39 protein-coding genes, 1 pseudogene and 1 CRISPR repeat array (1 of these 41 only partly in view) are annotated in these 57,671 nt (G+C 44.8%); of the genes and pseudogenes, 12 read left to right on the top strand and 28 right to left on the bottom strand.

Translation table 11 applies throughout. From position 1 onward, the window contains the following. The 4 genes from ABRS97_RS22060 to ABRS97_RS22045 all read left to right on the top strand — a co-directional run. Positions 1–498: the end of a response regulator transcription factor gene (locus ABRS97_RS22060; protein WP_367817634.1), read on the top strand. 1,092 nt of this gene lie to the left of the window's left edge; 498 of the gene's 1,590 nt are visible here — the last part of the coding sequence; the start codon falls outside the window, past its left edge; the stop codon is at positions 496–498. A 169-nt stretch (positions 499–667) separates the two neighbouring features. Then, a complete protein-coding gene (locus ABRS97_RS22055; protein WP_367817583.1) occupies positions 668–1,636 on the top strand; it encodes an ABC transporter permease in 969 nt (322 codons plus the stop codon). A gap of 10 nt (positions 1,637–1,646) precedes the next feature. Further along, entirely contained in the window at positions 1,647–2,522 is an 876-nt protein-coding gene (locus ABRS97_RS22050) for a carbohydrate ABC transporter permease (RefSeq protein WP_367817581.1), read from the top strand. A 46-nt stretch (positions 2,523–2,568) separates the two neighbouring features. Further along, positions 2,569–4,167: an ABC transporter substrate-binding protein gene (locus ABRS97_RS22045; protein WP_367817580.1), complete on the top strand. Its 1,599-nt coding sequence runs from the start codon at positions 2,569–2,571 to the stop codon at positions 4,165–4,167. 594 nt (positions 4,168–4,761) lie between these two features. Here the strand turns inward: ABRS97_RS22045 and ABRS97_RS22040 are convergent. From ABRS97_RS22040 to ABRS97_RS21955, 18 genes are all read right to left on the bottom strand, one after another. Continuing rightward, positions 4,762–5,280: a GNAT family N-acetyltransferase gene (locus ABRS97_RS22040; protein WP_367817578.1), complete on the bottom strand. Its 519-nt coding sequence runs from the start codon at positions 5,278–5,280 to the stop codon at positions 4,762–4,764. A gap of 236 nt (positions 5,281–5,516) precedes the next feature. Continuing rightward, entirely contained in the window at positions 5,517–6,554 is a 1,038-nt protein-coding gene (locus tag ABRS97_RS22035; RefSeq protein WP_367817576.1) for an ABC transporter ATP-binding protein, read from the bottom strand. 1 nt (position 6,555) lies between these two features. Further along, the gene (locus ABRS97_RS22030) at positions 6,556–7,383 is read right to left on the bottom strand and encodes an ABC transporter permease (RefSeq protein WP_367817574.1); all 828 of its coding nucleotides are present in this window, start codon (positions 7,381–7,383) and stop codon (positions 6,556–6,558) included. Then, on the bottom strand, positions 7,380–8,234 hold the full coding sequence (locus tag ABRS97_RS22025) for an ABC transporter permease (protein WP_367817573.1): 855 nt from the start codon (positions 8,232–8,234) through the stop codon (positions 7,380–7,382). The genes ABRS97_RS22030 and ABRS97_RS22025 overlap by 4 nt, the downstream gene beginning before the upstream one ends. A gap of 105 nt (positions 8,235–8,339) precedes the next feature. Further along, positions 8,340–9,497, bottom strand: a complete 1,158-nt coding sequence (locus tag ABRS97_RS22020) for an ABC transporter substrate-binding protein (RefSeq protein WP_367817571.1) — start codon at positions 9,495–9,497, stop codon at positions 8,340–8,342. 249 nt (positions 9,498–9,746) lie between these two features. Beyond that, positions 9,747–10,667, bottom strand: coding sequence for an AEC family transporter (locus ABRS97_RS22015; protein WP_367817569.1), 921 nt, complete (start codon positions 10,665–10,667; stop codon positions 9,747–9,749). 358 nt (positions 10,668–11,025) lie between these two features. Next, positions 11,026–11,931, bottom strand: a complete 906-nt coding sequence (locus tag ABRS97_RS22010) for a transporter substrate-binding domain-containing protein (protein ID WP_367817567.1) — start codon at positions 11,929–11,931, stop codon at positions 11,026–11,028. Between the two features lie 589 nt (positions 11,932–12,520). Continuing rightward, positions 12,521–13,102 carry a nucleotidyltransferase domain-containing protein gene (locus ABRS97_RS22005; RefSeq protein WP_367817565.1) on the bottom strand — a complete coding sequence of 194 codons (582 nt, stop codon included), beginning with the start codon at positions 13,100–13,102 and terminating at the stop codon, positions 12,521–12,523. A 76-nt stretch (positions 13,103–13,178) separates the two neighbouring features. After that, a CRISPR array of direct repeats spans positions 13,179–19,965; the repeat unit is 32 nt; unit sequence ATTTCAATCCACGCACCCGTAAGGGGTGCGAC. Between the two features lie 181 nt (positions 19,966–20,146). Then, on the bottom strand, positions 20,147–20,437 hold the full coding sequence (cas2, locus tag ABRS97_RS22000) for a CRISPR-associated endonuclease Cas2 (RefSeq protein WP_367817632.1): 291 nt from the start codon (positions 20,435–20,437) through the stop codon (positions 20,147–20,149). Positions 20,438–20,447: 10 nt separating this feature from the next. Beyond that, positions 20,448–21,479 (bottom strand): type I-C CRISPR-associated endonuclease Cas1c, encoded by a 1,032-nt coding sequence (cas1c, locus tag ABRS97_RS21995; RefSeq protein WP_367817563.1) that lies wholly within the window; start codon positions 21,477–21,479, stop codon positions 20,448–20,450. Next, positions 21,476–22,135, bottom strand: coding sequence for a CRISPR-associated protein Cas4 (gene cas4 / locus ABRS97_RS21990; RefSeq protein WP_367817630.1), 660 nt, complete (start codon positions 22,133–22,135; stop codon positions 21,476–21,478). Before cas4 ends, cas1c begins: the two co-directional genes overlap by 4 nt. Beyond that, on the bottom strand, positions 22,125–22,982 hold the full coding sequence (gene cas7c, locus ABRS97_RS21985; RefSeq protein WP_367817561.1) for a type I-C CRISPR-associated protein Cas7/Csd2: 858 nt from the start codon (positions 22,980–22,982) through the stop codon (positions 22,125–22,127). The genes cas4 and cas7c overlap by 11 nt, the downstream gene beginning before the upstream one ends. Before the next feature lie 12 nt (positions 22,983–22,994). Beyond that, positions 22,995–24,881: a type I-C CRISPR-associated protein Cas8c/Csd1 gene (gene cas8c / locus ABRS97_RS21980; RefSeq protein ID WP_367817559.1), complete on the bottom strand. Its 1,887-nt coding sequence runs from the start codon at positions 24,879–24,881 to the stop codon at positions 22,995–22,997. Then, a complete protein-coding gene (cas5c, locus tag ABRS97_RS21975) occupies positions 24,878–25,597 on the bottom strand; it encodes a type I-C CRISPR-associated protein Cas5c (protein WP_367817557.1) in 720 nt (239 codons plus the stop codon). The genes cas8c and cas5c overlap by 4 nt, the downstream gene beginning before the upstream one ends. 131 nt (positions 25,598–25,728) lie before the next feature. Continuing rightward, positions 25,729–28,152 (bottom strand): CRISPR-associated helicase Cas3', encoded by a 2,424-nt coding sequence (cas3, locus tag ABRS97_RS21970; RefSeq protein ID WP_367817556.1) that lies wholly within the window; start codon positions 28,150–28,152, stop codon positions 25,729–25,731. Positions 28,153–28,345: 193 nt separating this feature from the next. Further along, positions 28,346–29,581, bottom strand: a complete 1,236-nt coding sequence (locus ABRS97_RS21965; RefSeq protein ID WP_367817554.1) for an extracellular solute-binding protein — start codon at positions 29,579–29,581, stop codon at positions 28,346–28,348. Then, the gene (locus ABRS97_RS21960; protein WP_367817552.1) at positions 29,578–30,921 is read right to left on the bottom strand and encodes a diguanylate cyclase domain-containing protein; all 1,344 of its coding nucleotides are present in this window, start codon (positions 30,919–30,921) and stop codon (positions 29,578–29,580) included. The genes ABRS97_RS21965 and ABRS97_RS21960 overlap by 4 nt, the downstream gene beginning before the upstream one ends. A gap of 327 nt (positions 30,922–31,248) precedes the next feature. Beyond that, complete coding sequence (locus tag ABRS97_RS21955) at positions 31,249–32,739, bottom strand: Calx-beta domain-containing protein (protein WP_367817551.1); 1,491 nt, start codon at positions 32,737–32,739, stop codon at positions 31,249–31,251. Positions 32,740–32,938: 199 nt separating this feature from the next. On the opposite strand from ABRS97_RS21955, the gene ABRS97_RS21950 reads away from it, so the two are divergent. Beyond that, complete coding sequence (locus ABRS97_RS21950; protein WP_367817549.1) at positions 32,939–33,154, top strand: hypothetical protein; 216 nt, start codon at positions 32,939–32,941, stop codon at positions 33,152–33,154. Positions 33,155–33,254: 100 nt separating this feature from the next. Here the strand turns inward: ABRS97_RS21950 and ABRS97_RS21945 are convergent, their stop codons facing one another. Next, entirely contained in the window at positions 33,255–34,031 is a 777-nt protein-coding gene (locus tag ABRS97_RS21945) for a DUF817 domain-containing protein (protein WP_367817547.1), read from the bottom strand. 239 nt (positions 34,032–34,270) lie between these two features. Here ABRS97_RS21945 and ABRS97_RS21940 point away from each other — a divergent pair, with 239 nt between their 5' ends. Next, the gene (locus tag ABRS97_RS21940; RefSeq protein ID WP_367817546.1) at positions 34,271–34,666 is read left to right on the top strand and encodes a VOC family protein; all 396 of its coding nucleotides are present in this window, start codon (positions 34,271–34,273) and stop codon (positions 34,664–34,666) included. 150 nt (positions 34,667–34,816) lie between these two features. Here the strand turns inward: ABRS97_RS21940 and ABRS97_RS21935 are convergent, their stop codons facing one another. The 3 genes from ABRS97_RS21935 to ABRS97_RS21925 form a co-directional block, all read right to left on the bottom strand. Continuing rightward, complete coding sequence (locus tag ABRS97_RS21935) at positions 34,817–37,141, bottom strand: ABC transporter permease (RefSeq protein ID WP_367817544.1); 2,325 nt, start codon at positions 37,139–37,141, stop codon at positions 34,817–34,819. A gap of 2 nt (positions 37,142–37,143) precedes the next feature. Then, complete coding sequence (locus ABRS97_RS21930) at positions 37,144–37,848, bottom strand: ABC transporter ATP-binding protein (RefSeq protein ID WP_367817542.1); 705 nt, start codon at positions 37,846–37,848, stop codon at positions 37,144–37,146. A gap of 358 nt (positions 37,849–38,206) precedes the next feature. Beyond that, positions 38,207–38,872, bottom strand: coding sequence for a nitroreductase family protein (locus ABRS97_RS21925; RefSeq protein ID WP_367817540.1), 666 nt, complete (start codon positions 38,870–38,872; stop codon positions 38,207–38,209). 245 nt (positions 38,873–39,117) lie between these two features. On the opposite strand from ABRS97_RS21925, the gene ABRS97_RS21920 reads away from it, so the two are divergent. After that, positions 39,118–40,467, top strand: coding sequence for an aminotransferase-like domain-containing protein (locus ABRS97_RS21920; RefSeq protein ID WP_367817539.1), 1,350 nt, complete (start codon positions 39,118–39,120; stop codon positions 40,465–40,467). A gap of 830 nt (positions 40,468–41,297) precedes the next feature. On the opposite strand, the gene ABRS97_RS21915 is transcribed toward ABRS97_RS21920, so the two are convergent. From ABRS97_RS21915 to ABRS97_RS21905, 3 genes and pseudogenes are all read right to left on the bottom strand, one after another. Further along, complete coding sequence (locus ABRS97_RS21915) at positions 41,298–42,605, bottom strand: ABC transporter substrate-binding protein (protein WP_367817628.1); 1,308 nt, start codon at positions 42,603–42,605, stop codon at positions 41,298–41,300. A gap of 43 nt (positions 42,606–42,648) precedes the next feature. Continuing rightward, a complete protein-coding gene (locus ABRS97_RS21910; RefSeq protein WP_367817537.1) occupies positions 42,649–44,730 on the bottom strand; it encodes a methyl-accepting chemotaxis protein in 2,082 nt (693 codons plus the stop codon). Between the two features lie 816 nt (positions 44,731–45,546). Beyond that, positions 45,547–45,645, bottom strand: a pseudogene (locus ABRS97_RS21905) (MBL fold metallo-hydrolase); the annotation flags it as partial. 224 nt (positions 45,646–45,869) lie between these two features. On the opposite strand from ABRS97_RS21905, the gene ABRS97_RS21900 reads away from it, so the two are divergent. From ABRS97_RS21900 to ABRS97_RS21885, 4 genes are all read left to right on the top strand, one after another. Further along, positions 45,870–46,295, top strand: coding sequence for an SRPBCC family protein (locus ABRS97_RS21900; RefSeq protein WP_367817536.1), 426 nt, complete (start codon positions 45,870–45,872; stop codon positions 46,293–46,295). 114 nt (positions 46,296–46,409) lie between these two features. Beyond that, positions 46,410–46,862 carry a NanQ anomerase/TabA/YiaL family protein gene (locus ABRS97_RS21895; protein ID WP_367817626.1) on the top strand — a complete coding sequence of 151 codons (453 nt, stop codon included), beginning with the start codon at positions 46,410–46,412 and terminating at the stop codon, positions 46,860–46,862. Between the two features lie 65 nt (positions 46,863–46,927). Continuing rightward, positions 46,928–47,278: a CidA/LrgA family protein gene (locus ABRS97_RS21890; RefSeq protein ID WP_367817534.1), complete on the top strand. Its 351-nt coding sequence runs from the start codon at positions 46,928–46,930 to the stop codon at positions 47,276–47,278. After that, positions 47,268–47,957 carry an LrgB family protein gene (locus tag ABRS97_RS21885; RefSeq protein WP_367817533.1) on the top strand — a complete coding sequence of 230 codons (690 nt, stop codon included), beginning with the start codon at positions 47,268–47,270 and terminating at the stop codon, positions 47,955–47,957. Before ABRS97_RS21890 ends, ABRS97_RS21885 begins: the two co-directional genes overlap by 11 nt. A gap of 63 nt (positions 47,958–48,020) precedes the next feature. Here the strand turns inward: ABRS97_RS21885 and ABRS97_RS21880 are convergent, their stop codons facing one another. From ABRS97_RS21880 to ABRS97_RS21870, 3 genes are read right to left on the bottom strand one after another with little or no spacing between them, the layout of a single operon-like run. Then, a complete protein-coding gene (locus ABRS97_RS21880; protein ID WP_367817532.1) occupies positions 48,021–53,828 on the bottom strand; it encodes a cadherin-like beta sandwich domain-containing protein in 5,808 nt (1,935 codons plus the stop codon). Positions 53,829–53,877: 49 nt separating this feature from the next. Next, a complete protein-coding gene (locus ABRS97_RS21875; protein ID WP_367817530.1) occupies positions 53,878–54,417 on the bottom strand; it encodes a phage tail protein in 540 nt (179 codons plus the stop codon). An 11-nt stretch (positions 54,418–54,428) separates the two neighbouring features. Further along, positions 54,429–55,442: a phage tail protein gene (locus ABRS97_RS21870; RefSeq protein ID WP_367817528.1), complete on the bottom strand. Its 1,014-nt coding sequence runs from the start codon at positions 55,440–55,442 to the stop codon at positions 54,429–54,431. A 251-nt stretch (positions 55,443–55,693) separates the two neighbouring features. On the opposite strand from ABRS97_RS21870, the gene ABRS97_RS21865 reads away from it, so the two are divergent. Continuing rightward, on the top strand, positions 55,694–57,343 hold the full coding sequence (locus ABRS97_RS21865; RefSeq protein WP_367817526.1) for a PhoX family protein: 1,650 nt from the start codon (positions 55,694–55,696) through the stop codon (positions 57,341–57,343). Positions 57,344–57,671: the final 328 nt, after the last annotated feature.

Here is a 57,671-nt window from a genome sequence, read left to right as displayed (position 1 = left end):
ATGGTTTATCATGATGTTCTGCAAATCATCTATCATTTTATCCATGTAAAAGGATTAGGCGTGAATCAAATACCGAACTTCTCCCTTTGGACTTCTGCCAAAATCCGCAGTTTGGCGCAGCTCAAAAACTGGGCAGTCAATTTATTCAGCACTGTGATCGGTGCGGTGTTTGTAAGCAAGGAAGATGACCAGAACATCATCAAAGCCATCCAATTCATGCGGGATCATGTGGAGGCGGACATTTCCCGGGCAGACATAGCAGCGCATGTCGGCCTTAACTCCGCCTACCTTTCGCGCTTGTTCAAAAGAGAAACAGGTGGCAATTTAATAGATTATATGACAGAAACGAAGATGAGTCGCGCAAAGGAACTTCTCGAACAGACAGAATTAAATGTGAGCCGTATAGCGCAGCAATTAGGGTATTTTAACTTCTCCCATTTTTCCAAAATGTTCAGGAAGGTGTACGGAATGAACCCCCAGGATTATCGAAAACTTTGATTTTTTACGTGATGGAAATCTAATTAAGCGTGGCAAACAAAGCCATGCTTTTTTTATTTCGACGAATGTCATAAAACGACTCGGGCACCGTAACAAAAGTGGTGGGAACCGGAAATGGTGATCTGGTACACTAAGTCACAAATAGAAATTGATAGGAAGGGATTCGTAGATGGCATCGCTTACAACGAATGCAACGATTGCAACGAATGTAAAGACAAAACAAAAGAGCCGACTGCAAAAAGCTTGGCAGTACAGATCGTTGATTATCCTAGCTTTACCGGGAATTATTTATTTGATCATTAACAATTACTTGCCGATGGCTGGCATTTTCATCGCCTTCAAGGATTTGAATTACACGAAGGGAATTTGGGGTAGCGATTGGATCGGATTCCGCAATTTCGAGTTTTTATTTGCTACCGACGAAGCCTATGCCATTATTCGCCATACCATTTTGTATAATCTTGCTTTCATAGTCATTAATACAGCAGTAGCCATTTTGCTCGCCCTCCTCTTGAACGAAGTGAAAAACCGCCATTTTGCCAAGTTTTATCAAAGTACGTTGCTGCTTCCATATTTCGTCTCCATGGTCATTGTCGGCTACTTGGTCTTCGGCTTCTTGAACCCGGAACTTGGTTACGTCAATAAGATTATTTTGGAACCATTAGGGGTAACAGGCATTTCGTGGTACGATTCACCAGAATATTGGCCAGCCATTCTTACGATCGTGAATACATGGAAATCCGTCGGGTATTTGACTGTTATTTATCTCGCGGCAATTATCGGAATCGATCCGGAATACTACGAAGCAGCCCGCATAGACGGAGCCAGCAAATGGAAGCAAATGACCACGATCACAATTCCATTAATTTCACCGGTTATTATTATTATGACGCTTCTCGCCATCGGGAATATCTTCAAAGCGGATTTCGGGCTGTTCTTCCAAGCGACAATGGGTTCGGGATCTTTGAAGCCCACTACAGATGTTCTCGACACCTATGTTTATAATGCCATTCTGGTGACGGGAGATACAGGACTGGCATCTGCTGCGGGTCTGCTGCAATCGGTCGTCGGCTTTGTGTTGGTTCTCTCGGTAAACCTGATTGTACGAAAAATCAGCAATGAAAACGCGTTATTCTAGGGGTGGAATTATGAAAAGCAAACCAAATCTGATTATACATTTGATATTTATTGTAACGAGTCTACTTTGTTTAATTCCGTTTCTATTGCTGTTCATGGTTTCGCTTACAGAGCAAGATACCTTAGTTCGCAACGGCTACTCTTTCTGGCCCGAGCAAATCACCTTTAGCGCCTACCAATATATCCTGAGTGATGCATCTACGATTTTGAGGGCATACGGCGTCTCCATCTTTGTTACTTTGACTGGAGTCATTATGGGCCTTGCCATTACATCCATGTTAGCTTATCCGATATCGCGAATTGATTTCCCTTACCGCCGCAGCATTAGTTTCTTGGTCTTCTTCACCCTGCTATTCGGAGGCGGTTTGCTTCCATGGTACTTGGTTTATACTCGCTTCCTGCACGTACAGGACACATTGTGGGCCTTAATCATTCCAGGGTTGTTAAGCGGATTTAATGTGTTGGTGATGAGGACCTTTTTCACGAACAGCATTCCGCCTTCGTTATTGGATTCAGCCCAAATTGACGGGGCCGGCGAGTATCGGATTTATTTCAGCATGATTCTGCCGCTTTCATTGCCGGTCATGGCGACAATCGGCTTATTCATTACCATCGGATATTGGAATGACTGGTTTAACAGTTTGGTGTTTATCAAAAATCCGAACCTGTACAGTCTGCAATATTTCCTGAACAAGACACTATTGAACATTCAGTTTTTAAGAAACATCGCCAACAAAACATTCTCTTCACAAGTTCTGCAGCAACCGCCAATTGAGTCGATTCGTATGGCTATGGCGATGCTTGCCATCGGACCGATTGTACTCGTATTTCCTTTCCTTCAGAAGTATTTTGTTAAAGGCCTGACAGTAGGCGCGGTAAAGGGCTGAACCCAGTTATATGCTGGTTTAGTATAAAAATTAATGGAGGTCACAAATGAAAACCATCAAAAAAAATCTCTTCGTTTTGACTACAGTCTTGATGTCACTAGCACTTGTCGCAACCGCTTGCTCCGGGGGATCCAAGACTACAGGCAGCACAACCAGCCCGAACGAGTCGAGCAAAGCAGTAGCCCCAGACGGCAAAACAGCGTTAAAGCCATATGAAGTCGTTATGGTTTATCCAGATAATCCGTTGAAAGATAATCCGAAAGTACAGGATGCGATGAATGAATATTTGAAGAAGACATATCCAGAGTTAAACGTAAGTGTCAAGCTGAATCCGATTGATTTTGGCGCTTGGTCCGATAAAACGAACCTGATGTTTGCTTCGAATGAAAAATTTGATTTAATTTTTACGGCTAATTGGTTGGGGCCATTTGACACGCAGGTCAACAAAGGCGCTCTCTTGCCTCTCGATGATCTTCTTAAGAAGTACGGACCGGATATTGAAGCCGTAGAGAAAGATTATCACGTCGGAGCCGTGCGCAAGGGGAAATTGTACGCCATCCATACGCATCAAGAGCTCGGGAATCCGCAAGGAATCGTAGTTAGGAAAGATTTGGCGGAAAAATATAAGTTTGACTTGACTAAATTGACGACAAGCAAAAATATGGCTGATCTCGAACCCCTGCTGAAAACAATCAAGGAAAATGAACCCGGCATTACGCCTATGGTCGGCGGTACAACGGGTCCAGGCGAATTCCCGCTTGATGGTTTCTTTGCAGGCTCAAAAATCGATGGTCTCACAGGCCCTACAGGTCTGGAAATTAGTAAAAACGACATGAAAATCGTTAATATTTATGAAACTGAATCTTATATGGAATTGGCAAAATTGACCCACAAGTGGTATAAACTTGGCTATATTAACAAAGATGCCACGAGTAAAGGTGTGAGAGGAGACGAAAAAATGAGAGCGAAGCTCGGTTTCGCTATTGCTGGCGGCAGCAGCGAAATTTTGGCAGATACGGATACGCCTCAACCGATGCCGAGCTTGTCAAAATCTCTTGGCCTTGAATTAATTCAAATTCCGATGGCCAAAGATATGCTGAAAACGGGTAAACTCATGGCGACTATGCAGGGGATTTCCAAAACATCTGCAGATCCTGATCGTGCGATGATGCTGCTGAATTTATTTTTCAAGGATGCTAAGCTGCTTACTTTGTTCAACTTTGGAATCGAAGGCACGCATTATGTGATGAAGGATGGCCAGATTGATCTGCCTGCTGGAATGACTTCTGCCACTTCTCCTTATTATCATGATATCCAGTGGCAAATCGGGAACCAGCTCCTGAACTATACCCGTGTCGGCGAAGATCCGAAAAAATATGAAATCTATGAGAAGTTTAACAAAGAAGTCGCTAAACGAAAATCCAACATGTACGGTTTTATCTTCGACTCGGAGCCAGTCAAGAATGAATTGATTGCCATTGATAATATTACAAAAACGTACGATCCCGGCCTGAAATCAGGTACGTTGGATCCGGAAGTGGAAGTGCCTAACCTGATCAAAAAGTTAAAGGAAATTGGCATGGACAAAGTCATCGCCGAAGCCCAGAAGCAGTTGGATGAGTGGGCAAAAACGAACGGGAAGTAACGAAGTGTTAATCAAGAAAAACCGTCAGGGAAAACATCCTGACGGTCCTTTTGCTTGTAAACCCATACGTTTGCGCATGTAGAGGGAATTGGGTATGGGGTTCCGTCCAGTATTCCTATCCATGAACACCCCTGTAAGATTCTGGGTACGTTTCGCCTCCGCAAGTTTCGCAATAAAAAGGAGGAGGTATTGCCGGAACGCCAATTTTCCGTGCACAGCGATATTGACGGCACGACGATGCCTTATTCCACGATAACGTCCCTTTTCTCCCCCTGAAGCGGAACTGGGGTGCGTTAATTGTGCGAAAACGTACCTACAACCCAGCATTTCATGCTCATAACGCACGGTAGTTCCGCGAAATGTCCCTACAACCGAAAATACCCCCTCTTAACGCACCCACGTTCCGCTCACCCGTGCAAAAACACGATCTCTCGCAGTCGGGATACTCCAAACCGCTGTGACACTTCCGGATCTACTATCGGCTTAAGGGCGATTATACGCGGAATGAATCCGGGCAAGTCAAGTACATGAATGAGTTGCTGGATATTGTATAGATGAACAGGTGGGCGGGGCTTTCTGGTTTACCTTAGGATTTTACACAAGAAATGACTTGGAAAATTTGAACTCGCCTTTTATTTTTTGGGATAGCGTCCCCTCTTTTAACTCGCATACCATAAAGACGTCGTCCGACACTTCAAATTGCTTCAGATTTATTCCATAGGGTCTCGCTAGTTTAAAGCCGAACTTGGGATAATAAGTCGGATGTCCTATCAAGAACACAAGATTGTAACCTAACTCTGCACATCTTTTTAGCCCTTCTTGAATAAGTTTGGAACCTACTCCACTTTTCTGATGGCCTGGCAGGACGGCAATAGGACCAAGCGCTATGACCTCATCGCTTTTTTCCTCGTCTACAAGCTCGGCTCTGCTGAATAAAATGTGCCCGACAATACGATCGTTTTCTTCCGCTATGAGGGACAGCACGGGAATGAATGCGTCTGATAATCGAATTCTTTCGATTAGTCTGGATTCAACTTCCCTATTCCCAAAGGCCAAATAATTCAACTGAAACACGGCATCATAGTCGCTGCTTCTTTCCGTTCGGATCTCCAACTTTTGATTCCCCATTCCTTAGTTTATTTCGCTTCATGAAAATTTTATCACGCACCTAGCCCATTATTGAGGGAAAGTTTCTGTATGAGAAAAACTCTCCCGCCCGTTGACGAAAAAGTAAGGGCCGGAAGAGCTGCGCTGAATCGTTCACAGCAGCGCGAAAAACCAGTCAAACATGAAAATCGTGTTTGACTGGTTTTTTATTTGCGGTTACCTATTTGGCTGCGGGGTGGACATCACTTTCCCCCATCCAGATATTTACAAGATTCGCGAGGAATCCAGAGCTTGACTTCATTGCCGGCTTGGAGCCCCGGACGTTCCCCGCTATTCAACATATCAACGGTTAACGTTGTATCCTCTACATGGACGCTAAACCGCAGCACATTGCCGAGCACAATGATTTCGTCAATGCGGCCCGCAGCCTCGAAGCCGTCGCTTTCGGGCCAACTTTGCTCCGAATTCCTATGCGCCAAAAGAATTGCTTCCGGACGAATCGCATAGCAGCCGTCTCTCCACACTTGGCTCCCGGTTAGCCGAGCCATTTCCTGCACATTCAGCACATTGTAACTGCCGATAAAACGGGCGACATATTCATTGCGCGGATGGGTGTAGATCTCTTCCGGCGTTCCCATCTGGACGATCTGCCCTTGATGCATCACACAAACTCGATCCGAAATGATGAGCGCTTCCTCTTGATCATGCGTGACGAAAATCGTCGTCATCCCTAAGCTTTTTTGAATCCGGCGCAGCTCCATACGCAGGGATTTGCGAATTTTGGCATCGAGTGCGCTGAGTGGCTCATCCATGAGCATCAGCTTTGGCTGCACGGCAAGCGATCGGGCTAGCGCAACCCGCTGCTGCTGGCCTCCGGACAATTCATGCGGATAAGACTTCGCTTTGTCTTCAAGACCTACAAGACTTAGCATCTCTTGCACTCTGGATGCAATGCTGGCTTTACTGAGCCGCTGCATGCGCAGGCCGAAAGCGACATTATCGCCGACATGCAAATTTGGAAATAACCCATAGGATTGAAACACCATGCCGACCCCGCGATCCTTGGGCAGCCGATCGGTAATGGGTTTTTCTTCCAGATAAATCTCGCCCTCCTCCAGCGTCGTAAGCCCCGATATGCAGCGAAGCAGCGTGCTTTTCCCGCAACCGCTGGAACCCAGCAGCGTCACCAGTTCCCCTTGTTCCACTCGCAGATTCAGCTCTTGAAGCACATTGGACGCTCCAAATTTCTTCGATACATTTTCAATACGCAAATAGCTCATGCTAGGCTCCTTTCTTAGCTGTTTCCCACTCTACAGGGTTAGCTCTGCTGAACAATCGCTTACTCAAGCTAAGCAGCCCGCCTGACAGCAGCAAAATACATACAAAATAAGCAATCACAATCGCGCTTGCCAAATGACCGCTTTCGCTGAGACGCCGGTACAAATAAATTTGAATCGTTTCGAAATGACCGCCAATCAACAAATTGGTCAGCACGAATTCCCCGAACAAAACGGAGATAGATAACAGCGTTGAAACAAGAATGCCCGGCATAATGTTAGGAACAATAATTCGGCGAAAAGCTGTCATTTTACTTGCCCCCAGCAGCTCGGCAGCCTCCATCAGCTCCAAGGCATTAACGGTCCGGATGCTGTTGCGGATGCCTTGATACATATAGGGCAGGATCGCCACGAAATAGGCGGCAATTAGGATCCAAACCGTTCCGGAGATCGCTAAGAAGCCCGAGGAATAAAGCTTGATCAAGCCAACAGCAGCAACAACGCCCGGAATCGCATAAGGAATCAAAGCGATAAGATTCAACCAGCGCTCCCATTTGGGGAAGTACATCGTAACTACGAAAATAGTCGGCAGCATAACAATCACACTGACCGCTACACTCAAAAGGCAAACATACAATGTCCGTCCCAGAGCATTCAAAAAGCGGATATCGCGAAACAAATCGCCGAACCAATGCAGCGTCCATGAATCCGGCAGTAAAGACGCCTGCCAGTTGCCCGCGATTGAGTAAAGCAAGGTCGCTAGCAAAGGAATCAGTAAATAGACCATCGCAGCCAAAATAATCATTCGTGGAATGGAACGTTTGCGCTTCATTGCAAATCTCTCCTTACCCTGCGCATCAAGCGCTCATTCATCCACATGGCGATCAGCATGGTACTTCCAAGCAGCACAGCCAGCGCGCAGCCAAGCTGCGGTCGCGTCACGACATTGCCCGCCACAAGTGCGCCGATGCGAATTGCCAGCAAATTGTAATTTCCGCCGACCAGCGCATAAGCCGTCGCATAAGCCCCCATTGAATTGGCAAAAAGAATCGTAAACGTTCCGGCTATGCCTGGGAACAGCACAGGCAGCGCGATTCGTCTGGCAAACTGCCACTTGCCTGCGCCAAGCAGGGAAGCGGCTTCCCGCCACTGCTCGCGCATCCCGAAGAAGGCAGGATAAAGCAGAAGCGTTCCAAGCGGAACCTGAAAATACACATATACAAAGGCAAGCCCCGTCCACGTATACAGATCAAAGCTTGAAAACAAGAACCATCCCCACGTCTTAAATAAAATCGTTAGAACACCGTTATTTCCAAGCAAAATAATATAAGCAAAGGCCAGCGGCAAACCTGCAAAATTCGAGGTCATGTTAGAAATCATCAGCACAAAACTTCTCGTCCGCTCCGATGTCCGCGTGATCGCATAGGCAAGGAGCAGGGATAGTAGGATTCCAGCCACACTGGAATAAAGCGAAATCAACAAGCTGTTTCGAATCGCCTTTAGGTAGAAAGGATTTGTCAATGAAGTGATATACTGCTGTAGTGTAAAATGATCGCCTTTGTCCGATAAAAAGCTGTTTATCACTAACGTAGCCGTAGGCAGCAGCTCGAATCCGACAATCAAGATCATAAAGGGGATAAGCACAGCAAGTAAGATGAGCTTCAAGGCTACTCTGTTTTTCATCGATTTCTCCTCAGAGTTTTCATTTAGGAAACGGATATCCGTTAGCATGCATTTAGTAAAACAGTTACCTCCTCGAAAGAGAAGATAACTGTTTGCTATTTCGTACTAATTGAGGTTGATCAACACTTTTTCCTGCCACAATTGCGGAAGAGTTTTCGAGGTAGCATCCCAAGTTTTGAAATCCTTAATCGGCTTGGCGTTCTTGTATTGCTCGGTTGGAATCAGCTTGCTGGCCACGTCCGCAGGAAGCTTGACGTCATCGCGGATCGGTCTGGCGAAGCCTTTAGCCAGGTTAATTTGCCCTGCATCGCTTAAAATGAATTCTCTTGTTAATTTAGCAGCATTCGGGTTCGGAGCATACTTATTAATAATCGTTGCGTAAGCGCCGATGACACTGCCTTCTTTGGGAATTGCTACATCATAATCAGCCGGATTCAGCTGCTGGCGGTAGCCAAGTCCGTTGAAATCCCATACCAAAGCGACTTCGATTTCACCTTTTTCAAAATTGGCTAATTTCACTTCGGCCAGGGAGATCCTTTTTTGCTTGGATAATTTCTCGAAAAAATCAATACCCGGTTGAATGTTCTTCTCATCCCCGCCATATGCGATCGCAGCAGCAAGAATAGCGTTTTGCGCTTGGGAAGCTTTAGCTACATCGCCAATAGCTACCTTATAGGATCCTTTTGCAATATCATCAAAACTTTTCGGCGGGTTTTTCACCAGCTTGGTGTTCGTAATGATAGCAATCGTACCTTGGTAACCGACTACCCAATGTCCGTCTTTGTCCTTCGCCCAATCAGGGATTTTATCCCAGGTTGTTGGTTTGTACGGCTGCGTTACGTTCTTCTCAACCGCTACAGAAGTAAACGCCATACCGACATCGCCGATATCGGCCGTAGGCTTGTCCTTCTCTGCTTCGAACTTGGCGATTTCCTCTGCGCTCGACATATCCGTATCGGTATGCTTGAGACCGTATTTGCTTGAAATGTCGCTCCACGTATCTTTCCAATCTGCCCAGTCATCCGGCATGCCTACGCTGACAATCGAACCCTCTTGCTTCGCTTTGATTTGCAGGTCTTCCAGCGATACGGTTTCGCTTGCTTTCGGGCTGCTGCTTGCAGGGGATTTGCTTTCCACTGGCGCTTTGCTCGCTGCCGCCGCTTCTCCAGTCTTGGCAGCCTCTTTCACTCCACAAGCGGCCAAGCTGCCCGCCAACATGATGATTGCAAGAAACGAGGCGCTTCTTGTCCAAATCTTGTACATCGTTCGTCCTCCCTTTATCACTGCTATTTGTTGTATGATCCTGTAGTTTCTTTTCTGCTACAACTATATGCCTGAATTGTTTATCCAGTTTCAACTAGACATTGAGGACTTGTAAATTTATGTAAACGAAAAAAATGCCCATAAAGCGTTGAGCTTTACGGGCATTTTTCAATCGAACTCTACAACTTTAATTTCTTGTCATGAAGTGAGTTTCTTTAACAACCGCTTTTCGTGATATAGCGTACCCAATTAGAACACACTAGGCATCAGATCAATGACGAAGGTGAGTGTTAAACTGCTCAGCAGTGTAGATACCAGAACGGATTGAGCCGCAAAGCCGGGTTCATTTCCATACTCTAATGCCAGAGCCGCACTGTTACGCGAAGTCGGAATCGCACTGGCGATAAACAGAGCCTGGGCAGTAATGCCGTGAAGTTGCAGGACATGAATGAGCCCGAAGGCGCAAATAGGCGATATGATGAGCCGTATGAAGCTGCTAAGCAGTACGGCGGAGCTGTTCTGCTGAAAATTGGTCGATGCAATCTGGGCCCCTATTGTGACGAGCGCAAAGGACAACATGCCGTTTGCGATGTCCGATAACGGAAGCATGAGAGGCTCCGGCAGTTTGATATGGAGAACATGTAATAATGCACCCGCTGCAATAGCGTAGAGAACAGGCATCTTTACGAATTGGAGCAACGACTTTTTAAGACCCGAAGTTGCTTTGCTTGCATTCAGGAGGCCGAAGGTGAAAGTTACGAATAGCTCGAAAACGACGACCATGATCTGTACGGACATGGCCAGTGGGTCATGCTTGAAGGCGAGGGCATTAACAGGAATGCCTACGTTTCCATTGTTCGTTAAAGAGACGCTGTTGGAGAAGCTGGCTGCAAGAGGCTTCGAATATCCCAGCCACCGGCTTGCCAAATAACCGATGCACACAATGGCGATAAATTGCAGAATCAAGAATCCGAACACCGACAGAAGGAGCTTAGCAGAAAGCTGCGCTTCGTACACTTTGACAAAAGCCAGAGAAGGTACATAATAATACAAAATCAACTTGGAAAGTCCGGATAAATCAAATTTGAATTTACGATATAGGATTGCTCCGATACCGATGGGGATTAGGATTGGAACAATAATGTGGTAAAAAGTATAAAGAATCAACATGGCTGAGCCCTCCTGTTCGTTCTGTCATAATACCCATGCTTCCCCTGGGACTGCCCTTTTCCCTCGAATTCCTAAACGGCCACCCATCTGTAGAATGCAGACCACTTTTTTTATAATTAAAAAAATAACGTTCGTTGGACTAGATGTTATAACACATCTTAATTAATGTCAATTACTTCCTCGGAGGAGTTATTGTCCGTGGCGGCGCAGGGGCGAGCCAGGCATCGAATGCGGTTCGGCGGAGTGCTGTCGACAAATTCAAAAAAGAGGCGTGCTGGAAAGCATGCCTCTTCTTGATTGGATAAGCTTTATGAACGCGTTCATCTCGACCTGGAACACATAGAACGGACGCCGCTGCTTAATTCGTTGTTCTGAATTGATAGCCCTGTTTAACAAACTCAATACTCTTAAAGAAATCAACCTTGAACCACTTCTCTGCAAATTTCGAAAGCGTTCCGTCATTGATGAGTTCAAGCGTAGCAGCATCCACTTTCTTGGCCAATTCGCTTTGATTTTTGTTGAAAAGAACCCAGATCGGCTCTTTCGAAATGACGCCACCAATTTTCAAGTTCAACTTCAATTTCTGGTTGACGTCATCAAAATTATGAACATTGATGAAATCAGCCTCATATTTGCCAGAATCAACAAGCTTCAAATCATCTGATATAGTTGTTTTATCAATATCCTCTATTTTAATTTCTTTGCCTGGATGCTTAATATTATAATCCTTAATGATATAACGCAAGCCAGAAGTCGGCGTCATCGGCACCAATTTCTTTCCCACCAGATCGTCTAGAGATATGATGTCGTTCCGGTCCGCTTTTACTGCCAACGCAGTCACGGAATAGCCAAATTCATGCTCATTAAAAATGTATTTTTTCTCTCTTTCAGGATTTCTGAAATAATAGTTGGCCGCAAAGGCATATTTGCCGGAATCGGTGCCAATGAGCTGGGAATCACTGTCGACTGCCTCATAGTCGAACTTATATTCCGGCAGTTTCTTTTCCAATTCCTTGAGGTAATCGATGGTATACCCGACAGGCTGATTCTTATCATCGACGAAGCTGTACGGCGGATTCGGAAGATTATTTATCCCAACTTTGACTACTGTCTTTGATTTAGTGCTGTCCGCAGTTGTCGCCGTTGATGATGAACTTGCTGCTAAGGGACTGCTGGTTTGCTTCGCGCAGCCTGACACGATAATGGTTAGCCCTAATGCAAGAATACCTGCTGACTTGACTGATCTTGAACTGGTTATTTTCATACGAATTGACCTCCCATAAGATTATTTGTGGTATGCCGATTTGACAATGACGTGCCGGAATGCTTCTATGCACCTTCGCCCATGGATATTCTTGTCCAAATAAAAAAGAGACAAACGGTATAATTGTTCGTCTCCGGTTGTCCGGTTATTATTTTTTAGTGGAGGTGATATGAAACACCAATTCATACTATGTACATCGTTTTTATCCGCTATTGTTCTCCATCAATTTAACACTTCTTCAACAGAGAGTCTAATAGGTATTTTCTATTTTGGATATTCTTATTCAATTTAACTATCACTACTACAAGACCGGGCAAGACGGAATCCAAGATCGTCAATGCTAAATGTCGGGTGGCTGCAAGTATATTGAGTAATCCGCCGCCGACCAACATACTCATAATGATCACGAAAACGTGAAACAGCAGTTAATATTTCGTAAAATAACGCAGCACAGTCTTTACAAAATTCAATAGTATCGCCGCCTTTCATGTTGAGGGGGACTGAACGGACGACCTTCCCTTATAACGAATCCACGGTCACAAATCGGATGACAACAAGACCATGGGGCGTTACTTTCAAAAATAATATTCTAACAAAGTTCTGTAAGCCATTTCGATTCTGGTTCCGTTCTGTTAATATTCATCCTTAACCAATTCTTCTCTTCAGAATTTATGTAAGGTAAATAGTTCTTAAAATCCATTTCATCATGTTCCCTAGGGTTCTTCGATTTAAATAAAAGTTGCCATATAGGATTTACATAAGGTCGGTTAATAGAATCGTTCCTAATAAATTCAGAAACCGATAATCGAATCGTATCATTTCTTCTATATATCACCTCATCATCAATCTTATCTGTTAAAAGTATTTCTAAAAATTGTTCCCCTCTTCGTAAGTGCAAACAATATCTTGGAAACAATGCGTCTTTAACATCAATACAAGGGATCAGTTCATGTAATTCAGGAATAACTACTCGGATCTCCCAATCACTGAAATAATCTAATACTTGCTGTATATTCTCACGAAAAATACAAATATCCATATCCATATGTTCTCGTGTGATCTTCCCGATTCCCAAGTCAACTGCCCATCCACCAGCTATAAACCATGGATATTTAAAGTCTTTCATTTCATTCATGATAAAATCAATATCTACTGATTCAATGAATGTCATTTATGTATCCCCTTCTTTTTGGTTTTACATATTGCTGGTCTTTCAGATAACATCGGAATCCTGTCCTTCCTTGATAGAATTCAACCACGCACCCGTAAGGGGTGCGACAACACATCGGGCAGAGCAACCATCAACGGTACAATTTCAATCCACGCACCCGTAAGGGGTGCGACGCCCCGCAGCGCTGGAGCAATAACAACAACTATCATTTCAATCCACGCACCCGTAAGGGGTGCGACTTCTTCAACCTTGTTGACCACAATGGTTTCGTAATTTCAATCCACGCACCCGTAAGGGGTGCGACTTCTTCAACCTTGTTGACCACAATGGTTTCGTAATTTCAATCCACGCACCCGTAAGGGGTGCGACTTCTTCAACCTTGTTGACCACAATGGTTTCGTAATTTCAATCCACGCACCCGTAAGGGGTGCGACTAAATCCAAATGAAAGTCAACAACAAAACTGGAGAATTTCAATCCACGCACCCGTAAGGGGTGCGACATGCGCGAGGGCGTCAACGCAATAGAGATCCCGCAATTTCAATCCACGCACCCGTAAGGGGTGCGACTAGATAGCAATTTGACGGATAACATTCCTAGCTTTATTTCAATCCACGCACCCGTAAGGGGTGCGACATGGTGGATTACGACTTGATTCTGAGTGGTATGTAATTTCAATCCACGCACCCGTAAGGGGTGCGACATTTTGCTTCAGCAGCCACGATATTTGATCTAAAATTTCAATCCACGCACCCGTAAGGGGTGCGACTCGTGGATATAACGGTTAACGAGGATTTATTGTCATTTCAATCCACGCACCCGTAAGGGGTGCGACAACATTGATTGCAGTTCCGTTTACCGCATTGATATTTCAATCCACGCACCCGTAAGGGGTGCGACTTTCATCATCATTCCTTGGAGATGTCGAGAGATCGTAATTTCAATCCACGCACCCGTAAGGGGTGCGACTTTACATTATCGATACGTGTGCCGCGGGTATGAGTCATTTCAATCCACGCACCCGTAAGGGGTGCGACCATATGAGTGGCATTCAACCCAAAATGCAGTTTTATTTCAATCCACGCACCCGTAAGGGGTGCGACGCCCCGTATGGGTTATCAAAAGAGCCGGATATCGCAATTTCAATCCACGCACCCGTAAGGGGTGCGACGGCCATAAACTCCTCAGACATTTTTGTAGTTCCATTTCAATCCACGCACCCGTAAGGGGTGCGACGCTAAGGCACGGTTAAGCCACTGGGATCATCTTACATTTCAATCCACGCACCCGTATGGGGTGCGACGTTGTGAAACTTACTTCGTCCGGGGCGGTTTTGGTATTTCAATCCACGCACCCGTAAGGGGTGCGACTTATGTTTAGACGTAGCACCAAGATTACTATAGAATTTCAATCCACGCACCCGTAAGGGGTGCGACCGTCTAGCTGCGCCTCCATCGCGGGACTCACAGATTTCAATCCACGCACCCGTAAGGGGTGCGACGAATAGAGGCCGCCAATTTCCGCGTTGAGTGATTCATTTCAATCCACGCACCCGTAAGGGGTGCGACACCGGTCTCGACGTGCTTCAGGTACACGCTATTACCATTTCAATCCACGCACCCGTAAGGGGTGCGACTATCCAATACATTGAATTGTCGCATTATATGGATATTTCAATCCACGCACCCGTAAGGGGTGCGACTGCTCATCCACGATCAACGCGCTTTCAACCATTTATTTCAATCCACGCACCCGTAAGGGGTGCGACAGCTGGCATAGAGGCAGATAGTCCGGATCAATTGATTTCAATCCACGCACCCGTAAGGGGTGCGACCATTTCTTGGTCTGCTGATCCATGCCCCAATAATATTTCAATCCACGCACCCGTAAGGGGTGCGACGCCTGCCCAGTCATAGTGCCTCCAGCGCTGCAAATTTCAATCCACGCACCCGTAAGGGGTGCGACTTTGCACAGCTCCTTGTCCTGAACACGACCAGAAAGATTTCAATCCACGCACCCGTAAGGGGTGCGACTAGGTGAGTATGGTCTCCCTGGAGGGACATACTTTATTTCAATCCACGCACCCGTAAGGGGTGCGACACATGAAAACATCTAAAGGATCTACAGAAAAAAATTTCAATCCACGCACCCGTAAGGGGTGCGACTATAGTGAGAACACATGATTGCAGGTGGGTGAGATATTTCAATCCACGCACCCGTAAGGGGTGCGACTGTTTTACTTTTTATACATGTGATGCGCGCCAATATTTCAATCCACGCACCCGTAAGGGGTGCGACTCTGAGGGGATTCTTTTAAGTACGGTCAGCCGGATTTCAATCCACGCACCCGTAAGGGGTGCGACTTGCTCTATTATGGTTTATCTGATTGTTGGATATAATTTCAATCCACGCACCCGTAAGGGGTGCGACTGTTTCCTCCCTTCTAACTCGTAAACTGTACATAATTTCAATCCACGCACCCGTAAGGGGTGCGACGATAAAACGAAAAAATAGTCCATATGTTTTAATCTATTTCAATCCACGCACCCGTAAGGGGTGCGACGGGTAAATACAATCGGTTGCCACAATTTGCAAACAATTTCAATCCACGCACCCGTAAGGGGTGCGACTCGGAAGAAATAGCGGCGGTGGGATCGCAATTGATATTTCAATCCACGCACCCGTAAGGGGTGCGACGGATAAGAAGCTTGATCAGGTAATGCATCAAAAATTTCAATCCACGCACCCGTAAGGGGTGCGACTTGGCTTGGATGCCCAAGTCATAAGCTACAGGATCCAATTTCAATCCACGCACCCGTAAGGGGTGCGACTTTTTCCTTGATAGTACAAGACCTTCATATCCTCGATTTCAATCCACGCACCCGTAAGGGGTGCGACACCTGCGATCAAAGATGTTTTACCGTTCTTCTTTGATTTCAATCCACGCACCCGTAAGGGGTGCGACGATAACTCTAGCACCAACTTTTGTATCTCTAACATTTCAATCCACGCACCCGTAAGGGGTGCGACAAAGGAGTGATTTTATGCGTAATGGTACGTGTGTATTTCAATCCACGCACCCGTAAGGGGTGCGACCTCGATCCACGGATCATAGACCTGAATGGACGGGATTTCAATCCACGCACCCGTAAGGGGTGCGACGTGCGGTCGAAATTATACGTAATCAATATGTCGCCATATTTCAATCCACGCACCCGTAAGGGGTGCGACGACATGCGATGGACCCCATTTGACCACGTATGGATTTCAATCCACGCACCCGTAAGGGGTGCGACACATGTTCACATTTAGAGCACCAGAGGAATTCAATTTCAATCCACGCACCCGTAAGGGGTGCGACTGATGCCCTTGATTCGAAGCATAAACTAATCATATTTCAATCCACGCACCCGTAAGGGGTGCGACAATCGTAGGCGGCGATAACAAGTTCTACATTAATATTTCAATCCACGCACCCGTAAGGGGTGCGACACGGTTTGCGGCTGGATATTGGTGAGGAATGTTTTATTTCAATCCACGCACCCGTAAGGGGTGCGACGACCAAGTCGATGTGACTTTTGTTGCAAAAGGCTAAATTTCAATCCACGCACCCGTAAGGGGTGCGACTTAAGGCCTGTTGATTTGCAAGAGTGACGTTATCAATTTCAATCCACGCACCCGTAAGGGGTGCGACGACGTCGCCCAGCTTTATCAAGACGCAACCGGCATTTCAATCCACGCACCCGTAAGGGGTGCGACCATAATCCAGTGACTTTTTAAGTGACGAACCTAAGAATTTCAATCCACGCACCCGTAAGGGGTGCGACCATAAAAACGGTGGGGAATAACTTAGCTAAATTATTTCAATCCACGCACCCGTAAGGGGTGCGACGACCACAGCGTCTGGTATAGCGCAGCTGAATGAATTTCAATCCACGCACCCGTAAGGGGTGCGACAGAGTTATACCGAGGAAGTAGGTAAAACCTTCGGATTTCAATCCACGCACCCGTAAGGGGTGCGACTGGACAAGCTTCGTGAAGCCGATCCGCGTCTAGTATTTCAATCCACGCACCCGTAAGGGGTGCGACAAGACCATTGTCAATGCCATGCAGTTTTGCAAAGAATTTCAATCCACGCACCCGTAAGGGGTGCGACACCCTATCCCCATTCTTGTTTTTCATCAAATGGATTTCAATCCACGCACCCGTAAGGGGTGCGACATGTGTAGTGATGATTTCAGCACGGAGTATTGTAATTTCAATCCACGCACCCGTAAGGGGTGCGACGTCGTAGCTGCGTTGCTCGCACTAGGATTTGATATTTCAATCCACGCACCCGTAAGGGGTGCGACTCACAAAGACAGGACGTGACAAATGCAGTTGTAAATTTCAATCCACGCACCCGTAAGGGGTGCGACCACAAAGACAGGACGTGACAAATGCAGTTGTAAATTTCAATCCACGCACCCGTAAGGGGTGCGACGGATGCGGCCAACTTAACTACAGGATGGATTCAATTTCAATCCACGCACCCGTAAGGGGTGCGACGACTTATATCCATTAACGATACCGTACAGATCAATCAATTTCAATCCACGCACCCGTAAGGGGTGCGACATCGCTAAAGGTAGTATGCAGTTTTGAGGCAATGATTTCAATCCACGCACCCGTAAGGGGTGCGACTCTTGTATCGTGACGATTATTACGACAAAAAATCAATTTCAATCCACGCACCCGTAAGGGGTGCGACATCGGATCGGTTGCAATACTTTGAATTGTAGGAGAATTTCAATCCACGCACCCGTAAGGGGTGCGACAACGAGGAAGTTATTGCGGGCAATGCGGCACTAGCATTTCAATCCACGCACCCGTAAGGGGTGCGACGCACTCGTTCTCATAGGTTTCTCTGATTATATGGATTTCAATCCACGCACCCGTAAGGGGTGCGACTTCAGAAGGTTGCGGGTATGGTCCACAAAGAACAATTTCAATCCACGCACCCGTAAGGGGTGCGACATCGTTGGAATTTATGGTTACACAGTCGCCATAGGATTTCAATCCACGCACCCGTAAGGGGTGCGACGGTATACAGGATTTTCTCTCTTGTTCAAATAACCCTATTTCAATCCACGCACCCGTAAGGGGTGCGACAATGTCTCTAATATCGCCATGGAGGTTATCCAAATTTCAATCCACGCACCCGTAAGGGGTGCGACAATGTCTCTAATATCGCCATGGAGGTTATCCAAATTTCAATCCACGCACCCGTAAGGGGTGCGACAATGTCTCTAATATCGCCATGGAGGTTATCCAAATTTCAATCCACGCACCCGTAAGGGGTGCGACGTAAACGTCAATGCGGGGGCCGCTGGAGTGGGAGATTTCAATCCACGCACCCGTAAGGGGTGCGACCGAAGGAGGTCACAGCTAATGGGTGAGTTTATGATTTCAATCCACGCACCCGTAAGGGGTGCGACTTGGGTAATCATTAATTAATGAGGTGAGTGCATTATTTCAATCCACGCACCCGTAAGGGGTGCGACGTAATCTTGTTGACCAAAAAGGGTTGCTAAAAGTATTTCAATCCACGCACCCGTAAGGGGTGCGACAATATGCGTTGCCTGGCGAATAAGGTTTCCAGGAATATTTCAATCCACGCACCCGTAAGGGGTGCGACAACGACCGCTCAGACGACAGCTCCGGCTTCAAAATTTCAATCCACGCACCCGTAAGGGGTGCGACAAGTTTGAATATTTAGTGGGGAGGTTCAACCAATATTTCAATCCACGCACCCGTAAGGGGTGCGACCTCTTCCTTCTTTAACTTCTTTGGTATCAAGGGATTTCAATCCACGCACCCGTAAGGGGTGCGACGATTCCTGGCAATCAAACAGTTAACCTATCATGATTTCAATCCACGCACCCGTAAGGGGTGCGACGTAAATCGGGGATGGATGGGAGTACCGTCATAGGATTTCAATCCACGCACCCGTAAGGGGTGCGACGACATATCAAAAAGATATCAGCCAAGACCGGAGCATTTCAATCCACGCACCCGTAAGGGGTGCGACGTATCTTGAATACCATTGCAATAACAATGCAAATATTTCAATCCACGCACCCGTAAGGGGTGCGACGTTTTATAAAAAAATGATGATGAGAAAAGAGGAAATTTCAATCCACGCACCCGTAAGGGGTGCGACGCTTAATGCGATACCTTTTCAAATATTTCTCTGACTATTTCAATCCACGCACCCGTAAGGGGTGCGACGATCCGTATGAGCTTCATCTAAACAAACTATTGTTATTTCAATCCACGCACCCGTAAGGGGTGCGACTCATAAGCAACAATTTGTATATCAGACTTACTTATTTCAATCCACGCACCCGTAAGGGGTGCGACTTAATGCGATACCTTTTCAAATATTTCTCTGACTATTTCAATCCACGCACCCGTAAGGGGTGCGACAATCTTTTGAGACTCTTATTGCAAAAGGGATTGAATTTCAATCCACGCACCCGTAAGGGGTGCGACAAAAATTTGGAAATGAAACTAAAATAATCAATAATTTCAATCCACGCACCCGTAAGGGGTGCGACTTCGTTAACCATCCAACAAATTAAATAGCTAATATTTCAATCCACGCACCCGTAAGGGGTGCGACTAGCCGCGAAACATTTTGTGCAAGTGAACGGAGTATTTCAATCCACGCACCCGTAAGGGGTGCGACAACTAAATCCCGAACCAGATGGAGTAATATCTACCTATTTCAATCCACGCACCCGTAAGGGGTGTGACACCGTCAAAAGAGTTGCTAGAAACTTATATCGAGATTTCAATCCACGCACCCGTAAGGGGTGTGACAGCGATTTTTGATTGCAAAATGACTAAAACTCAATAAATACAATCAAAAACACGCATAAATCAACAAAATCCCAAAGTAATATGCGTAAAATCACATCAAACTCAACTCGATTACTCATTTTTCTGGTGCGAATGTCCCCACAAAACCATGTGAGCTACAAGTTCGCACCGCACGTTCGCACTACAAAATCAAAGGACCTTCTAAATCAATCGACTCTTTCACTCCAATATGTTCTACCTTACTCTTATAATTATTGCCCAATTGATAGAACCTAAGGCTGTCCTGCTCTTGATCAATAATATCGAGGAGCTTCAACTTTAATACAGCAAATTGTGTAGCGTCCACAATGCATTCAAACACTGAATTTTGAACACGTTGGCCATAATTTTGGCATGTTTTTGAAACTTGACGCAGTCTTCTTTGCCCTTCACTGCTAACTGTGCTTACATCATACGTAATTAAAACCAGCAGCTCAATTCACCTACTTCCACATGAATGGTGGATATTCATCCAGATCACTGCGTAAATAACGGGCAAGCAGCAAGGCCTGCGCATGCGGTACCAAACCCCATGAAATCTTCTCACCTAGATAGGGATGTGTAATTTTCTCTTGCTTCTTATTTTGCCATGCGGTTAGAAACTTCTTTCTCCCCTCATCTTTCATGATGACAGCACCGTTTTCTTTTTTCAAAAAATCATCTTTATTCACAATCTTCATATTGATTAGCGACAACACAAATCTGTCTGCGTAAACACCTCGCAGCTCTTCCATCATATCGAGTGCCAAAGACACACGGCCCGGACGATCACGATGCAAAAATCCAACATAAGCATCCAAACCAACGCCTTCCAGTGCAGATGCCACGTCATTGGCTAAAAGTGAATAGGCAAACGAAAGCATCGCATTTACGTTATCCAATGGGGGCCTACGGGATCTTGAATGAAAATAGAAATCTCCCTTTTGCTGCAAGATCATGGAGTCAACTAGTTTATTGTAGTTAACAGCCGCTTGACCTTCCAGTCCTCTTAGTCTTTCTAAATCTTCGCACTCTCTTACGTCTAAAATTATTGCAGATAGCTGCTGTGATATAGCTTTGAACTGATTAACATCGATGCGCAATGGGTAATCTCGGGTCATTCTCTCAATGATCCATTTGTGATTGTAAATCTTGCCGACAATAAAATTTCGAGCTATCTTCGCCGACTGGGCTACATCTTCCGATACCATATATTGTTTCTTTCTCAGAACAACATTGCCCTTGCTTTCCCCTATGACTCTGGCAAGAAATCTGCCGTTCATAGTGAAAAACACGATCGAGATATTCCGCTCCGCGCAATAACCCATCAATGCTGGACTCGCACCCGTATATCCAAAGGAAATGATAGATTCCAAGTTGTGCAAAGGAAATCTGCCTAGCTTCTCCTCCTCTTTAAGAAGAACAATGTTATCACCATCTAACGACATATAGACATCGGGCTGTGTAATAAATAGCGTATTGAGCAGCTTTTTCATTCCTTGATTTTCCCTTCAACATAACTTTTAACCGACCGCTTATTCATCAGATCCGGCAAACAAATATTTTGAAGAGAACAGCTTCGGCAAAAAGATCCCGTTTTTACTTTAGGCGTATGCCGACGGTTATAATAGTCTTGCATTTCTGCGACAATCAGCTTCACTTTATTTTTAATAGCCGCCGTTAACTTCACTTCGACTCTATGTTTAATCTCGTTGTAAAACATATAGCCTGTATGTATTTCGCACAGCAGCATTTCCTCCAGGCAGATCGCTTGTGCAGTTAATTGTAAAATATCTTCATCGTTCAATTTCGGCTTTCCGCGTTTATACTCAACTGGATAGGCGATATATTTCCCTTCAGAGCCATTAATTTCAACTCCGCTATCGTTTCTAATAAACTCTACCACGTCACAAATACCCGCTACTTTAAGGCTCTCCGATTTCACAGGCATTGCGCGAACGATAAGCTTATCTCCTCGCTTCTCTCTCGTAAACGGCTGATCGGCATTCCGATGGAGATACTCCCCTTCAATGGTTTTGACGTTTTCTTCCCACTGCTGTTCAATATGAATGAATGCCCATTGCCGTTTACAAAATTGAAAATGCTGTATGCCCGACAGCATTAGATAACTATCCTCATCTTTATTGTCCATCAAGGATTTCAACTCTCAAACCTTCCAATGGCTGAATAGCAAACCGGTAGTCTCCTAACGTCTTTGGTTCTTCAACAAGTCTTTCAACTGTTAATGACCGATGTACCTTAGCGGAAGAATATTGGCCCAGCTTGGAATTATGCTCCCACCAATACACCATGTGAACTTCCAAGCTGCCTTCAGGTCGAGCGGACGAGGCATCGTTTTCGAACAAGGAAACGAGCGCTTTTTTGAGTTTCTCGGCATCTTCATTCGTAAATCCTGTTTTTTCAGCAAGTTGCGTATTCACGCTGCCATAAAAGACATAGACGCCTGAATCCACGCGATGCTTCATGCCCATCGTATCCGAACCTCTAGCCGTACCCGGTTCGGAATTGACACTTTTCGTAATTTGCATGCTGGTTATATCGATAGGGTCGACACTAGTTGCGGTATGAATTGACACTGGCCCCCTTACACCGACAGAAACCCCGCCCTTGTCTCCTTTGAAAGCAAACACTTGGCCAAAACTTCGGACATCAAGCCATTCCCGGCAAGCGATGCTGGCGAATTCATCACTTGAGCCCGTTTTAGACTTCAAAATCTTCTCCAGCTCTGCATTCGCATCCGCGCGCTCTCTTAAGCTACCATATGAATCCGATTTACGATCGTTGGATTGAACAAAGATAGATTCGCCCATATCCTGCAGACGGTTTCTGATCTTCCGTTTAAGCGCAACATCCGAAATCTCGCCATAGCCATCGTAGTTTTGACGCGGTCGATTGCCATTCAAGGGATCCCCATTCGGGTTAGCCTTGGTCACGGATAAAACAACAGCAAAATCGATTTTATGATCTAAAGTGGTCATGTCCATCTCTCCTTAATTCGATGCTTCTACTGCATCGGTAGTTTCTTTTTTCTGGTAAAGCTCATGCCGTTGACTATAAAATCCAAGTAAATACAACTCTGATAATGACTCATTATTAAACTGATCGATCGAAATTCGTGAAGCTACTTCATCGATGATCTTTGATAAGTAAAATCCTTTCTTGCCAAGCTTGGCTTGATAAGGCAGTAAGCAATCCTGAATCGTTTTCCAGGTTCTTGCCGGATGTCTGGAAAAAGAATTCATATAGCGAATGGCGTTGGTTTCGCGATCGTCTCCACCTAGAGCACGTCTTTCTAACACATCAGCTACAGCTAATAAGCGCCCGAATAAATAATCGCGGTCATCATTGTCTTCATGTAATGACACGTTGAACCCCTCCTGTTTACTGTTAATTAAGGCACATGTAATACTTAACGTCTTCTCCCACTCCCATTTCTCCATCGAAACAGGGTTTGATGCGCGATGATATGCGCTGGATACAATATCCACCGAAATCCCTCTGCCATCGATGATACAAGGCAACATCCGCTCCCTCAGCCCTTTAATGATCTTGTCGCTTGCTCTGGGCCCGTATGCAGCAAAAGCAATATCTTTCATGGCTGGTGCTCCATAAAACTGCACAAAATCACCACTGTCATTCTTGCGATACCGGTGCAACCACACACAGGTTGAATGCCATTTAGCAAGTTTGTCCAAGTAAAGCTCTTTGTCCATATTCCGATAGTACAGCACCGCCATACGCCCTGTCGTTGCCGAATCCAGAATCAAAATATTTACCTTGGCATCAGACTTCAAGTGATTTCTATACCCCTCCAAAGCCTTGGCAACTTCACCTGCGAACTCTTCATTCGTAAAAGACATTCTCTCTTTAACTGCAACCGGCACAGGATCGATTGAGTAAAAATCATCCATAAGTTCCGGTATATCCAGCTCATCATTTCCCCACACAAGGAAAACCTGCTGATCAATTATTTTCCCTTGGCGATTAATGAGCCACTTCAGGGCGTTATGTGCTTTTTGGGAAACCTCATAGCTGATGCTAGCTGCTTCGTGGCTATGTTGAAAACGTCCTCGAAACGTAAAGCCGCTCGTATCATTAGCCGAAATTAATTTGGCTTTGTCTGCCGCATTTCTAATTTTATTAGCATGCTTGTCCGTGGCTGGAAGCGTCCTCCCCGTTACAAAGCAAAGGTCCTCTTCGCCTAACTGACTGCTGTAAAATCGGATGAAGGAATCATACATTTCTTGATCCTTCCATACTTTCGTCAATATTCTGCTAGGCGAGTAGACGTTGAACCGGACAAATGCACTCGTTTGCTCACCTGCAATGACTCCAAATATGGGCGGTCTGGCACCATGCAGATTTTCCGCATTTTTATCCCACTTGTCGATGAGCCGATTGTTGGCATCAACGTGTAAAATCTTGTGTTCCACTAAATCTTGAATAAGCCTGCCCTTGCTCAAATAGCGATAGATGCTCTTTACCTTGTCTACGGCATAAGGAGAATAAGCCCAATCTTCCAGCTGTTTGATATAATAGGGAAAGGGCTCTTCCTTTTTGATTTCGCCTCCATAGGCAGCATAATCTCCCGCTACATAACTTAATTTGTCGTGCAGCGGATATGGAGCAATCTTGGAGCCTGCGCGGCTTGCAGAATCTTCGGTACAAGAAATCAAAGTGCTCGCATCACTCTTGTCAATCACCGTTGCTGAATGAAATTCTCCATCCTCGGTGATCTGTACTTCGATGTGTGCATTTTGAGTCGTATGAGAAACAGGCAGCAACGTGTACTCTTGTTCGTTATGTTTTTTTTCAATTTTCCCAACGAGATCTATATTCGCTTCATAGGTTTCGTACAAATTCAATAACCAACTCATGGATTCCCCCCCTCTTCCAATTGTGCGAACAGTTCATCAGCTGATGTGACATTTGTATCATCGAAATGCTTCTTATCCATGTCCGTAATCGTACGAATCTGCGTACATTGTCCAGGTCTAATGAATTGGATAATGCCGTCCTTCATAACCGGATTCCATAGACGCACTTCCAATTGATTCCTGCCCGTCTCATCCGGGTAATTCAGGCCATGAACCATGTTACCCAGATGAATATCTCCATAGCCGTCATAAAAGCCGTCCCCTTCGCCAAAAACACAAGGTTCTACATAAGCTTGGCATTCCCTAGCACCGAGAAATATGTCTCTCCGACCACCGACCTGAAGCGAGCGCTTAAGGATATTATGATGCTTGTGCTCATTACGGTCATAGGCCAAGTCAGGACGATTCATGTTGAACTCAAAATGTGCGCGTACCTGGTATTGAACATCTCTCAGATATGTATAGTTGGCAAGTGTGTTTCCTCCGCCATAATCCATTGGACGAATCCCTTTGGATTCCATACGGATGGGTTTCATAATACGCACTTCATCGATGAAAAAAATTAGAGTCGGTTTCCAGTATATGGATTCGACAATTCCTTTCAAGGCCTGAAACGACGGCACTTGATAGGAAAGCTTTTCCCCGCCAAGTTTCGTCAAAGGATCCGTGAACAGTGCATATTCACCATAGACGACAAAGTCAATTGAATTCCTCATTAGACTCACCTCCTTAACACTTTGATATTACCGATAATTCGATGTTATCCTAATTTTTTCCAAATGTACATTGTAAATTATACGAAAAATATTAGAGCCTATCCACATGCAGATAGGCTTCTAATGCGTTCTCAAATAAAACTCAAATCAACATGGCTTTCATTCTCCAGATCGAGGCCATACTCACTACTGTAGGCTGTTTCCTTCAATGCTAAAATTTTTCCATTAAGCAAACTTACAACTCCGTCGTTCTGAGACAGTTGATCCAGTTCATAACTAAACAGATTAATCGTATATTGCTGAGCTTTACGCAACAGCCGTGAAAGATCCTCAATCGTCTCATTGCTGTTCAATCTCACAATTATGTCTTTGCCTTCATCCCCAAAAGGAACCAGCACAGAAGTTGTTTGGTTATCAATCACATGAAAGTTTTCTGCCGCCGTTCGATAACTATTAATAATAAATAACGGCAAATTTTCCTTCTTATTATGATAATAGGCCAAAAAATACGAGTTGTGTTTCCTGTCAGACGCCAGTAACTCTGTCATGTCCTTCTTTAATTTCGGTACCGTATAATTCAACCTCGTACTAAATTCCGTATAAAATTCCTTGAAATACCTGTCCATCGCCTGAACAGATAAAATATTGCCGCCGTAATGGTTCTCATCACGCTTGAGATCAATGAGAATCCTTTGGGACAACTGTTTCCCAACTTTTATCTCCTGCAGATGGCCCAAGCTCTCCTCTGCATGATCAATAACATAAACCTGCTGAATTTGCTGCTCACCATGCCGGTTGCATCTGCCCGCGGCCTGCGCAATAGAATCCAACCCCGCCAAGGAACGAATCACACAATCAAAGCTTACATCTACTCCGGCTTCAATTAGTTGGGTGCTGACGCAAATGACTTTCTCCTTATTCTTCAGGAGCTCCCGCACTTGCCCCAATATTTGGTTGCGGTGTGCGGCGCACATCGATGTGCTTAAGTGGTAAATGGGGACATCGCTTCCCTCCATTTGACGGTACAACCTCTTTACAACCGTTTTCGTATTCAGAATAACAAGTACACTCTGAACTTCATCCATTTTTTCCTCAATAAAATCAGCAAGCTTGTCATTGTTAAACACCTCATCCGAAGCTTTATCCACGATTTCAACCCGTTTAAATGCTTCAATGACGTGATCCAGCTTATGAATGATTTCAGCATCCACGTTCATTTCTAGCTTATGCTCGACAAAATCCAGCGCTGGCTGGGTTGCGGTACAAAGGATGAGACTACATTGACCATACGTTTTCAAAAAATTCAGTGCATGGTTAAATAACGATACACATGTAACAGGAACCTTCTGTACCTCATCAAAAATAATGACCGATTCACTAAGATTATGAAGCCTTCGAATGCTCCTGCTGCTTTTGGCATAAAACACGTTCAAAAACTGCACCATCGTTGTAAAGATAATGGGCAAGTCCCAGTTATCCTTGGCCAGCTTTAGCTTTTGCTTCACATTGATGAGGCCATCCTCGTTCTCGTCGTCATCATTCCAATCATCAATAACATTGGAATGGTGTTCCAAAATATGTTCGTCATCCATAAGAATTTTGCACACTTCTTCAGCGTTTTGCTCAATAATCGTGGTGTAGGGAACGACATAAATAATGCGTTTCTTGCGGTACAGACTGGCATGCTTCAGCGCATATCTTAAACTTGCCAATGTCTTGCCGCCCCCCGTTGGAATCGATAACGTATAGATCCCTGATGGCCTCTCAGCAAACTGTGCGCACTGACTTGACATTTCTCCCCTTAGTGCGTTTATCGGCGTTTTTGCATGATCTTGAACTTGGTAGGCATTGATCTTCGCCATCAATTTTTCATAATAAGTATCGAATAGCTCCTTGCGGCTCTGTCCCGCTTCAATGCACTTATTTTCTTCAAATAACCTGGTATTCGTTCGATCGGCATCGATTAAAGCACTGAAAATAAATTTGGTCAGGAACATCAGTTTGTTTTCACTATTCAGCACAGAGGGTTTCATTAAATATGCTTCCAACTCAACTACTGCATGCGAAACATACTGCTGAAGCTCCGTCTCGCTGATCACATTGTCAAAAAAGCACTGCACGGACCTGTCAAACTCATTTAATTGTTTATCGCGAACACGATTCAGGTAGGCGGACTCCAAATCAGGAGTTAGGAAATCATGTAAGTAGGAGTGATGTGAGATGATCGCGTTTCCAACGACTTCGGCCAATATCCAATTAAATTTGGAATGAGACCCTGCATGAAACAGCCGGTATAATAACTTTCCACCAGCAGTCGAATGGTCAACACTGCCTCGTTTCGGCGGAGAATCTGGATTTCTCACAGCTTCAATGATGTAATCTCTAAATTCATGGGTGTACTTGCCCATATCATGCAGCATGCCTGCAAGACCGGCAATATGCTTGACGCCAATCTTCCCCCCAAATAATTCAGCCAAACTCCTTACTCCGAGCAAATGCTCCTCGACACTCTGAATCTGTTCGTCACTTTCACGAATATGGGCGATGTAAGTCATTTTATTCCTCCTTTTGTTCCCCTAAAAGCATAATTCGTCAGCCGCTCCAATTTCCCTTTTATTGTAAATAATATTCCTCTCATTCTGAAGTGGAAAAGACCCGCTGCTACGAGCTGCGGGCCTAAAGTTTTCTATGTTCTATTTTAAAGGAGTCACCCCTGTCGGCGCTTTATGATCCTTTCAATCTGAGCTGTTAGTTCGGTTGAAACAATTCTTTCCATGAAATCTCAATACTGCGCACACCCTCCTGAACTGTTTTCTTTCCAAGCAACATAGCATGAACATTGGGTGTGAAGTCGCGATATAACTTGGAACTCTCTGGAATCAGCGGTTGGTTTCTTGCAACGTCGAGCTGACGTTTGAATCCTCGGAATAGGAAGTCGGAAGCCAGGTCCGGATCCTCATAAGCCGCCGTTTGCGTAGGGAGCGTATTGAATTTACGGCTTTGCTGCACCTGCGTCTTCGCGCTCGTCAGGTAACGGATCAATTCATAACTTTCTTGCGGATGATGGCTGTATTTGTTGATAACAAAGCTGTGTCCGCCGAGGGGAGATCCCTGCCCTTTTGGACCTTTGGGGATAGGCGCAATTCCCAAGTTATCAGGTTCTATGAACGCGTTACCTTGCAAAATGTCATGAATCGCCCAGGGGCCATTAACCGACATAGCGAGCTTACCGTCTTGAAAATCTTTCACCATCTTGTTGTACCAATTCTCGAAATCCGGATAAGGCTGCGTTACGCCCTCCTCCCTCAGCATTCGCATAAAGGCGAAGGCCTGTTGTGACTCTGCAGAGGCAATTACAATTTTCCTGTCGTCTGTCACCGTCCCGCCACCGAACGCCCACAAATACGGAAGAGCAAAGTAGGAATCTTCGGTCAAAAAGAGACCGTACCTGCCCTCTCCAGTGAGGGCTTTTGCTATATGGTAGAGCTCGTCCATCGTTTCCGGCGGATGGGAGAACCCCGCTTCTTTCAGCAGCTGTTTGTTGTAGAGTAACGCCGGCACTTCCGTAACCGAAGGATAGCCATATACGTGCCCTTGATAGGTCACAGCATGTAATGGAGCCTGCATAAAGCCTGACAAATCCGCCTTAGCAGCTATCGTGTCTAACGGATACACGATATCCAGAGTCGCATAATCGGGTATCCATGAATTATCTGCCCGAAACACGTCAACAACCCTGTCACCAAGAATAGATGTTTTATACTCGTTTGTAGCGAATGGGAACTTGTGCTGCGACACTGCGACCTGAATGTTTGGATGATCGTTTTGGAAGTCATTGATGACTTGCTGGAAGAACGCTGTTTCCTCCTCGGAAGTTGTCGTCCAGAGCACCAGCTTCACCTTAGGGGCGACTGTTCCCGCATTCGAGCAGGCATTAAGTAGCAGGAGCATTGTCAACATGATACCGGCAAGCAACTTTTTCATGTTCGTCCACCTTCTAAAACTCCAGAAACGGTACCGGATACTGAATCATAAACGCAAATTCGGTTTCTGCCTCTTTCTTTGGATTCGTACAAAGCTTCGTCAGCTTGGGCCAGCAATGTCTTTGGAAGAGTGTCCGTTGTTGCGATCACGGTGGAGATTCCGATACTCAAAGTAACGAAGTCTCCGATTTCTGAGCCTTTATGGCGAATCTTCTTGTCACTAAGGGCCTTCTGAATACGTTCCGCCACTTGGATCGCTGCCGCTGTCGTTTGTTCAGGCAGTAGAACAGCGAATTCCTCTCCTCCATATCGGGCTACCAAATCTAAGGAGCCCCTGACATGCTCCTCAAGAATGCCTGTAACCTGAATCAGACAGCTGTCACCTGCTTGATGACCGTAGGCATCATTGTATCTTTTGAAGTAATCAATATCGAATAAGATCAGGGAGAGCGGTTTTGTGGAAATCACATGGCGATTCCATTCGCGTTCAAGCGTTTCGTCATAACACCTGCGATTTGCAATCCCCGTCAATCCGTCGCGTGAAGACAGCTGTTGAAGAGCCTGGTTCGAATTGAGCAAATTGCGAAGTGAATACGTCATAGAGTTAAACGCATTTGCCAGATCTGTCAGCTCATCCTTACCTTTAAAGTACAACGCCTTAACCTGCCAATTTCCTCTGGCTACGGTCTGCGTTGATGTTCTCAGCAACTCGATTCGTCGGAGCAAATAGTTCGAGAGCAGAACGGCTATGAGGATAGACAACAGAATAGCAGTAGATACCATGATCAGGTTGACTGACCCGATCGTTTCACTGCTGCTTTCGATTTCATTCTGGTAGGTTTCAATACGGGATTTTTCGTTTTCATAGAAACCATGGAGCGAGAAAGCAATGGGATCGAAGCTGTCTTTCGTAAACCTCTCCTGTGCAGCGTTAACAGCGCCCTCCTTTTTAAGTGCAATGATTTTCTGGCTGATTTTCACATAGGTTGTCCACTTCGCCTTGAAATCCTCTATTTGGCCCAGACTTGTCGGATCTGTCGTCAAAGCAGAAAGTCGGACGATTTCCTCATTCACATACTGCACCGTGGCATCGAATTCTGACTTGAAATCGTTCTCAATATAAAGCGGTGCAAGCAAGTAATGGGCACCGTTGTCATTTGCTGTTCGCGCGAACAAATTAAGCCGCTGTATAACCTCCATACGGTTGCTGGATAGCAGAATATCGCTGGTCAAACGGCTGATTCGCTGTGACAAGAATGTAGAGATGGTCGCCGTAGTAACAAAAAGCACGATGATCGCTAGAAAGCTAATATATAGTTTTTTCCGGAGTGTAAAAATCAATCTACTCCCCCTCCGATCTCGATAAATTCGTCCTGCAAATAGAATAGAACTATTCGTCTACAAAAGGGTTCGACCTTTGTTTTCCAAATACCTTCACAAAAGATGTTATGTTTAGAAGTTCTGGAGCCTACTGCATATGCTCATGAAGTTTATTGAAATATTTAGAATAATAAAAGCCTGCTCCTGACAAATTGTCAAGAACAGGCTATAATGCCCCGGGTCACTAGGAAGAGCCAGCTTAGAAACTGCATATCGACCGTACAGCTAGCTTCCCATCGTGTTCATCTGCATCCATAAAACTTTGGGAATGTGTGTCCGCGACGTCTGCTACTTTTCGTTATCTCTGATCATGAAGAAGGAGCGGTTCGTCTCAGGGGCCGAAAGTACGTTTGAAGGGCCTATAAGTTTCAAAGAAAATGACTCTGGCAACTCTTTGGCTGTATCGTCTAACAATTGGATTTGAATGGTTTTCACCGTTTCACCATCTGCAAAGGTGAGTTTGCCTGACGCAGCAACGTAGTCGTTGCCTGCTTTCGCCGTGTCGTCTTCCGTCGTGTAGTCCACGGTCAAGGAACCTGTGCTACCTCCGACGCGGTACACATTGGCCGTCACCGTACCCGAACCTTCATCGACCCATTGAAGCAATGAATTAAAATCAAACTTCACAGTAGACGATGGCGATTGGTTAAAATCAACTTCAATGAACTCTGATAAGTTATTGCCTGTGCTCACGCCATACCATTTTCGGTTCGATTCGTTGTAAGTGATCTTATAGAAGCCTTTGTCAGGACCCTTGTAAGCTATTGTCCTTCCATTCATGCTTGGATTGGTATACTGAATCTTATTTGATTCCGGTAAGCTAAAGACTACTTCACCGTTTTTATTGAGTTTGATTTCCGATTCATGCTCGAAGTTAGAATCGTCATTATTTTTAGGGATGGGAATCGTAATTCCATCAGGAGTTATGAGGTAATATGTATCACTAGTAGTGTCATATCCATAAATTTGTTCATAAACAATCCAATTATTATTTTGCTGATAGTTTCGGTAATAAGTGAGTGTTGATTCATCTACATTTTCCAGGGATTTCAATTCTTGAGTTTCGTAAGTATATGTCATTAGGGAAATCTTATATCCATGTGAATTATTACAACAAACGGTACTTCCACTCAATATGCGCTCTCCATTTGTCACTGGAATGTTTTCTACTCCCATATTATATAACGTTTTGTAAACACCGTTGAAGTAGGTTTTAATTGTCCCACTGCCATAGAATTGATCCACATATACCAGATGGCCGTCTTCGGAGATATCCGAATATTCCCCTGTATCGATGTAGCTAAGTGTATCGTTCGTTAGATCGTAGGTCCAGATTTCGTCATCCATCACATAATGGTTGCCGGGGATATAGTGATATCTGTCGAGAAGAAGGAATTTGCCGACTTTCTTCACAATAGGACGATAGCCGTTTGCAAGCAACTTGACGCGTGGGGTCCCGCTTGTATACCATTGATAGACATCATCAAACATCATGTATACGGCCCCGCGTTCAGTCAAATAAGCAGGCTCCTTAATAGATCCCGTAACAATAAGGGTGTCAAGTTTCGTTGTAAGATTTCTAACATATAGCTGTTGGGAATTACTCTTATAATAGAGAATTCTATTACTGTCATAATCCAGGATTTTCCCAGGCACCGTTTCTACAACTCTATAATCCTGTTGGCTTGCTCCCTTCACAGAGGCCGCCAGATTTAAGAACAGGATAAGGCATAACCCCAACATGACAAACCAGCGACTTCGTTGAACGGCTAACATCATTCATACATTCCTCCTAATTAATGTAATTTGATGTAAAAATTTGGGTGATTTCTAATTTTATTATACTATCTATTTGGGAAAGCGGATATACGAAAAATAAAACAGTGAATTCAAATTTTCCCCACGCATAAAATCACCAGAAATCGAAAAATATATAACAGTTGTAACGAACAAATACACTTATCTTGGAGGTTCAGAATTGGCACAACAAATTGATCCAAACCAGTTGAAAAAAGCAGAAGCGGCAACAACACTTGCTAAAAGTCTTATCAGTCAAGCAATTGAACAATCGGCAGCTAATCCTACGCTTTGTGAAGAAGCACTAAAGCAAGCATCAACTGAAATAGCACAAGCACAAACAATGATTAGTCAAGTTCAATCGACACTACAAGCTTCTTCTCAACAATCGGTGTGAAATAAGTCGCTAAATAAGACTAATAAAGACTGAAGGAACGAGGTACGTTCCTTCAGTCTTTATTTTTAGCCATATAAACAGTACCTTTTTCTTAGCTGTATTATGAAACGTTCGTTGGACGACTAGCTTTAACATGTTTAAGCTGGGCAACGATGATGACGCTAATGATTACCAGAAGGAACCACGAGCTAATCTTGCCGAAACTAACAAGTTGCCAGGTTTGGTGCTGGTCCGGGTATTTCCAGGCACCAAAAAATGTAGCAATATTTTCAGCTAACCAGATGAAAAAACCTACAATGATAAAAGCGAGCGTTAAGGGCATTCGATAAGTTACAGTCCTCACCCGATATATGATCCATGTTTTCCTGAAAAAAATAAATACTAGCGCCGTCAGCCACCAACGGAAATCGGGAATCAAATGATGTGTGAAAAAGTTGAAATAGATAGCCCCGCCTAGCAGCACCGAAGGCGTTAGCCCAGGCCAGCCGGTCATGTCCATCCGCATTCTCCTCCATATTTGACACATATAACTTGCTACACTTGCATACATAAATCCGCTATAGAGCGGGACACCGAGCATCTTCGTATACCCAGGGTCAGGGTATGACCATGATCCCATCCAAACCTTATATAACTCCAGCACCAAACCAATCATGTGAAATATACAGATTACTTTGATTTCATCAAGTGTCTCTAATCCGCTGCGGTACATGAGGTATTGCACTCCAAGCAATATAACTAGAATAGCATCGTAACGATGAATGAAAGGAACTTCTATTACGCTAGAGAGAGCTAACGTTCCAAAGATAGCAACAGGAAATATGCAACTCATCGCCTGATGATAGCCAAAATGCAAAAGTTGTATGATAGGTCTCAATGATGTTTATCTCCTCCCCGTGCCCTTTTTAATTGCACGATTCATCTTTACTAAATAATAATGGTTTAATGGTTTGGTAAAAAGAGAAAATAGCTTGTTTAAACTTTCTTATTTTCAGTTCATATCAAGTTATGAAAGATGAATAATCTTCTAAATAAATCCAATAATGAAGAAGGAGAATCAACAAAAAAATCTAATATAAGACTTAAGGAAGTCAAACCAAACCTTAGGAGGAAATCATGGGCAGATTAGTTCATTTCGAAATTCATGTCGATGACATGGAGCGTGCTAAGAAGTTTTATGGGGAAGTATTTGGATGGGCATTTGAGGATTGGAGCAATTATGCGGGAATGCCCTATTTCGGGGCTGTGACGGGCGATGCAAATGAACCTGGAATTAACGGCGCTTTGATGCAACGTCAAGGGGCTCCCTCAGAACCAGGCCAGGCTTTGAATGGCTATGCATGTACAATGGGTGTGGAAGACTACGATTCAACGGAATCAAAAATCCTTAATCATGGCGGCAAACTTGCATTGCCAAAGTATGCTTTGCCTGGAATGGCCTGGCAAGGGTACTATATGGACACGGAAGGTAATATTTTTGGTATTCACCAGCCCGATAAGAACGCAAAATAGAATGATTTCGATAAACGCCTTGGCAAAAGTATTTGATACTAATCAAATGCTTTTTTTCATTTTTAAGGAGGATCATAGAATGATGAAAAGGGCAGTGTTACGATTCAAATTAGTAACATTGCCCCAGATAGGTACTTTCAAATAAAACCATTATTCTATACTTTTTAAAGATTCAATCATATGGATTCGGGACACTTTTCTCCGAAGTAATAAGTTAGAGAGAATGGTGAGCAAGAACGCAAAAACAACAGCTATCAACATGATAAACAAATTTAATTTATCTGGGATTTGTTGATGGCTACTAGACATTGCCTTTACAATAATTGTATACATATAGCCACTTAACGGTAAAGCTACAATGACCGCAAATGTGGTTAATATGATGTTTTCAAAAAATATAAGTCGGTTTATTTTATTTTTTTGATAGCCTAGCACCTTAAGTGTTGCAAGCTCGCGATTCCTTTCATAAATGTTAATGGAAGATATCGTATATATGGCGCCAAAGGAGAGTACGACGGCACAAATGATAAACATGATAAATATAACACTGTTTTGTTTCAAAATATATTGAGCTGATTTCTTTAGATCAGTCTTATCTGCAATGGTATCTACATGATGATCTTGTTCAAAGAAGTTACGAATGCTGATAAGATCTGTAGAGCTATTGGCTTCAACTAACAGCGAGGTTGGACTGTAGTCGATGTCAAAGCTCTTTAAATAAGCTGGCGTGCTATAAAACGATGGATTCGAATACTGTGAAGATATATTTAAAACCTTCATATCTACAGATTTATTTTTAAGCTCTGGTGCTATGAACTTGATTTTGACGATATCCCCTTCTACAATATGATATTTGTCGGCATACGATTTGGGTACCAGCAAACCATTATTTTCCAAAGACATCCTATTGTCATTTTCGTCAAAAAAATGAATGAGATTGTTTTCTTTTTCAGTAACAACTAAAGTGGCATTTTCTTTTTCATTAGTTTTTATGAATTCTACAGGAAAGGTGGATAAAAAGTAGCTATTTTTAATACCGGGGGGTAGTTTCAACGAATCCGAAGATGTTCCCAACTTGTAATCTACTCTTAAATCATAGGTATTCACATCTTCAATTTGGTTAGCTACTTTCATCAAGGCGGTTTGGGTACCCAAAGCAGTTATCAATAAAACAGTGCTTACAATAACGCCAACTGAGCTCGCTAAAGCTTTTTGTTTATTTAGAAATATATTTCTCAAAATGAGTTTGTAACTGTAGGAAAGTTGACTCCACATACCCGGAATTCTTTCTATGAGCAGTTTTTTCATCGTCTTTGGCGGTTTAGGACGCATAGCCTGAGAAGCACGTTCCTTCAATATAGTTCTACCACTTAAGTAACAGGATAGGATCCCAAAAGCACTAGAGAAAATGATGGGAGGAAGGATCGAGTAAAAAGAAATTGAGAATTGAATGCCTGGCAGCGAGTAGGCCCTCGCGCACGACGCAGTTATAATTGGGACAAATACAAAAGCGGCAATGACACAACCCAGGATTGAGCCTATTAAACCTACCAGCAGAGGGTATCCCATGTAATGAAGCATGATGGTTCTGTTTTTTACGCCCAAAGCCTTCATAATCCCCACTTGATTTCTTTGAGAATCTATAGTCATCGACATGGTAAGAAACAGGATAATAGCCGAAATCAAAAAGAGAACAAAAGGTATAACCTTACTCATCATGCCATTATTATATATCGTTTGAGTTATTTGAGAATAATTGAAAGACCTTTCTTTACTTACTTGGTCTAAATAAGAAAGTTGTTTGGATTGTGCTTCAATGGATTTGCCTAATTTGTCAATATCGTAACCTTCTTTAGCATCAATCATGATTTCATTATAGGAAAAGCCGCCTGCGATTTCAGGTATTGTCTCCTCGGCAATATAAGCTACTCCGTCAGTTTTATGGTCTTGTGTTCGGCTCTTTTTTGCATGTTCAACATTCTCACCTAATCCGCTAATTGCAAACGTAAAATCGCTTCCATTCGTACTTATACTGATTTTATCACCAACATGATTATCATGTTCTTTGGCATAATGGGAATCTAATAAGATCTCATCCTTTTTTGACGGAATACTGCCCTCAATCATAGTAAGCGTATTTATTTCATTATTTACGGGGATCGAATGAATTTTTACTGAAGCTTTATAAGCTTCAAAGACTTGCGTGGCATCAAAGGTATAACGCCCTTCTATTTTATTTATACCCTCAACTTCGCTTAAACCAGCCACATCACGTTTGGAAATTTGACTGTAATATACATTTAAGTCGCTTAAATTATGTTCCTGAAAGTAAACCTCCGTATAAGCGCTAAGCTTATCGCTATAAGTGATCAGCCCCTCATAGAGAAAAGCTCCTACTGAGATAACCAAAACTAAGGCAAAAAATTGCCCAATAGATTGTTTAATATCCCTTAATAATTTAAAAAATAATTTCATAATTACCACTCAATCCCTTCAACACTCTGCTTTTCCTCATTTATCGTAACGCTTTCTATCATCCCGCTTTTAACCTTAATAATTTTATCGGCCATAGGAGCAATTGCGGAATTATGTGTGACCAATACGACACACTTTTTCGTTTCCTTGTTCAAATCTTGAAGAAGCTTTAAGACGGACTTGCCTGTAACATAATCCAAAGCTCCGGTTGGTTCATCACAGAGTAAAAGTAACGGATTTTTGGCAACAGCTCGCGCGATAGCAACTCGTTGTTGTTCTCCTCCAGAGAGCTGGGAAGGGAAGTTTTGGATACGATCCTTTAATCCAACTTTATATAAAATGTCTTTAGCATCCAGATGGTCTTTACATACTTCAGTGGCAAATTCAACATTTTCCAGCGCGTTTAAATTCGGGATCAGGTTATAGAATTGAAATACAAAGCCAACGTTCTCACCCCGATATTGGGTTAATTTTTTTTCGTTCAATCTGGTTATTTCTTGATCACCAACAAACACTTGACCTGAGGTAGCCGTATCCATACCGCCAAGTATATTCAAAATCGTACTTTTGCCAGCACCGCTTGCACCCAAAATAACGACGAATTCTCCCTCCGATATGGAAAAATCAACCCCATTAAGAGCCTTGATTAACACTTCTCCTATTTTGTATTCTTTCGTTACTTTTTTGAATTCGATTAACGTTTTCAAATATTTCATCTCCTAGAATAGTATTTATTGAAGCTTGGTTTGACGCGATTTCCAGTTTTCCAGAGAGATGGAAATCGTCAATGCAATCAAGTTGATTATACGAAGGCAAAAAAAGGGAAACAACCAACTTCAGTCCCGCCTGCAGCTAGACCAAAGTCGGGCTCAATCACAGCAGCACTCCCTTTCCGTTGCGGAAAGGGAGCTTGGTCTGATACCGACGGACATCGCAACGGAGTAAAGGGCTGCCACGGGGCAGCCCTTCTGATGTCGAACTATCGATCTGTGCAGTGAAATGATGTACCCTCTTATCTATGGAACGGTTCTCCGCGGCGTCTGTATCCCCCGGCTGCGATCAATCTCAGAGAGCGGCATCGGGCTCAAACCCATTCCAGATGACCGTTTGCTCCACCGAGAAGCGGGAGGTAGGCCGAGCGGGTCTAGCTGCCTTGCCAATAGCAACGAGCAAGACCGGAACATAGCGCAGCGGGACATTGAACGCTTTGACGAAGGATTCGGCGTCGAAACCGACCATCGGGCCCGAGTCGAGCCCTTTCGCTTTCGCGGCGAGCATAAGCTGCATGGCGGCGAACGATGCGTTGCGAATCGCTTCGTCGCGTCGATAGGTGGAAGATGCGCCTGCGTAAGCATCTTCAATTTGAGTAATCATAGCCGGATAGGAAGAATAGCCAGCGTAGGCATCTTCAAGTCCTGCCTGGACAACGGGTCTGTACACCGCTTCGGCATTCCGATTCGCTTGCAGGTCACCAAGTATAGCAACGGTAATGGAAGCGTCGATCACTTGTTTTTGACCGTACGCGATAGGAAGCAACTTTTCTTTGGCTGCCGCCTTTGTAATGGCGACGAACTTCCAATGCTGAAGATTCCAAGACGACGGGGCGCTGCCCGCAATCTCCAGAAGCTCCTTGATTTCTTGTTCGCTAAGTTTGTGCGATGCATCAAAATGTCTGACGGAATGACGTTCACGGAATATAGTGGCAAAATCGGTTTGCGCAGTGGATGACATTTCACAATCGACTCCTTTGTTTCAATAATGTGCACTGACTCTTGCATGTATCGCCTCGTCAGTCTTTCCCACGGCTTGGAGGCGTTCGCAACTCCATATCGTTCGAAACGATATGATGAAGCTTCCTTTCCGTTAATTGAAATGATATGCCGATTTACAGTTCGGGACAATAGCATCTTTTCCAAAGTGTATCCATACAGTTGACCTAGAGAATATAATGTTTATAGGAAAGCGAGGAGAGCAGAATGAGCATATATTTGGATATTCTCTCCGATATGGAGCAAAAAATCAGCGAGGGGCAATTCGTCTCGGGTCAAAAGCTGCCATCCGTCCGTAATGCCGCTAAGCTGTACGGCTGCAGCGTCAATACGATTACACGGGCATACTCGGAATTAGAGAAACGGCACGCCATTTACCCGATTGCTCAAAGCGGCTACTTCGTGGTGGAAAAGCCGAGGGTCCAGCAGAACGCCACTCAGAGCAAGACGATCGATTTCGCCTCTACGTCGCCAGATCCTAGCGTGTTTCCTTATTTAGATTTTCAGCACTGCTTGAACAAAGCTTTAGACACTTACAAATATGATCTATTCACCTGCGGCGATTCGAAAGGGCTGGAAACTCTTCGCCATACACTCGTTTCCCATTTGGCCGGAGATCAAGTGTTTGCCAAAGCCGAACAGATCATCGTCATGTCTGGTGTCTCGCCGGCACTTGAAATATTGGCAAAAATGCCGTTTCCGAACGGGAATTCGGTCATTCTGGTAGAACAGCCGAGCTACGATATTTATTTGCGGGCACTTGAGGCAGAGGGTAGACCGATATGTGGAATCGCCCGTACCGCGACAGGCATTGATTTGCGGGAATTGGAGGAGAAATTCAGGCATGGCGGAATCAAGTTTTTCTACACCATGCCGAGGTTACACAATCCGCTCGGCACCTCGTACAGCGCGGACGAAAGGAAAATGATTGCTCGTTTGGCAAGTAAATATGACGTATACGTCGTGGAGGACGATTATATGGCCGATTTAGGCGAAGAACCGGGTCTCGACCCCATTTACGCCTATAATGGTGCGTCGCACGTCGTTTATTTGAAAAGCTTCTCGAAAACCATCTTTCCGGGACTCAGGCTCGGTGCAGCCGTTTTGCCGGAAAAGCTGCTGGGGACGTTCTGTGAATACAAAAGATATGCGGACACCTCACTGCTGTCCCAGGCAGCCCTTGAAGTGTATATCAAAAACGGTATGTACGAGCGGCACAAACGCAAAATATGCAGCCAATATGCAGAACGAATTCGCACTCTGAACGAGGCGGTTCGGCGGCATAATGATGCAGGATTAGTCGAAATATCGGATGTCCGCACTGGAGTGTTCGTTCAGTTCAAGCTGCCGCATAAGGTCAATCTTGAACGCCTAATAGAGCGGCTCGCGGCGAAGGATATTAATACCGTCTCCGGCAAACGATTTTATTTAGCGGATTATATGGAGCGGGAGAAGTTTTTGCGGATTAGCATCTCGCGAGCGCAGCTGGGGCAGATCGAGGAAGGGGTTTGGCAGATCATTGAAGAAGTGAAACGGGAAGTCAAGTCCCCGTCTTAATGGCGGAAAGCGTCGCCGCAAGCGTCACGAGTACTTCTGGAAAAAAAGTAACTTATTGTGAGGAAACATTATATGTGAGTCAAATAAAAAATGAAAAAACCCGTTTAAAGCCTTCTCACAGGCTAAAAACGGATTTTTTGCGCTCTGAATAGCCTTTAAATTGTTCGTAAAGACTTTTTCAGTGGCCTCGCTGTGCCTCAGGTTTTTGTCTAAACCCATACGTCTTACATGGGAAAGGAATTGGGTGTGGGGTTCCAACCGCTATCGCTTTTCTACCCCCACCCATTCCCTTCTGTTCTACTTTTTGCTGCCTTCTTCCTCTCTTTTCCCTAACCTGTCTCCCATCCGGTATTCCTATCCATGAACACCCCTGTAAGATTCCGGGTACATTTCGCCTCCGCAAGCTTCGCAAGAAAATCGAGGAGGTACTGCCGGACCGTCTATTCCCCAAGCACAGCGATATCGACGGAACTACGATGCCTTATTCCACGGTAGTGTCCCTTTTCTCCCCCTGAAGCGGAACTAGGGTGCGCTAAATGAGTGAAAACGTGATTACAACCCAGCATTTCCTGCTCATAACGCACGGTAGTTCCGCGAAACGTCCCTGCAACCGAAAATACCGCCTCATAACGCCCCCATGTTCCGCTCACCCATGCAAAACAGACAGATCTCTCGCAGAGCGAGGCGATACTGGGTGATCCAACGAGCTGGGGCACTGCTACACTGCTAGAAAGGGTATCCCTAACGCTTAGTTCTGTAAAGGATTTAAACATTCCTATCTGATGAAGAAAGGACAGGTCGAATGTAATCATTCGTCTGTCCTTTCTGAGTTATTTCCCTTTTTCCTTAAGGTAAGCTTGTCTGGCTTGCTTCCATTTCGCATTCCATTTGTCAAATTCAGTTTGGAGACTCTTTGATATTGCAAATTCTTGAATCATTTTGCCATCATAAAGACTAAATCCTGCCTTTTGTGAAATGGAACCGTAATCTTCGTCCAAGCTCACTGACTCCAAGAGTGTTGGTTTGTAGGACATGAATTCCTTCAACTGAGGGATTGAAGATTCTCTTGACTTGATGGTTTGCATAAACCCAGCATCATCAGCAAAGCTAGATTCCTCCAAGAGGTATTTAACCCATGCCTTGGCTGCAGGCAGATTCTTGCTGTTCTTATTGATCACATAATAATAGTCGGGGGACATGAGCGCAAATTGCTTTTCTCCCGTAATTGAAGGAAATGGAGCAAAACCCAAATCTTCCGCTTGAACTCCCGTCTCTTTCTTATCCAGGACCTGTGAGATAACCCAGCTCCCCATGTAATACATCCCTGCTTTTCCTGTAGCGATAGCCACTTTTGATTCCTCCCACCGATCTGTGAAGAGGTCAGGTTCCACGAACCCTTTTTCAATCAAATGATGAAGAACGCCATAACTTTTGCCTAATTCATTGTCTACCTGAAAAGGAGCATCCGTTTGTGACATAAATTGTAAACTTCCAGGATTAGCGTTAAGAACTGGCGAGAGCAATCCTCCCCATTGCTTTAACGTCCATCCAGAGGCATAATTGGCATATATCGGAATAATTCCCGCCTGTTTTAGTTTTTCGCTGGATTTGTACAATTCGTTCAATGACGTCGGTGGTTTTTCGATTCCTGCCTGTTTGAACGCTTTCTTGTTGTAAAGCAACCCTTCGACAGCTACGCCAGTCGTTATGGCATAATTTTTGCCTTCAAAATTATATTCATCTGCGAAATAGAGCTTATCCTTTAAACCCAGTTCGTCAAGCGGTTCGAAATATTCCGGTAAATTCTTTTTTTCGAAATTATTAGGAAGAATCAACACATCTTCATAGTTATTACTCAGGATCCTTACACGAATTTCCGTTTGATAATCTTTTAATGCAATTACCTTAACTTCCTTAACAGCTGGGTATTTCTTTTTAAACCCTTCCACATATTTATCGAAGAATTTTTTTTCCACCAGATCGTTACGGCTTGAAATAAAAGTGAGGGTTCCCTTGATTTCAGATGGATTTTCCTTGGTTACGGGTGTGTTATCGGAATGTACAGCGGATTGGCATCCTGTAATAGTCAGGGTACTTGCCAATACCACTATAGCTAGGGATCGCAATTTAAAACGCATAAAGTTCACTCGTATGCCTCCTGTCTTTTGTTGCCCTGTGGTCTCATATACGGAAAGAGGACAAGGATTTCTGTAATTCATTGGATAGTGTATTCAGCTCTACGGAGAGATCCACTAGTCTCTGGCTCATATCCAGCTGAGAACTGCTGACCGAAGCGACTTGTTCAGCAGAAGCCGACGTTTCTTCAGATACCGCACTAACACTGGTGATAGTATCATTTAAAGACTTCTGAGCATTATTAAGTTCGTTGACAGAATGAGCAACACCATTTGACCTCTGGATGAACTCCCCCATTTGTTCACGTACCTGTAAAAGAATCGAATTTGTTTGTTTGGCCGCCTCTGCTTGTGATTGATACAGCGGATAGGCTTCCGTTAAAGTACCTACGGTACTAGTAATTTCTTCCTGAATTTGTCGGGTGATTGCACCGACTACTTCGATGGAATCCTTGGACTGCTCCGCTAATTTACGGACTTCACCAGCAACGACCATAAATCCCTGTCCTGATGCACCGGCGCGTGCCGCCTCTATCGTCGCATTCAAAGACAGGATGTTGGTCTGTTGTGTCAGACGCGTCATGACCTGCAATATATTGTGGATAGATGAGGTACTCTCTTTCAACTTGCTTACCTTTTCCATCATATCTCGGGTAATCGATTCGGTGGACTTCGTTTTCTCCATCAAATCTTCCATGTAAATCGTCCCTTGTTCACTACTCAGGTTGGCCTCCTTGGCGGAACGATTCATCTCCGTATTCGATTCGACCACTTTTCCCATTTGCTGGTCAATAACCACTGTCATTTCACTGCCTTTTTCGGCCTCTAATGCTAGTGATGACGCACCATGAGCGATATGTTCCGTTGCTCCGGATATTTCCCCGGCCGATATAGCCGCTTGATTAGATGCTTCGGTTAGCCTTAATGCAGTTGTCATAACTCGATTCGCAGCCTCATCTGTTTGCTTAACTAGAGACAATATACTTTCCATCATTTGATTAAAACTTAACCCCAGCTCACCTATTTCATCCTGAGATCGCACGGATACACGAACAGCCAAATTTCCTTTTGCTCCTTCATTTAACATGTTCTTGAGCTGAATCAAAGGAGTAGCAAACATTCTGGCCATAATCGCCCCCAGAATTATGGCAATCAGGGCCGAGAGGGCAAGTGCAATATAGATCACAGTAAGTATTTTCTCTGCCCGCTTTAATAAATCTTTAGTGAGCACTTCCCCGACCAGATACCACCCAGTTACTTGGGATTGGTCATAGAGCGCGAGCCTTTCCAGCCCATCGTTTCCATTCATGGTAAAGGAACCGCTTGTTAGTTCTTTGCTGGATGCGGGGATTACGAAGTCTGTAGAGGTCCCTATCTGGTTGGCTTCCCCCGAATAAATAATCTTCCTGGATACAGGATCCAGCATAAAGATGTCATTCCCTTCTTTTACTGAAGAAGTAATGAGTTTCATACCCGTTAACTGGGTAGATAATGATTGAACATCGATCTCAACAAGCAGGATGGCAATAGGACCGTTGTAATCGCGCAGAACACGGATTTGTCCAAAGCTTGACTTGCCTGCATAGTAAGGTTCTTTAGAAGGAGGAAGCCATATATCTTCTCCCTTAGTTTTAACCGCATTATCAAACCATGCTGGTTTGGTAATCGTTTCAAAGTTCTTCAGGTAAGTAGAGGAAATCATGGAGCCATCTAGACTGAATAAGGACACCGAGTTCACATAGTCTACGGAAGTCAAGGTATTGTACAAATATGTCGTTACCTTCTTCTGCTGTTCCATCTGCTCGTAGGTCTGATTGGTTGTTCCGATAAATGTTCTAAGATCTTTTAAAAAGGATTCATCCGAAATAAACTGAAGGGAATAGTCCTTATAACTTCGAAAAATCAAGTCGAGATTTTTACGAGATTGAATAATTGTCTGCTCTGTAGAAGAAGATACTTCCGCAAGGATAGATTCCTTGGATGTGCGGAAAGACTGCCAGCCCACGACACTAACAATAACGAAAACACTAACGAAAAAAAATAGAAAAAGCTTCATGCCAATACTCTTACTAGGGTTAAATCGCATGCCTGTTAGTAATGATGACTGATCCCAAGTTTTTCTTCTCATGGTGTGCACTATGTCCCCTCTGTTTTGAATATGCATCTACCTATTCATCGGCAGCATCAACGTTTTTTGTTAGTATAATTTTTATTATTAATGCTAACTGTTATTAATTTCAGGTTCCTTGTCTACACCCATACGTCCAGGCATGGGGAGGAATTGGGTATGATTCCAACTGCTGTTAAAATCGTGTTCCTTGCATGCGTGGTGTGAACACGACTTTAAAGGCGGACGCTATTGCTTTTCCACCCCATACCCATACCCATACCCATTCCATTCTCTGTGCTACTTTGTGCTGCCTTAATCTCTTTTAACTAACCGATCCTCGATTCGGTTTTCCTATCCATGAATGCTTTTGTAAGATCCCGGGTACATTTCGCCTCCACAAGCTTCGCATGAAAACGGAGGAGGTACTGCCGGATCGCCTATTTTCCATGCACAGCGATATCGGCGGAACTACGATGCCTTATTCCACGGTAATGTCCCTTTTCTCACCCTGAAGGGGAACTAGGGTGCGTTAAATGAGCCAAAATGTGCCTACAACCCAGCAATTCCTGCTCATAACGTACTGTAGTTCCGCGAAACACCCCTTCAGGCCGATATGACTAGCCATAACGCACCATAGTTCCGCTAGCCCGCTCATGATAACGTATTCAAAGAATCCAATGGTTCGGTGAACCGCTTACAGCACCATCTCTCCAAACCAAGCTTGCTCCCCTTAAAACAACATATAAATTCTATAACCTAAAAAAGAGGCTTCCACCATTTCTCACCGTTTCGCTTTATAAAACTCGTGATACCGTTAGTTTCATGAGCTGCATTTTCCAAAGTGAGACGAGCTGCATTCATATCCAGTGTGGTCGGGACATGAATTCCCTCGAGAATCCCGTCTTCACTATACATCGAATCCCCGGCAATTAAGAATAATATTCATGAGTTGTAAGTTCTTGCTTTTACTTCCTAGGGCACCGCGGAAAATACATGCAGTAGCAAAACTGGATCTCATTCATTCATCGACCAAATCTAAAGGGATGAAATCCTGCGAATCATCGAGCTTGCATGAGAAAATCAAATTATACCGAAAGGAGTTTAATGGTATAATTAACTCTAGATAATCTAAATTACATAGTGAGGCGGTAATTATAATGGAAACAGGCAATCAAACAATAACGGTAGAAACCACGGTACATGCACCAGCTGAAAAAGTGTGGGAATATTGGACAGAGCCACAGCATATAACGAAATGGTCTTTTGCCTCTGATGACTGGCATGCACCGAATGCCGAAAATGATTTAAGGGTTGGCGGAAAATTTCTTACAAGATTGGAAGCAAAGGATGGAAGCTTTGGATTTGATCTTGGTGGCGTTTATGATGAAGTGAGGATAAATGAATTTATTTCTTACACTTTGGGAGATGGAAGAAAAGTTGCGATCACTTTTATTAGCCAAGAAAACGACACTAAGGTAATTGAAACTTTTGATGCGGAAACCACCAATTCCATTGAGATGCAAAAAGCAGGCTGGCAGGCGTTTCTAGACAATTTCAAAAAATATAGTGAAATTTCTAAGTAAGAGTGGCATAAAGTGAATCGGGCATTTCAACGTACTCTCGCTAAAACTCGCACCTGATCTTTTCTATAGAAACGAAAAAGAGACAGCTGTTTGATCTGTCTCTTTTTCGTTTCTATGTACGCGATTGTGATGGAGTTTACATCCAAACTAACTGAGGGTACGCTGGCTGAGAAACATGAGACATTTCTAGATATTCATTATCTGTTGGAGGGCGCAGAAACGATTGGCTGGGCCTTGGACGTTGGACAGGCGCCACCTGTAGAAGACTTTTTGAAGGAGCGGGATTATGCGCTTTATGACCAAGTGCACGGAGAACAGCGGTGTCAACTTACACCGGGCTCCTTCATGATTTTGTTTCCATCTGACATTCATTGCCCCGGTCTAAGCGTGCATGCGCCGGAACAAATTCGCAAAGTGGTTATTAAAATCAACAAGGCACTTTTCCTACTTTTTTTGCTCCTTATTGGGTTTTCTTTATACATTTGGTATCGTCTTCCTCCATTCTCCGGACTTTTAGGGAAGAATACTGCACTATCTTTATGTCCTCAATTTTTTATGTTATGTTAAGGGAAATAAGAAATGCTTATACAGACTCCAGATAAGACTGTTTTTGAGCGGAAAAGGAAAAGATTATGCTAGGCTTTGCTATATTGCTAGGTTTTAATTTCATAGGGTATATGATCCAAATGGGCTTTCACCTGCCGCTGCCTGGCAACGTGATCGGGCTCATATTATTTACAGCTGCTTTGTTCGCAAAGCTCGTTAAACTGGCATGGGTGGAAGAGGCGGCCTCACTGCTGACAAGGCATATGATGCTCTTTTTCATTCCCTATACGGTCGGTATTCTCTTGTTTCTACCCATTATAGGAGCGAATTTGGTAGCCATTTGCGGTGGAATCATCGGAGCGACAGCGGCCGTTCTTATCGTAACGGGGTGGATCTCCTCTAAGTTAGGCAAGGAAGGGGAGAAATATGGCGGATAATATGTTGCAGCACCCCATATTTGGACTATCTCTTTGTGTCCTGAGCTATGCTTTCGCCAATGTCATTTATCAGCGGTGGCGGTTTATGCATCCGCTTTTTGTATGTACCGGACTTATTATTCTGATTTTAATTCCTTTACGAATTCCTTATGAAGACTTTAAACAAGGGGCGGATGTGCTGACTCTCTTGCTCGGGCCGGCAACTGTCGCATTAGGTGTCCCGCTTTATAAATACAGAGACTTAATCCGTTCAAATTTAAAGCGGGTTATGGTTAGCGTATTAGCAGGATCAATGACTGGCATAGTTTCGAGTGCAGCTATTGTGGGACTTTTAGGCGGAAGTCAGTCAATTATTCTCAGTATGCTGCCAAAGTCAGTTAGCTCGCCTATCTCGATCGAAATCGCTACGCGATTAGGGGCGATACCTGAGCTGACGGCGGTTCTCACAACAATGACGGGCTTGTTTGGCAGTATGTTTGGCACACGGCTTTTGAACTGGCTGAAGATTACGGACGACATCTCCATCGGGATTGCTTTAGGAACGGCAGCACATGGCATTGGGACGGCTAAAGTCGTCAAAGATTCCGAACAGCAAGGCGGCTTTGCCGGATTGTCTATGGCGCTCTGCGGCATCATGACATCCATTTTATTTATACCCATCTATATTTGGCTAAAATAGAACCGAACTGAATAAAAAAATCCTGCTTGGCCTCAGGCCAAGCAGGATTTTTTTTATTTCCTATTACGGAATGACTACCGCACTGTTGCTGCCATCTTCATAAAGCGTATGACTGAAAGATGCTGAGGCAGATTGGACATCCAACCAGAACCAGTCCTTTTGATCAACATCTTTCCACACTTTTTTACTAAGATTAGGCGTAGGGCGTTTCAAAAGCGTATTAATCACTTTTACCGCTTCTGCGCGTGTCAGCTGTTGATCCGGCCGGAATGAACCGTCCTCATAACCAGACATTAATCCGGCAGCCTTAGCCGCCTGAATGTATCCAGCAGCCCAGTGGCCCTGGGTGTCTGTGAAGCCCTTACCATCAGCTGCCACACCAAGCTTATTGATTCTTACAATAATCGTAGCAAGCTCAGCTCTCGTAATCCTAGCGTCTGGCTTAAATGATCCGTCCGGATAACCGCTAAGCAAGCCAGCGCCTTGCACCTGATGAATAGCATCGGCAGCCCAGTGATCATCGGTTACATCATTGAATTTTTGCAAATCGTTAGACGATTTAGGCAGGGTTATTGCTTTTACGAAAATTGCCGCTGCTTCTGAACGCGTGATCGGTTGATTAGGTTTGAACGTCCCATCTGGATAACCCTCTATCCATCTCTTGTACGTAACCGTATCGATTACTATCTTCTGAACCTCGATCAAACTGAAGGTACTGAATTTGGTAATGACGATCTCAATACCGATCGGATTTCCTTTTGAATCGTATTTAATAATGCCTTTTAGCAGTTCCTTCTCTCCATCGCTATGCTCGATATATACGCCTAGGGAAGATAAGAACTCACTTCGTTTCTTTGGATCTGTTGGGATTTGAATCCCTTTTAAGGAGAAGCTCAGTCTCGTCTCTTGGTTCTTCAAATTCGATTCAATGGTCATCGGCAGCCCAAGAAGATCCACTTTCCCGCTTCCTGCAGCTTTTGTTACGATCTGTGCAGTCAACACCCGTTTCTCGGTTTCCTGCTTCGCAGCATCTGTTCGAATTGGAACAAAGCGGACGTACAGATCTTCGTTGGATTGCAGCGCTCCAGAGACTGTATTTCCAGGGAGTGTAATTTGGACATCGTTGGTTTCGATGCTCAGCGACATCCCGCTTCCACTCAAATCCTGTAAGATGTTCATCGGGAAAATGACGTTAAACTCGTCGCTTCCTTCTAGAAGTTCCGGAATTGCCAAGTTGAGCGTTTTCTGCTCGCTTCCCACGGCTCCCTCGGTTGCTTCTTTAAAGATATCGTGAGTAATAACAACCTTATCGGTAACCCTGCCATCTGTTGTCCGTTCCCGCTGCACGTCTAACTGCAAGGCTTTCCCACTACCGCCTATATACAGCTTAACTCGAACTTTAGCTGGATTTGAGGTTGGAGCTGAACCAGAATCCGAATGGGTTGACTGTTGTCCCCGAGTTATTTTGATGGTGTAAGGTGCTTGTGGAACTCCATAAATCGGAGTAACCGCGACCCGAATAGTGTTCTCACCTACTGCCAGATTAATTGGTGAACTTCCCTTGCCGTCCGGAACTTCCACGTCATTTATGAGAATCTTGGCTCTAGCGTCGTACACAGAAGCTGTTACTGTTGTTGAACTAACTTCGTAAGGAACGCTGCCGGTATAAAGCATTGTGCTTCCATTAAATAACGGTGATAGATTGACTCCGCTCACGGTCAGTTCTTTAAGTTCCGCACTGCCGGAACGCGTAATCTCTATTGTATATACCTGCGGAGCACCGCCAACTTTAGGGGTAACCACTACAGGAATCTTGTTCAGGCCGACAAGCAAATCAATCGGTGAACTGGCAATGCCTGTCGGTACATGTTTACCATTGATGAACAGCGTTGCATTGGAATCATATACAGACGCAGTCACCGTTGTGGAACTGACTTCGTAAGGAACCTTCCCAGCATAGCTTAATTCTTCTAGATTAAACGGAGGCGATAAGTTTACGCCGCTTACGATTAGTCCCTTAAGTTCCGCATTGCCGTTTCGGGTTATTGTTACCTTGTAATTCTTAGGCGTCCGGTCCTCAGCTATAACCGTAATATTTATATCATTTGTCCCTTCAGCTAATTGAATCGCTTCGCTCGGTACCCCACTCAGAATTGTGTTACCGTTAACTTGAAGAGTTGACTTAGGGTCATAAACAACAGCTGTAACATTCACACTATATACTGCATTCGTCACTGATGTTGCATAATCACCCTTTGTTATATCCTCCGTTAAATTCTTCGTGTATTTCCCCATATTGATAAGTAACTCTTTCAAGTCAGTATTGTTAGAAAGGCGAGTTACTGTCACCTTATAAACCTTCTTGGTCATACCATCTTCTGCCGTCACTACAATCAGTATTTCATTCGATCCGACGTTCAGGCCGACAGCCTCGCTCGCCGCTTTGCCGTTCACCGTAACGGTTGCCTTTGGATCTGCTCCAATCGGTGTCAACGTGATTGCTGTCACTTCATTGCCCACACTTGCTGTGTAGTTTGCAGTGTTAGGATCAACTTGTTCATTCAATGCTACTCCACCACTGAGTGTCAGCGCACCTAAGTTCGCATTGTTCGATGCCGCGCGCGTCACTGTCACTTTGTACGTCTTCGTTGTCGTTGTGTCTTCCGCCGTGACTACAACCGTAATTTCATTCGGTCCGACGTGCAAATTAATAGCTTCGCTTGCCGCTTTGCCGTTCACCGTAACGGTTGCCTTTGGATCTGCTCCTGCCGGTGTCAACGTGATTGCTGTCACTTCGTTACCCACGCTTGCTGTGTAGTTAAGCGTATTAGGATCAACTTGTTCATTCAGTGCTACTCCGCCACTGAGCGTCAGTGAACCTAAGCTTGCATTGTTCGACTTCATCCGCGTTACTGTCACCTTGTACGTCTTCGTTGTCGTTGTGTCTTCCGCTGTGACTACAACCGTAATTTCATTCGGTCCGACGTTCAAACTAACAGCCTCGCTTGCCGCTTTGCCGTTCACTGTAACGGTTGCCTTAGGATCTGCTCCAGTCGGTGTCAACGTAATTGCTGTCACTTCGTTGCCCACATTTGCTGTGTAATCAAGTGTATTAGGATCGACTTGCTCATTCAGTCCTACTCCACCACTGAGCGTCAACGTACCTAAGTTCGCATTGCTCGACGAAGCTCGCGTCACTGTCACCTTGTACGTTTTCGTTGTCGTTGTGTCTTCCGCCGTGACTACAACCGTAATTTCATTCGATCCGACGTTCAAACTAACAGCCTCACTTGCCGCTTTACCGTTCACCGTAACGGTTGCCTTTGGATCTGCTCCAGTCGGTGTCAACGTGATTGCTGTCACTTCATTACCCACGCTTGCTGTGTAGTTTGCAGTATTAGGATCAACTGGTTCATTCAATGCTACTCCGGCACTGAGCGTCAGTGTACCTAAGTTCGCATTGCTCGACGCCGCTCGCGTCACTGTCACCTTGTACGTCTTCGTTGTCGTTGTGTCTTCCGCCGTGACTACAACCGTAATTTCATTCAATCCGACCTTCAGGTCAACAGCCTCACTTGCTGCTTTGCCGTTCACCGTAACGGTTGCCTTTGGATCTGCTCCTGCCGGTGTCAACGTGAGTGCTGTCACTTCATTACCCACGCTCGCTGTGTAGTTAAGCGTATTAGGATCGACTTGTTCATTCAATGCTACTCCGCCACTGAGCGTCAGCGTACCTAAATTTGCATTGTTCGACTTCACCCGCATGACTTCTATTGTGTACGACAGCTTAGTTGTTGTATCCTCCGCTGTGACGTCAATCGTGACCAAGTTACTTCCCATACTCAGTGGTAAAGCCAATGGGTTGCCCGAAGTAGCTACATTTCCGTTCACTTTAATTATTGCCATACTATTTGATGCTGTTGGAGTCACATCTACAGTGGCTACACCACTACCGACAATGGCGGTATAATTTAATGTGCCAGATGCAAAAGTCGGCGCTAGCGTTCCAGCGCTTAACGTCAACGCTCCTAAATTCGCATTGCTTGATGCAGGCCGAGTAATTGTTACCGTGTAAGTCAGCTTTGTTAACCCATCCTCCGCTGTTATATCAAACTTAATCTGGTTACTTCCCACGATCAGCGGTACATTCACCGGATTGCCCGAAGTGGCCGCATTTCCGTTCACTTTAATTGTCGCTCTGCTATCTGTAGCAGTTGGTGTAACGCTTAATGAACTGATCACATTTGAAACATCCGCCGTATAAGCAAGTGTTCCAGGAGCAAATGTTTCTTTAAATGCTGCTTCTACTGGAGTAAGCTCTTTTAACGTGGCATCTTTGCTGAATACCGTCGTATCGTAAGAAGATGTATTGTTATTTAGCTCAAGCTCATCGCCGCTTGATACCTGAGCCGTACTTGTCACTGTATGCAGCGCATTCGCAGCGACATCAACCGTCACATCAATGACAGGATAGTCACTCTGAGCGCTCAAAATGTCCGATCTCGTACATGTCAGTGTTCCATTTGGGCATGTCCAACCGCTTCCCGCTAATTTCGTAGCTGTTAACCCTGTTGGCAGCGTCAAAGTAACTGTTACCGGCAAGGTGCCTTTTGTATTTAAAATGCTGTTATTTCGTACGGTCACCGAGTAGTGGGCACCTGTCTTGCCTTGTGAGAATGCGCCATTCGGAGCAATCGCAACCTGCATATCCGCTCCTTCCGGATTGATAGCCACGTTCCCTCCCGTGTTTCCAGTAATGGACGTATTCGTTAAGTTTGGCGCTTTATTTGCATTAACGAACATCCCGCCACCGCGTGCAGCTTTATTGCTTGTTATAGTTACATTCGTTAACGACACAGAACCGGCAAAAAAGTCGAGTACCACCCCGCCTCCGTCACCGTCAGCGATATTGTTGGCCAGTGTGGTATCGGTAATTGCAGCCGGTGTTCCCAGATACAAACCTCCAGCACGCCCTTCGGCTGCGTCAGTTTTACTAATTGCTTTATTTCCAGTTATGGTACTGGCGTTTATCGTAACTGTTCGCGCAGACTGTGATTCCGAAACGATCGCCACGCCCCCGCCAAGACCGTATGAGGTGTTGTTCTGTACCGTAAGATTTGACATCGCAAGGCTCATATCACCTTCCAAGTAAATGGCGCCACCTTGGGAGCCGTAACTTGCCGAGGCTGGGTCTCCAGCTATGTTATTGTTAAAAGCAACATCCGTCAGTTGGACCTTCCCCGCTGACGCCCCCGAAATGAACAAGCCGCCTCCGAACCCATTGCCTGAAGCGATATTTTTCTCAATAACGGAATGGCTGATCGTGAGCGTCTTGACTCCAACGTCTCCACCGATCCCGCCGCCGCCAAATCCGTTATAATCGGGCGCTTTACCATGACGAATGGTAAGTCCCTGAATAGTCACATCGTATCCAGTCCCATTTAATGCAGGATTAATTTCGAGTACCCTGCTCGTTGCCGCAGCTGCGCTGCCCACAGCAGCCTGAATGATGGTATTCGTTGGATCATTAGATTCTCCTATGAGCTTAACCTGATCCTTGATCTCTAACTGCTGTCCCGTTGTCAACGTATAAGTACTAGGAGGAATGTTTATCACATCTTCACCTGCGAGTACATTTGCTTCCATTAATGCCGCACGGACCGAGCATTGATTGCTAGCATCCGCACACAGGCCATCGCCGGGATTCTTATCTGCCGTATCCGTTGTCGTCGACACTGTAAAAGTAGCCGCATGTGCCGAACCGGCAAGTCCCAAACACGCGCCAAGTATAACTAATAGCCATAACAATAGAAATCGTGTGTTCCTATTAGTCAAAAAAGATAGCCTAACGCCTTCCCGTTCATCTATCACTTCCTCAAACTCCTCTCCATCTCATCGAACACCTAACTTATTCCAGACTTTAAGAACGAGGCGGAAACACACCCTGCATAGCAATGCAGAAATTAAATGCCAAATATGGCTGCATATTATTGTGCGGTTGATTACCGCCAGTTGGCACAATCGCGCCTGCCCCCATAACCACCGGCTTAGATGAAGGACTTGTTGTGTAAGCCATCCCTGCGCGACGCCCGCCCGTATCCTTCCAGATCTGGCCTACTGGCGACTCTTGCGTCCCTCCGGAAGTTCCATATAGCAGAGGATGCGAATGACTAGGCATTTCATTAGATACTAGAGTGACATTCTCCGAACCACCTGTCTGGCCAAGATCGTATTGAGACAACCCTTGACCTTGTCCCGCGTGCAGCGGAACCATGCCTTGCAAATCCGGAAGGGCGAAAGTGCTCTTCCCATCTCCCCCGTATGTAGTTCCCAATAATGAAAACAATGCCGTGTTTTGCGAGATGGGGAGAAGTTGGCCATTGCAAATGGCCCATCCTTTAGGTGTAAAATTAAAAGGGAATATGCATATTTCCCCAACAAATGGTGTTGTTGCCGTCATAGTTAATCTCCTTAATTTGGACTTGGGAATATACCATTCAAAGCAATAATAGCGATCAAACATAGATACGGCTGCATATTATTATGGGCTTGAGAGCCGCCCGTATTGTCAGTCACCAAATGAGTTTGGCTATTATCCGACACATACGTATATGAGCTTGTGGAAGTCACGCCGAATGTATTGCCTTGGGCCGCCTTAGATGCAGCGGAATTACCGCTCGCAGTAAGTGAATGCGAATGCCCCGGCAACTCACTAACGGTTAACGTATGCGCCTGCTTTCCGCTAGTTTCTCCCAAGGTATGTCCATTTCCAGAGCTGATAGGCACTTTCCCCTGCAAATTCGGCAGTCCAAAATTAACACGCCCATCTCCGCCATACGTGGTGCCGAGCAATGAAAATAAAGCTTGATTCTGGTTGATCGGTAAAAGTTGTCCGTTGCAAAGGGCATTCCCACCCGGAGCAAAGCCAAATGCGACCCACCGAACCTCAGATAAGAAAGGCTCGCTAGCATCTCCACCACTCTGACTAGGGAAGACTCCGAATAAACTAATCATATAGTTAATCGTCAAATACGGCTGTATGTTGTTATGAGGCTGACTTAATCCAGAGAATCCCACTGCAGATCCGGCTAGCATGGTACCTTTCGTCCCTACCGTATCCGTAAATTGATTCAAAGTCGATCTCGCTAATACGGTTCCCTCAGGACTGTTCGTACTGCCGAATTTAGAGGATACGCCGGCAGCATGAGCATGAGCTGGCATTTGTTGAACAGTTAATGTAACACTTTCCGTTCCACCGGTTTCTGCAAGCGTAAACCCGTCTCCTTGATGAAGCGGGATCCGACTCCGTAAATCAGGCAAGGCAAACGTGGACTGACCATCTCCACCATAAGTTGTCCCTATCAAAGTAAATAACGCTTCATTCTCACTAATAGGCAAAAGTTGTCCGTCGCAAAGCGCCCATCCAGCCGGAGCAAAGTTACCTGCGAACATACGAACCTCTCCTATAAAAGGCTGCCCCATCATGTTTCCCTCCTAATAACTCTCTCATTTTACAATCCTTTATCGCTGCTGTTACCCCTATTAATCACAAACACGCAAACGAGAGACGATCTTTGAAAAAAGTCATCCCTCGGCTGCAACATAATTGTGTGTGTTTTCTTATACTTATATCTTATCCCTCTGATTCTAGCAAAAATTTATGAATAAATCATTCAAAATCAAAGATAATGTGTTATCTTTATTATAAAGATGTCTTTTTTCGGAGGAAATATAGAATGGAACTCAAAAAACCGTTATCTCGCCGCCATTTTTTGAAATATTTGGGAACGAGCGCCGCTTCATTAGCAGCCGCTTATTCGGGTTTAAGCTCCCTTAGCCAGAAGGCTAATGCTTCGGCCTCCAGTGTCAACGCTTACGAACAGTTGCCCGATACGTTTAACCCTACCCAACATACAGCAGCAGATGCGGATCAATTGCTTTTAGCCAGCGGATTTTCATATGACGTTGTAGCTTCATACGGCGATACGATTAATAAATCAGGGGATACACTGGGTTTCAACAACAGCTATACCTCTTTTTTTCCGATTCCAGGCTCTGGCTCGGAAGCTTTGTTGTGGGTCAATCACGAATCCGCCCAATACCCATGGATGCTGGATCACTCGATAGTTGTTGGCCCCGAGCAGCAGAAGCAGCTCCTTTACGAGCAAGGCGGTTCTGTCCTGCATCTGAAGAAAGATGCTTTCGGTAGTTGGAAGCTTGTATCCGACTCAACGATTGCCCGCCGCATCTCCGGATTAACGCCGATCGAGTTGACTGGCCCGGTTCGGGGTTCCAAAGCTGTTAATGGCGCAACGCTCGTTCAAGGGACGTTCGCGAACCGTGGTGGCGGGAAAACATTGTGGAACACCCAGCTCACTGGTGAAAATAGATTCGAAACAACGTGCCGCGATGCAGGTTTAGCGCCTTCCCATTACGGATGGATCGTCGAAATCGATCCTTTCGATAACAAGAGCAAAGCCGTTAAACATACAGCGCTAGGACGATTCCATCACGGAAGCGCAGCCATGACTGTAAGCGCCGATGACCGAGTCGTCGTCTATATGGGCGAAGACTCGCCTGACGGCTTCATTTATAAGTTCGTGAGCACGGACAAATTCTCTGAAGCAAATGGCAAGGGAAATGCTAAGCTGTTGAGCGAAGGCTCGCTCTTCGCCGCTGACTTAATTCGCGGCCGTTGGATCGAGTTATCCATTAATAACGTTAGGAAACAATTGAATCAACTTACTTATCAAGTACCGGAAAGCCTTTATAAATCCAAGGAAACGCTGCTCAAGCAGTTTCAGTCCCAGAGCGATGTCCTGACATCCGTCAGCGAAGCCGCACTGATTGTGGGCGCAACGCCTTGCGACCGTCCTGCGGAGCTTACCGTTCATCCGGTGACTAAAAATGTGTTCATCGCATGTATGCAGAACGAAAGCCGAGGTAACCTTCACGGACAAATCATCCGCTTGAAGGAAAGCGGAGGAGACACGTTTGTGTTCGAAACGTTCATTGCCGGCGGACGGCAAAGCGGATTCAGTTGCCCGGGCAGTTTGACCTTCGACAATAATGGCAATCTGTGGGTCGCTTCGGATATTTCGCCTGAGCGCTTGAACACGGGCGCGTGGGCGGAATTCAAGAACAACGGACTTTATCTTATTCATCCTACGGGCTCCGCCCAGAAAACCAAACAATACGCGTCTGCTCCAACGGAAGCGGCTTTAGGTGGCCTTTCCTATACCGATAATCAGGCTACCGTATTTGCAGCAGTTAACCATCCAGGAGCTACTGGCGCCGGAACGGCTGCTCCAACTAGCCAGTGGCAGCATCGCTTTGGAAAGAAAGATCCGCGTTCCGCCGTCGTCGTCATCACTCGTTCTTTATAATCATTTGTCACAACAAAAAAGGCCTAGCAAAAAGTATCCTACTTTTCGCTAGGCCTTTTTTCATTAGATCAAAGTGCGGGTTGAAGCGCAAGCTCTAACTCTGCTTGATTAGGATCTCTATCTGTTCGTCACCAAAGAAGGTACAGGTCATGGAGGAAGGACAAGAGTAAGCTTTGGAGAAAACGAGTACATACTTGTTAAAAAAGCGCTACATATGGCAGAACATGACGCTTACTACAGAAAAAGAGTGACTCCAATTGACCGCTAACTGCGGCTTAAAGTCACTCTTTTTGAAAATAATGCGACAATACCACTAACAACTCTAGAT

It is taken from the genome of Paenibacillus tabacirhizosphaerae (genome assembly GCF_040812395.1).
Taxonomy (GTDB): Bacteria; Bacillota; Bacilli; order Paenibacillales; family NBRC-103111; genus Paenibacillus_E.
Note: the sequence above shows the minus strand (reverse complement) of the source record. Positions and strands in the feature narration are given on the sequence as shown.

What these genes read in the sequence shown, in the direction of transcription:
- ABRS97_RS22055 (WP_367817583.1), top strand. Translation starts at nt 668, where the DNA reads ATGGCATCGCTTACAACGAATGCAACGATTGCAACGAATGTAAAGACA.
- ABRS97_RS22050 (WP_367817581.1), top strand. Translation starts at nt 1,647, where the DNA reads ATGAAAAGCAAACCAAATCTGATTATACATTTGATATTTATTGTAACG.
- ABRS97_RS22045 (WP_367817580.1), top strand. Translation starts at nt 2,569, where the DNA reads ATGAAAACCATCAAAAAAAATCTCTTCGTTTTGACTACAGTCTTGATG.
- ABRS97_RS22035 (WP_367817576.1), bottom strand. Translation starts at nt 6,554, where the DNA reads ATGAGCTATTTGCGTATTGAAAATGTATCGAAGAAATTTGGAGCGTCC.
- ABRS97_RS22030 (WP_367817574.1), bottom strand. Translation starts at nt 7,383, where the DNA reads ATGAAGCGCAAACGTTCCATTCCACGAATGATTATTTTGGCTGCGATG.
- ABRS97_RS22025 (WP_367817573.1), bottom strand. Translation starts at nt 8,234, where the DNA reads ATGAAAAACAGAGTAGCCTTGAAGCTCATCTTACTTGCTGTGCTTATC.
- ABRS97_RS22020 (WP_367817571.1), bottom strand. Translation starts at nt 9,497, where the DNA reads ATGTACAAGATTTGGACAAGAAGCGCCTCGTTTCTTGCAATCATCATG.
- ABRS97_RS22015 (WP_367817569.1), bottom strand. Translation starts at nt 10,667, where the DNA reads ATGTTGATTCTTTATACTTTTTACCACATTATTGTTCCAATCCTAATC.
- ABRS97_RS22010 (WP_367817567.1), bottom strand. Translation starts at nt 11,931, where the DNA reads ATGAAAATAACCAGTTCAAGATCAGTCAAGTCAGCAGGTATTCTTGCA.
- ABRS97_RS22005 (WP_367817565.1), bottom strand. Translation starts at nt 13,102, where the DNA reads ATGACATTCATTGAATCAGTAGATATTGATTTTATCATGAATGAAATG.
- cas1c (WP_367817563.1), bottom strand. Translation starts at nt 21,479, where the DNA reads ATGAAAAAGCTGCTCAATACGCTATTTATTACACAGCCCGATGTCTAT.
- cas4 (WP_367817630.1), bottom strand. Translation starts at nt 22,135, where the DNA reads ATGGACAATAAAGATGAGGATAGTTATCTAATGCTGTCGGGCATACAG.
- cas7c (WP_367817561.1), bottom strand. Translation starts at nt 22,982, where the DNA reads ATGACCACTTTAGATCATAAAATCGATTTTGCTGTTGTTTTATCCGTG.
- cas8c (WP_367817559.1), bottom strand. Translation starts at nt 24,881, where the DNA reads ATGAGTTGGTTATTGAATTTGTACGAAACCTATGAAGCGAATATAGAT.
- cas5c (WP_367817557.1), bottom strand. Translation starts at nt 25,597, where the DNA reads ATGAGGAATTCAATTGACTTTGTCGTCTATGGTGAATATGCACTGTTC.
- cas3 (WP_367817556.1), bottom strand. Translation starts at nt 28,152, where the DNA reads ATGACTTACATCGCCCATATTCGTGAAAGTGACGAACAGATTCAGAGT.
- ABRS97_RS21965 (WP_367817554.1), bottom strand. Translation starts at nt 29,581, where the DNA reads ATGAAAAAGTTGCTTGCCGGTATCATGTTGACAATGCTCCTGCTACTT.
- ABRS97_RS21955 (WP_367817551.1), bottom strand. Translation starts at nt 32,739, where the DNA reads ATGATGTTAGCCGTTCAACGAAGTCGCTGGTTTGTCATGTTGGGGTTA.
- ABRS97_RS21940 (WP_367817546.1), top strand. Translation starts at nt 34,271, where the DNA reads ATGGGCAGATTAGTTCATTTCGAAATTCATGTCGATGACATGGAGCGT.
- ABRS97_RS21935 (WP_367817544.1), bottom strand. Translation starts at nt 37,141, where the DNA reads ATGAAATTATTTTTTAAATTATTAAGGGATATTAAACAATCTATTGGG.
- ABRS97_RS21925 (WP_367817540.1), bottom strand. Translation starts at nt 38,872, where the DNA reads ATGTCATCCACTGCGCAAACCGATTTTGCCACTATATTCCGTGAACGT.
- ABRS97_RS21920 (WP_367817539.1), top strand. Translation starts at nt 39,118, where the DNA reads ATGAGCATATATTTGGATATTCTCTCCGATATGGAGCAAAAAATCAGC.
- ABRS97_RS21915 (WP_367817628.1), bottom strand. Translation starts at nt 42,605, where the DNA reads ATGCGTTTTAAATTGCGATCCCTAGCTATAGTGGTATTGGCAAGTACC.
- ABRS97_RS21910 (WP_367817537.1), bottom strand. Translation starts at nt 44,730, where the DNA reads ATGAGAAGAAAAACTTGGGATCAGTCATCATTACTAACAGGCATGCGA.
- ABRS97_RS21900 (WP_367817536.1), top strand. Translation starts at nt 45,870, where the DNA reads ATGGAAACAGGCAATCAAACAATAACGGTAGAAACCACGGTACATGCA.
- ABRS97_RS21895 (WP_367817626.1), top strand. Translation starts at nt 46,410, where the DNA reads ATGTACGCGATTGTGATGGAGTTTACATCCAAACTAACTGAGGGTACG.
- ABRS97_RS21890 (WP_367817534.1), top strand. Translation starts at nt 46,928, where the DNA reads ATGCTAGGCTTTGCTATATTGCTAGGTTTTAATTTCATAGGGTATATG.
- ABRS97_RS21885 (WP_367817533.1), top strand. Translation starts at nt 47,268, where the DNA reads ATGGCGGATAATATGTTGCAGCACCCCATATTTGGACTATCTCTTTGT.
- ABRS97_RS21875 (WP_367817530.1), bottom strand. Translation starts at nt 54,417, where the DNA reads ATGACGGCAACAACACCATTTGTTGGGGAAATATGCATATTCCCTTTT.
- ABRS97_RS21870 (WP_367817528.1), bottom strand. Translation starts at nt 55,442, where the DNA reads ATGATGGGGCAGCCTTTTATAGGAGAGGTTCGTATGTTCGCAGGTAAC.
- ABRS97_RS21865 (WP_367817526.1), top strand. Translation starts at nt 55,694, where the DNA reads ATGGAACTCAAAAAACCGTTATCTCGCCGCCATTTTTTGAAATATTTG.